The organism is Sulfurimonas sp. (assembly GCF_028713515.1).
Taxonomy (GTDB): domain Bacteria; phylum Campylobacterota; class Campylobacteria; order Campylobacterales; family Sulfurimonadaceae; genus Sulfurimonas.
Window position 1 is genome coordinate 1 of the sequence record NZ_JAQTOD010000005.1, and the last position, 57,259, is coordinate 57,259.

At 35.7% G+C, this 57,259-nt stretch carries 63 protein-coding genes and 2 tRNA genes (1 of these 65 cut by a window edge); 33 read left to right on the plus strand and 32 right to left on the minus strand.

Going from position 1 to position 57,259, the window contains the following annotated elements; all coding sequences use genetic code 11:
• Positions 1-20: 20 nt before the first annotated feature.
• From crcB to PHV22_RS09675, 7 genes are read right to left on the minus strand one after another with little or no spacing between them, the layout of a single operon-like run.
• Positions 21-407, minus strand: a complete 387-nt coding sequence (gene crcB, locus PHV22_RS09645) for a fluoride efflux transporter CrcB (RefSeq protein WP_295023450.1) — start codon at positions 405-407, stop codon at positions 21-23.
• Positions 376-1,074 carry a lysophospholipid acyltransferase family protein gene (locus PHV22_RS09650; protein ID WP_295023448.1) on the minus strand — a complete coding sequence of 233 codons (699 nt, stop codon included), beginning with the start codon at positions 1,072-1,074 and terminating at the stop codon, positions 376-378. Before PHV22_RS09650 ends, crcB begins: the two co-directional genes overlap by 32 nt.
• Complete coding sequence (locus PHV22_RS09655) at positions 1,052-2,188, minus strand: hypothetical protein (RefSeq protein ID WP_295023447.1); 1,137 nt, start codon at positions 2,186-2,188, stop codon at positions 1,052-1,054. The genes PHV22_RS09650 and PHV22_RS09655 overlap by 23 nt, the downstream gene beginning before the upstream one ends.
• Complete coding sequence (gene purQ, locus PHV22_RS09660; protein WP_295023445.1) at positions 2,185-2,859, minus strand: phosphoribosylformylglycinamidine synthase subunit PurQ; 675 nt, start codon at positions 2,857-2,859, stop codon at positions 2,185-2,187. Before purQ ends, PHV22_RS09655 begins: the two co-directional genes overlap by 4 nt.
• Entirely contained in the window at positions 2,856-3,098 is a 243-nt protein-coding gene (purS, locus tag PHV22_RS09665; RefSeq protein ID WP_295023443.1) for a phosphoribosylformylglycinamidine synthase subunit PurS, read from the minus strand. Before purS ends, purQ begins: the two co-directional genes overlap by 4 nt.
• Before the next feature lie 3 nt (positions 3,099-3,101).
• Positions 3,102-3,815: a phosphoribosylaminoimidazolesuccinocarboxamide synthase gene (gene purC, locus PHV22_RS09670; protein ID WP_295023441.1), complete on the minus strand. Its 714-nt coding sequence runs from the start codon at positions 3,813-3,815 to the stop codon at positions 3,102-3,104.
• Between the two features lie 2 nt (positions 3,816-3,817).
• On the minus strand, positions 3,818-5,152 hold the full coding sequence (locus PHV22_RS09675) for a S41 family peptidase (RefSeq protein ID WP_295023439.1): 1,335 nt from the start codon (positions 5,150-5,152) through the stop codon (positions 3,818-3,820).
• 139 nt (positions 5,153-5,291) lie between these two features.
• On the opposite strand from PHV22_RS09675, the gene PHV22_RS09680 reads away from it, so the two are divergent.
• The 8 genes from PHV22_RS09680 (at position 5,292) to PHV22_RS09715 (ending at position 14,559) form a co-directional block, all read left to right on the plus strand.
• A complete protein-coding gene (locus tag PHV22_RS09680) occupies positions 5,292-5,732 on the plus strand; it encodes a hemerythrin domain-containing protein (protein WP_295023437.1) in 441 nt (146 codons plus the stop codon).
• Between the two features lie 17 nt (positions 5,733-5,749).
• Entirely contained in the window at positions 5,750-7,054 is a 1,305-nt protein-coding gene (locus PHV22_RS09685) for a hypothetical protein (RefSeq protein ID WP_295023435.1), read from the plus strand.
• Positions 7,051-7,566, plus strand: coding sequence for a shikimate kinase (locus PHV22_RS09690; protein ID WP_295023434.1), 516 nt, complete (start codon positions 7,051-7,053; stop codon positions 7,564-7,566). The genes PHV22_RS09685 and PHV22_RS09690 overlap by 4 nt, the downstream gene beginning before the upstream one ends.
• Positions 7,559-7,981 carry a DUF255 domain-containing protein gene (locus PHV22_RS09695; RefSeq protein ID WP_295023432.1) on the plus strand — a complete coding sequence of 141 codons (423 nt, stop codon included), beginning with the start codon at positions 7,559-7,561 and terminating at the stop codon, positions 7,979-7,981. Before PHV22_RS09690 ends, PHV22_RS09695 begins: the two co-directional genes overlap by 8 nt.
• Positions 7,978-9,273, plus strand: a complete 1,296-nt coding sequence (hisD, locus tag PHV22_RS09700) for a histidinol dehydrogenase (protein WP_295023430.1) — start codon at positions 7,978-7,980, stop codon at positions 9,271-9,273. Before PHV22_RS09695 ends, hisD begins: the two co-directional genes overlap by 4 nt.
• Before the next feature lie 343 nt (positions 9,274-9,616).
• Positions 9,617-10,255 carry a 4Fe-4S dicluster domain-containing protein gene (locus PHV22_RS09705; protein WP_295023428.1) on the plus strand — a complete coding sequence of 213 codons (639 nt, stop codon included), beginning with the start codon at positions 9,617-9,619 and terminating at the stop codon, positions 10,253-10,255.
• On the plus strand, positions 10,255-11,157 hold the full coding sequence (gene nrfD, locus PHV22_RS09710) for an NrfD/PsrC family molybdoenzyme membrane anchor subunit (protein ID WP_295023426.1): 903 nt from the start codon (positions 10,255-10,257) through the stop codon (positions 11,155-11,157). The genes PHV22_RS09705 and nrfD overlap by 1 nt, the downstream gene beginning before the upstream one ends.
• A 12-nt stretch (positions 11,158-11,169) precedes the next feature.
• Entirely contained in the window at positions 11,170-14,559 is a 3,390-nt protein-coding gene (locus PHV22_RS09715) for a molybdopterin-dependent oxidoreductase (protein WP_295023423.1), read from the plus strand.
• Positions 14,560-14,744: 185 nt separating this feature from the next.
• Here PHV22_RS09715 and PHV22_RS09720 read toward each other — a convergent pair whose 3' ends face one another.
• The 8 genes from PHV22_RS09720 to PHV22_RS09755 all read right to left on the minus strand — a co-directional run bounded on the left by PHV22_RS09720 (position 14,745) and on the right by PHV22_RS09755 (position 19,879).
• Complete coding sequence (locus PHV22_RS09720; RefSeq protein WP_295023421.1) at positions 14,745-15,251, minus strand: redoxin domain-containing protein; 507 nt, start codon at positions 15,249-15,251, stop codon at positions 14,745-14,747.
• A 244-nt stretch (positions 15,252-15,495) separates the two neighbouring features.
• A complete protein-coding gene (locus tag PHV22_RS09725; protein WP_295023419.1) occupies positions 15,496-15,738 on the minus strand; it encodes a hypothetical protein in 243 nt (80 codons plus the stop codon).
• A gap of 46 nt (positions 15,739-15,784) precedes the next feature.
• The gene (locus PHV22_RS09730) at positions 15,785-16,324 is read right to left on the minus strand and encodes a peptidylprolyl isomerase (RefSeq protein WP_295023417.1); all 540 of its coding nucleotides are present in this window, start codon (positions 16,322-16,324) and stop codon (positions 15,785-15,787) included.
• A gap of 179 nt (positions 16,325-16,503) precedes the next feature.
• Positions 16,504-16,788: an HU family DNA-binding protein gene (locus PHV22_RS09735; protein ID WP_295023416.1), complete on the minus strand. Its 285-nt coding sequence runs from the start codon at positions 16,786-16,788 to the stop codon at positions 16,504-16,506.
• 96 nt (positions 16,789-16,884) lie between these two features.
• On the minus strand, positions 16,885-17,106 hold the full coding sequence (locus tag PHV22_RS09740; protein ID WP_295023414.1) for a hypothetical protein: 222 nt from the start codon (positions 17,104-17,106) through the stop codon (positions 16,885-16,887).
• Between the two features lie 4 nt (positions 17,107-17,110).
• On the minus strand, positions 17,111-17,350 hold the full coding sequence (locus PHV22_RS09745) for an XRE family transcriptional regulator (protein ID WP_295023412.1): 240 nt from the start codon (positions 17,348-17,350) through the stop codon (positions 17,111-17,113).
• Positions 17,351-17,547: 197 nt separating this feature from the next.
• Positions 17,548-19,227 carry a flagellar assembly protein A gene (locus PHV22_RS09750; protein WP_299947402.1) on the minus strand — a complete coding sequence of 560 codons (1,680 nt, stop codon included), beginning with the start codon at positions 19,225-19,227 and terminating at the stop codon, positions 17,548-17,550.
• A complete protein-coding gene (locus PHV22_RS09755; protein WP_295023411.1) occupies positions 19,202-19,879 on the minus strand; it encodes a hypothetical protein in 678 nt (225 codons plus the stop codon). Before PHV22_RS09755 ends, PHV22_RS09750 begins: the two co-directional genes overlap by 26 nt.
• Before the next feature lie 117 nt (positions 19,880-19,996).
• Here PHV22_RS09755 and fbaA point away from each other — a divergent pair, with 117 nt between their 5' ends.
• Positions 19,997-21,070 (plus strand): class II fructose-bisphosphate aldolase, encoded by a 1,074-nt coding sequence (gene fbaA / locus PHV22_RS09760; RefSeq protein WP_295023409.1) that lies wholly within the window; start codon positions 19,997-19,999, stop codon positions 21,068-21,070.
• A gap of 12 nt (positions 21,071-21,082) precedes the next feature.
• Entirely contained in the window at positions 21,083-21,790 is a 708-nt protein-coding gene (gene cmoA / locus PHV22_RS09765; protein WP_295023407.1) for a carboxy-S-adenosyl-L-methionine synthase CmoA, read from the plus strand.
• An 87-nt stretch (positions 21,791-21,877) separates the two neighbouring features.
• On the opposite strand, the gene PHV22_RS09770 is transcribed toward cmoA, so the two are convergent.
• Together PHV22_RS09770 and nth are read right to left on the minus strand one after the other, a co-directional pair.
• Entirely contained in the window at positions 21,878-22,117 is a 240-nt protein-coding gene (locus PHV22_RS09770) for a hypothetical protein (protein WP_295023405.1), read from the minus strand.
• Between the two features lie 30 nt (positions 22,118-22,147).
• Positions 22,148-22,792 (minus strand): endonuclease III, encoded by a 645-nt coding sequence (gene nth / locus PHV22_RS09775; RefSeq protein ID WP_295023403.1) that lies wholly within the window; start codon positions 22,790-22,792, stop codon positions 22,148-22,150.
• Positions 22,793-22,875: 83 nt separating this feature from the next.
• Here nth and PHV22_RS09780 point away from each other — a divergent pair, with 83 nt between their 5' ends.
• The 10 genes from PHV22_RS09780 (at position 22,876) to ruvX (ending at position 32,028) form a co-directional block, all read left to right on the plus strand.
• On the plus strand, positions 22,876-23,697 hold the full coding sequence (locus PHV22_RS09780; protein ID WP_295023402.1) for a peptidylprolyl isomerase: 822 nt from the start codon (positions 22,876-22,878) through the stop codon (positions 23,695-23,697).
• Between the two features lie 202 nt (positions 23,698-23,899).
• Positions 23,900-26,476: an AAA family ATPase gene (locus tag PHV22_RS09785; RefSeq protein WP_295023400.1), complete on the plus strand. Its 2,577-nt coding sequence runs from the start codon at positions 23,900-23,902 to the stop codon at positions 26,474-26,476.
• Positions 26,477-26,493: 17 nt separating this feature from the next.
• Positions 26,494-26,847: a hypothetical protein gene (locus tag PHV22_RS09790; protein ID WP_295023398.1), complete on the plus strand. Its 354-nt coding sequence runs from the start codon at positions 26,494-26,496 to the stop codon at positions 26,845-26,847.
• 71 nt (positions 26,848-26,918) lie between these two features.
• Complete coding sequence (gene rpmH / locus PHV22_RS09795; protein ID WP_295023396.1) at positions 26,919-27,053, plus strand: 50S ribosomal protein L34; 135 nt, start codon at positions 26,919-26,921, stop codon at positions 27,051-27,053.
• The gene (gene rnpA / locus PHV22_RS09800; RefSeq protein ID WP_295023453.1) at positions 27,041-27,391 is read left to right on the plus strand and encodes a ribonuclease P protein component; all 351 of its coding nucleotides are present in this window, start codon (positions 27,041-27,043) and stop codon (positions 27,389-27,391) included. The genes rpmH and rnpA overlap by 13 nt, the downstream gene beginning before the upstream one ends.
• Positions 27,384-27,719 carry a membrane protein insertion efficiency factor YidD gene (gene yidD / locus PHV22_RS09805; RefSeq protein WP_295023394.1) on the plus strand — a complete coding sequence of 112 codons (336 nt, stop codon included), beginning with the start codon at positions 27,384-27,386 and terminating at the stop codon, positions 27,717-27,719. The genes rnpA and yidD overlap by 8 nt, the downstream gene beginning before the upstream one ends.
• Entirely contained in the window at positions 27,713-29,335 is a 1,623-nt protein-coding gene (gene yidC / locus PHV22_RS09810) for a membrane protein insertase YidC (RefSeq protein WP_299947411.1), read from the plus strand. The genes yidD and yidC overlap by 7 nt, the downstream gene beginning before the upstream one ends.
• Positions 29,328-30,287, plus strand: coding sequence for a Jag N-terminal domain-containing protein (locus tag PHV22_RS09815; protein WP_295023390.1), 960 nt, complete (start codon positions 29,328-29,330; stop codon positions 30,285-30,287). The genes yidC and PHV22_RS09815 overlap by 8 nt, the downstream gene beginning before the upstream one ends.
• Positions 30,288-30,289: 2 nt before the next feature.
• A complete protein-coding gene (mnmE, locus tag PHV22_RS09820; RefSeq protein WP_299947416.1) occupies positions 30,290-31,627 on the plus strand; it encodes a tRNA uridine-5-carboxymethylaminomethyl(34) synthesis GTPase MnmE in 1,338 nt (445 codons plus the stop codon).
• Positions 31,627-32,028, plus strand: a complete 402-nt coding sequence (gene ruvX / locus PHV22_RS09825; RefSeq protein WP_295023386.1) for a Holliday junction resolvase RuvX — start codon at positions 31,627-31,629, stop codon at positions 32,026-32,028. The genes mnmE and ruvX overlap by 1 nt, the downstream gene beginning before the upstream one ends.
• Here the strand turns inward: ruvX and PHV22_RS09830 are convergent.
• Positions 32,025-32,522, minus strand: coding sequence for a MarR family transcriptional regulator (locus PHV22_RS09830; RefSeq protein WP_299947419.1), 498 nt, complete (start codon positions 32,520-32,522; stop codon positions 32,025-32,027). The two genes, ruvX and PHV22_RS09830, sit on opposite strands and share 4 nt — an antisense overlap.
• A gap of 93 nt (positions 32,523-32,615) precedes the next feature.
• Between PHV22_RS09830 and PHV22_RS09835 the strand changes: the two genes are divergently transcribed.
• Genes PHV22_RS09835 through PHV22_RS09845 form a run of 3 tightly spaced genes read left to right on the plus strand, consistent with a single transcriptional unit; the run spans position 32,616 to position 38,055 of the window.
• Positions 32,616-33,848, plus strand: coding sequence for a TolC family protein (locus PHV22_RS09835; protein ID WP_299947422.1), 1,233 nt, complete (start codon positions 32,616-32,618; stop codon positions 33,846-33,848).
• Entirely contained in the window at positions 33,849-34,949 is a 1,101-nt protein-coding gene (locus PHV22_RS09840; RefSeq protein WP_299947425.1) for an efflux RND transporter periplasmic adaptor subunit, read from the plus strand.
• A 1-nt stretch (position 34,950) separates the two neighbouring features.
• Complete coding sequence (locus PHV22_RS09845; protein WP_295023377.1) at positions 34,951-38,055, plus strand: efflux RND transporter permease subunit; 3,105 nt, start codon at positions 34,951-34,953, stop codon at positions 38,053-38,055.
• A 99-nt stretch (positions 38,056-38,154) separates the two neighbouring features.
• Here PHV22_RS09845 and PHV22_RS09850 read toward each other — a convergent pair whose 3' ends face one another.
• Positions 38,155-38,781: a hypothetical protein gene (locus PHV22_RS09850; RefSeq protein ID WP_295023375.1), complete on the minus strand. Its 627-nt coding sequence runs from the start codon at positions 38,779-38,781 to the stop codon at positions 38,155-38,157.
• Between the two features lie 107 nt (positions 38,782-38,888).
• Here PHV22_RS09850 and ilvC point away from each other — a divergent pair, with 107 nt between their 5' ends.
• The gene (gene ilvC, locus PHV22_RS09855; RefSeq protein ID WP_295023373.1) at positions 38,889-39,911 is read left to right on the plus strand and encodes a ketol-acid reductoisomerase; all 1,023 of its coding nucleotides are present in this window, start codon (positions 38,889-38,891) and stop codon (positions 39,909-39,911) included.
• A 129-nt stretch (positions 39,912-40,040) separates the two neighbouring features.
• On the opposite strand, the gene holA is transcribed toward ilvC, so the two are convergent.
• From holA to PHV22_RS09870, 3 genes are read right to left on the minus strand one after another with little or no spacing between them, the layout of a single operon-like run.
• On the minus strand, positions 40,041-41,003 hold the full coding sequence (holA, locus tag PHV22_RS09860; protein ID WP_295023371.1) for a DNA polymerase III subunit delta: 963 nt from the start codon (positions 41,001-41,003) through the stop codon (positions 40,041-40,043).
• Complete coding sequence (locus tag PHV22_RS09865; protein WP_295023369.1) at positions 40,996-42,927, minus strand: ribonuclease R family protein; 1,932 nt, start codon at positions 42,925-42,927, stop codon at positions 40,996-40,998. Before PHV22_RS09865 ends, holA begins: the two co-directional genes overlap by 8 nt.
• The gene (locus tag PHV22_RS09870; protein ID WP_295023367.1) at positions 42,928-43,725 is read right to left on the minus strand and encodes an HDOD domain-containing protein; all 798 of its coding nucleotides are present in this window, start codon (positions 43,723-43,725) and stop codon (positions 42,928-42,930) included.
• Positions 43,726-43,850: 125 nt separating this feature from the next.
• On the opposite strand from PHV22_RS09870, the gene PHV22_RS09875 reads away from it, so the two are divergent.
• From PHV22_RS09875 to purL, 3 genes are all read left to right on the plus strand, one after another.
• Positions 43,851-44,177 carry a hypothetical protein gene (locus PHV22_RS09875; RefSeq protein ID WP_295023366.1) on the plus strand — a complete coding sequence of 109 codons (327 nt, stop codon included), beginning with the start codon at positions 43,851-43,853 and terminating at the stop codon, positions 44,175-44,177.
• A gap of 8 nt (positions 44,178-44,185) precedes the next feature.
• Positions 44,186-44,710, plus strand: a complete 525-nt coding sequence (greA, locus tag PHV22_RS09880) for a transcription elongation factor GreA (protein ID WP_295023364.1) — start codon at positions 44,186-44,188, stop codon at positions 44,708-44,710.
• A gap of 108 nt (positions 44,711-44,818) precedes the next feature.
• Positions 44,819-47,032: a phosphoribosylformylglycinamidine synthase subunit PurL gene (gene purL / locus PHV22_RS09885; protein ID WP_295023452.1), complete on the plus strand. Its 2,214-nt coding sequence runs from the start codon at positions 44,819-44,821 to the stop codon at positions 47,030-47,032.
• Positions 47,033-47,177: 145 nt separating this feature from the next.
• Here purL and PHV22_RS09890 read toward each other — a convergent pair whose 3' ends face one another.
• The 3 genes from PHV22_RS09890 to PHV22_RS09900 all read right to left on the minus strand — a co-directional run bounded on the left by PHV22_RS09890 (position 47,178) and on the right by PHV22_RS09900 (position 47,806).
• Positions 47,178-47,450: a hypothetical protein gene (locus tag PHV22_RS09890; protein WP_295023363.1), complete on the minus strand. Its 273-nt coding sequence runs from the start codon at positions 47,448-47,450 to the stop codon at positions 47,178-47,180.
• 183 nt (positions 47,451-47,633) lie between these two features.
• Positions 47,634-47,708 (minus strand) — tRNA-Asn (locus tag PHV22_RS09895).
• A gap of 21 nt (positions 47,709-47,729) precedes the next feature.
• A tRNA-Met gene (locus PHV22_RS09900) sits at positions 47,730-47,806 on the minus strand.
• A gap of 235 nt (positions 47,807-48,041) precedes the next feature.
• Between PHV22_RS09900 and groES the strand changes: the two genes are divergently transcribed.
• Positions 48,042-48,302 carry a co-chaperone GroES gene (gene groES, locus PHV22_RS09905; RefSeq protein WP_295023361.1) on the plus strand — a complete coding sequence of 87 codons (261 nt, stop codon included), beginning with the start codon at positions 48,042-48,044 and terminating at the stop codon, positions 48,300-48,302.
• 136 nt (positions 48,303-48,438) lie between these two features.
• On the plus strand, positions 48,439-50,067 hold the full coding sequence (gene groL / locus PHV22_RS09910; RefSeq protein ID WP_295023359.1) for a chaperonin GroEL: 1,629 nt from the start codon (positions 48,439-48,441) through the stop codon (positions 50,065-50,067).
• Positions 50,068-50,099: 32 nt separating this feature from the next.
• Here the strand turns inward: groL and tpx are convergent, their stop codons facing one another.
• On the minus strand, positions 50,100-50,609 hold the full coding sequence (gene tpx, locus PHV22_RS09915) for a thiol peroxidase (RefSeq protein ID WP_295023358.1): 510 nt from the start codon (positions 50,607-50,609) through the stop codon (positions 50,100-50,102).
• Between the two features lie 142 nt (positions 50,610-50,751).
• Between tpx and PHV22_RS09920 the strand changes: the two genes are divergently transcribed.
• Positions 50,752-50,991 (plus strand): hypothetical protein, encoded by a 240-nt coding sequence (locus tag PHV22_RS09920; protein ID WP_295023357.1) that lies wholly within the window; start codon positions 50,752-50,754, stop codon positions 50,989-50,991.
• 28 nt (positions 50,992-51,019) lie between these two features.
• Positions 51,020-51,298, plus strand: coding sequence for a heavy-metal-associated domain-containing protein (locus PHV22_RS09925; protein WP_295023355.1), 279 nt, complete (start codon positions 51,020-51,022; stop codon positions 51,296-51,298).
• A gap of 27 nt (positions 51,299-51,325) precedes the next feature.
• Here the strand turns inward: PHV22_RS09925 and exbD are convergent, their stop codons facing one another.
• The 6 genes from exbD to PHV22_RS09955 are packed head-to-tail and all read right to left on the minus strand — an operon-like array spanning position 51,326 to position 55,997.
• Entirely contained in the window at positions 51,326-51,721 is a 396-nt protein-coding gene (gene exbD, locus PHV22_RS09930; RefSeq protein WP_295023354.1) for a TonB system transport protein ExbD, read from the minus strand.
• A 1-nt stretch (position 51,722) separates the two neighbouring features.
• The gene (gene exbB / locus PHV22_RS09935) at positions 51,723-52,172 is read right to left on the minus strand and encodes a TonB-system energizer ExbB (protein ID WP_295023352.1); all 450 of its coding nucleotides are present in this window, start codon (positions 52,170-52,172) and stop codon (positions 51,723-51,725) included.
• On the minus strand, positions 52,172-53,002 hold the full coding sequence (locus PHV22_RS09940; protein ID WP_299947442.1) for a HAMP domain-containing sensor histidine kinase: 831 nt from the start codon (positions 53,000-53,002) through the stop codon (positions 52,172-52,174). The genes exbB and PHV22_RS09940 overlap by 1 nt, the downstream gene beginning before the upstream one ends.
• Positions 52,992-53,642, minus strand: coding sequence for a response regulator transcription factor (locus tag PHV22_RS09945; protein WP_295023349.1), 651 nt, complete (start codon positions 53,640-53,642; stop codon positions 52,992-52,994). Before PHV22_RS09945 ends, PHV22_RS09940 begins: the two co-directional genes overlap by 11 nt.
• Positions 53,635-54,642, minus strand: coding sequence for a dihydroorotase (gene pyrC, locus PHV22_RS09950; RefSeq protein WP_295023347.1), 1,008 nt, complete (start codon positions 54,640-54,642; stop codon positions 53,635-53,637). Before pyrC ends, PHV22_RS09945 begins: the two co-directional genes overlap by 8 nt.
• Positions 54,639-55,997, minus strand: coding sequence for a phosphomannomutase/phosphoglucomutase (locus PHV22_RS09955; protein ID WP_295023345.1), 1,359 nt, complete (start codon positions 55,995-55,997; stop codon positions 54,639-54,641). Before PHV22_RS09955 ends, pyrC begins: the two co-directional genes overlap by 4 nt.
• A 93-nt stretch (positions 55,998-56,090) precedes the next feature.
• Between PHV22_RS09955 and PHV22_RS09960 the strand changes: the two genes are divergently transcribed.
• Both PHV22_RS09960 and PHV22_RS09965 read left to right on the plus strand, forming a co-directional pair.
• Positions 56,091-56,735 carry a DUF3313 family protein gene (locus PHV22_RS09960; RefSeq protein WP_299947446.1) on the plus strand — a complete coding sequence of 215 codons (645 nt, stop codon included), beginning with the start codon at positions 56,091-56,093 and terminating at the stop codon, positions 56,733-56,735.
• Between the two features lie 11 nt (positions 56,736-56,746).
• Positions 56,747-57,259, plus strand: the 5' portion of a protein-coding gene (locus PHV22_RS09965) for a metallophosphoesterase (RefSeq protein WP_295023341.1). It continues 228 nt past the right edge of the window; the window shows 513 of its 741 coding nt (coding positions 1-513); its start codon is at positions 56,747-56,749; its stop codon lies beyond the right edge, outside the window.

Here is a 57,259-nt window from a genome sequence, read left to right on the forward strand (position 1 = left end):
TTACTTAATACAATTTTTACCTATCTTACAAGAAATTTGGCTATATAAAAACCGCTACCTGCCATGAAAACAGAGCCAATTGCACTGAGAGTAATATTGGCTATAGCTAGGGCAAAGTTGCCACTGTTTAGAAGTAAGAAACTCTCTATCGCAAAAGTAGAATAGGTTGTGAATGCACCTAGAATGCCTGTTGATAAAAATGATTTTATGTGCATAGAAAATAGTTCAGTATACATAAAATAGGCAATTAATACCCCCATAATAAAACTACCTATTAGATTTATTCCGAGTGTTCCAAATGGTAAATCATGCGGTATTTTTTGTGAAATTACACCATTTAGATAAACTCTTAAAATAGCCCCTATAAAACCGCCACTACCTATGGCTAAGATTGTTTGCCAACTCATTATCATAAACCTTTTGCATCTTTTCTCGTAAGCTTTTTAACCACTGATCATCATTGCTGTCCGCTATAAAAGAGTCTAGATATATAACTTTAATTTTTCTAGGTTTATAATAAAACTTTTTTATGTTGTAGCATTTTGCTGTTTCTATTAGAACTATAGGCTGAACACGGAGATTAAATTTATCGGCAATTATTTTTGCGCCACTTTTGAAGTTTAACATTTTCCTAGCTGCTGATCTTGTGCCTTCCGGAAAAATTGCTATTGTTCTACCTTTGTCAAGTCTGTCTTTTGCATCTTTGAGTAATTTTACTAAAGCTGTTCTGCTCTCTCTCTCAACTGCAATATTTTCTGGAAATTTAAGGGCTAAACCAAAAAAAGGAAGATTAAAAAGCTCTTTTTTTGCAACCCAAGTCAAATCTTTTTTTGTGATTGTTTCCAAAATTGCAATATCTAAGTCACTTTGATGATTAAGCAAAAAAATATTTGCAGCAGGATCTGCATAACCTTTTTCTTGTGTAGAAAAGAGTGTAAAAGTTCTGATAAGCCAAGCAGAAAATTTTGGTGCGAATGGTCTGGGGACAAACTTATATATTAAAATCATTAATGTTAATGAGAAAAATATAATTATTGTTGCAAAAAACCAACTAATTCTTGCAAATATCTTCATCTTTAACCCAACCAATTTTTTTATTATTTAGCTGTATCTTTGTCCAATTCTTTGTCTGACCCTCTTTTGAAAGATTATACTCTTCGTCTGTTGTTTCAAATATGGTGCCATTATTTATTGGCAGAAGATAAACCTTAGAGCCTTTCTTGATACACACATCTTTCGACGGAACTGCCAGAAGAGCAATATAGATAATTGGGATAAGTATTAAAACGAGATACTTAGGTTTTTTCTTCCATATGACGACAAAAAATATGATTAGTGCAACAATAGTAGCTAGGCTCATTTTTAGCTGCTCATGCGAGTGATCTATTGGCTGTAGATCACTCTGTGTTGTGACACTATCATCATTTACGACTATTGGGATATCAATTTGAACAAATTTATTTTGCACTAAGTTAAAATATGAAAATGAAAAATTATCAATACTTTTGTCAATAATGGCATAATATGTTATCTTAGAGTCAATATTAGACTCTGTGATAGACTCAACACCCTGCTTAAAAACATCCTTGAGCTTGAATGAAGAAATATAACAATTTTGTGCCGCAGCAATAAAAACAACAATATTATGTAAAGCATCGTAGCTTGTTGTTTTATAGCTAGATATCTCAAAAGAGTCAGCAACAATATTTGCAAAATCTTTTTTTGGATTTAACGCAATAACATCTAACTCTTCACCAAAGAGAGTTGTTTTCTTGTACTCTTTGTCGCCACTACTCAAAAGTGAAGCTTCAAAATCCGGTAACCTTGCGTTAGTATCTGTGACAAGAAAATAAAAGGTGTCATAGTGATTTTTTGCCTCAACTTCTCTTGTTGGAGTTTTACTTAAGAGCTTTACTCCAATAGAGCCAGTTATTTCGTATGTTATATTTGTGAAATCATCAACTAAAGGTAGGGCCTTCACCGTAACTCTTATTATTTCACCCTTTAAAGCTCTTGAAGGAATCTTCTTATACTCTAATGTGATAGCCTGCTCTAGTGATGATTCTTCTTTATTTAAAGTGGTTGCTATATCACTTTGAGAACTAGTTAAATCAGCGTTTGATTCAGTGTCTGAGATTGCAAAAAGAGCTGAGAATAAAAATAGCCATATTAGTACTATTTTTTTCACGCGTTTAAAAATCCTCGTAACATTTTGATTCCATCATCACTTCCAAGCAACAATTCCATTGCTCTCTCTGGGTGTGGCATAAGTCCAAATACATTTTTTTCTTTGTTACAAACTCCAGCAATCGAGTCAATGCTTCCGTTTGGATTTGAGATATTGCCATCTTTATCGGTGTATTTTAAAAGAACTTGATTATTTGCGTAAAGCTCTTTAAGCCCTTTGTTGTCTATAAAATAGTTACCATCATGGTGAGCAATAGGAAGATTTATAACATCGTCATTAGCTAGCTCTTTAAGAAATGTATTGTCGTTGTCCACTACTTTTAAGTGGTGATGCTTTGATAAAAAGTGTAAACCACTATTTCTCATAAGTGCACCAGGGAGCAAACCAGACTCTGCTAAAACTTGAAAACCGTTACAGATGCCCAAAACTTTGCCGCCACCGTTGGCATACTTTATAACAGCTTGCATAACTGGGCTAAAAGTAGCGATTGCACCACTTCTTAGATAATCTCCATAGCTAAATCCACCTGCAACTACTAGCAAGTTTGTATCAGTTGGAATCTCATCTGATTTATGCCACAATATTTCAGTAGTTGCACCAAGAGACTCGAAAGCAGACTTTGTGTCATATTCGCAGTTTGTGCCTGGAAATTGTAGAATTGTTACTTTCATTTAACTATCTCAATTGAGTAGTCTTCAATTACAGTGTTTGCTAAAAGATCCTCACACATCTTAGTAACATCACTTTTTGCTTTTGCCTCATTATTTTCATTTAAATCAAAAATTATCTGCTTGCCCACACGAACATTGTCAACATTGTTAAAACCGATAGAGTTTAGTGCATGATGCACTGCTTTACCTTGAGAATCTAAAACGCCATTTTTTAAAGATACATTTACAACTATTTTCATTGGTTATTTTCCTAATATTCTATTTAAAACTTCTTCATATGCGACTTTTAAGCCACCAAGACCTTGTCTGAATCTATCCTTATCCATCTTCTCACCACTAACACTATCCCAAAAACGACAATTATCTGGGCTAATCTCATCAACAAGTATGATGTTTCCGTCTCTATCTTTTCCAAATTCTAGCTTGAAATCAATAAGATTTAATCCTTTTGTTGCAAAATATGGATGCAGAATGTCATTAATCTCTCTTGCCATACGACGAAGTTTATCAAGTTCATCTTGGTATTTAACTAATCCTAAAATTAAGGCATGTTGATCATTTAACTTTGGATCTCCAAGCGCATCATTTTTATAGTCAAACTCAACGAGCGTAAAAGGAAGAATTGTTCCCTCTTTGATGCCTAGATTTCGGCTCAAGCTTCCAGTTGCGACATTGCGAACTATGACTTCTATTAAGATGACATCAACTTTTTTATGTAGCATATGATTATCATCTAGCATCTTAACAAAATGGGTTTTAATCCCACTTGCCTCTAGTAGTTTAAATAGCTCAGTAGAAATTTTATTGTTAAGCGCACCTTTTCCAGCCTCGCTAGACTTTTTTTCACCATTAAATGCAGTCAAATCGTCTTTAAATTCTGAAATTACCAGATTCTCATCGTCAGTTAGGTATAGTTTTTTTGCTTTTCCCTCGTAAAGTAACTCTCTTTTTTGCATCTCTATTTTCCTTTTACAATAACTAAAGCTTTTATGATATCAATGCCCTCTTTGAGCTGAATATCTTTATTTATTATCTCGTCTGTTATAACAGTTTTCTGGTCCTCTTTTAGTTCTTTTGCTTGTTCTTTTATGGAGTCAACTTTCTCTAGCTCTTCTTTTAAGTGTTTTTTCAAGTCAGACTCTTTTAGTGAGTAATCATTTTTGTTTACTTGAACTTCCCCTGCAGTAACATTTATATCTGGTTTTACACCAACTGCTTGAATTGTTCGCCCACTAGGGAGATAGTATCTAGCAATTGTTAGTTTAATTGCCTCGCTGTCTGTAATAGGTAAAACAGCCTGCACGCTACCTTTCCCAAATGTATTTTGCCCAACAAGAATAGCTCTTTTATGATCTTGAAGGGAGCCACTTACAATCTCACTTGCACTTGCGCTTCCTCCATTGATTAGAACAACCAAGGGAACATCTGTCAGCGTGTTGCTTGCTTTTGCTGTGTATATCTCATCATCTGCCTTTTTGCGACCTTTTTGTGAAACAATATCTCCCTCGCTTACAAAAATATCGACAAGCCCAACAGCTTGGTCAAGCAGTCCACCAGGGTTATTTCTAAGATCTAGAATTATGCCCTTTGTTGTAGCTTTTCTTTTTTTAATAGCTTTTGTTACATCACTAACAACTTTTTTATCAAAGCTTGTTACTCTTATGTACTGAATATCGTTACCAATTGATTTGTCATAGACTGATTCAATTGTTATATTTCCTCTTATAATTTTTATCTCAATAGGTTTTCTTTCCCCATCTCTTACTATTGTTAAGTCAATCGGTTCGCCAATATTGCCACGCATAATAGAAACGGCATCATCAATAGTCATACTTAGAGTTGAAACATTGTTTATTTTTAAGATAATATCACCAGACTTTATGCCCGCTTTGTCTGCGGGAGTTCCTTCGATAGGTGCAATTACAGTTATTGCTCCATCTTTTATGCCAACAGTTATCCCAAGGCCACCAAATTCACCATTTGTCTGTATCTTTAAATTATTAAAATCTTTTTGTTTTAAATAATTTGAGTGGGCGTCAAGATTACTCATCATTCCTTCTAGTGCTTTGTTCATAAGCTCTTCAATGCTAACTTCGTCGACTCCATACTGCTCAACAATAGAGATAACTTTTGTAAATTTTGCAAAAGCTTCAAGTCTTGATAGCTCTTTTTTTGGTTCTACTGCTTTTTCTTTCTCTTTTTTTGTTGACGCAAAAATATCTGTAGAAAAAAGTAAAACCAAAGCGACAATGACAGTAGTAAAGCCAAGCGTAATGTAACTTTTGTTTTTCATAATTTATCCTGTTGAATTTAAAATGGAAGTATAGTAAAAAGATGTTTAAATAACAAATTATAGAATATTGATTTTGGCTAATTTATATTTATACAAATTTTCATATAATACGCAAATTATTATAAAAAAGGTACAAATAATGAGTTCAATAAAAGAGTATTTAAGCGCAGACCATAGCCGTTGTGACGAGCTATTTGCAAATATGGAAGATGCTGTATCAAAATCTATTGATAGTGCGGAAGATGCATATAAGCTTTTTGCTGAGGCAACTGAGAGACACTTTCAGATGGAAGAGAGAGTTATGTTCATGGAGTTTGAACAAAAAACAGGGATGACACAAGGTCCAACTGCTATGATGAGACATGAACACTCTCAAATGAGAAACCTTTTAAAAGAGATGGGCAGTGCGATTGAAGCTAAAGACAGAGATAAATTTTTTGGATACAGTGAAACTCTTATGGTTCTAATGCAACAGCACAATATGAAAGAGGAACAGATGCTTTATACGATGGCACAACAACATCTAAGTGCCGAGTCGGATAGAATTGTTGAGATGATGGAGTGTATGATTGCTGAGTAGGGTTTAGGGATACTAGAGTGGATTTAAATGGCTTATCAGCAGACCAAGCACCACCAATATCATCACCGGCAAGACTCTTTTTAACGGCACCTATTTTCGGTGTTATTGCTGGAATATTAATATTTTTAAGTGATGCTGGAGCGTTAAAGAGTAGATTTTCACTAGAGTCAATCGCCATAACTCATACAATTACGATTGGTTTTTTAGGTTTTGTGATGCTTGGGGCGCTAACTCAAATGTTGCCAGTTTTGGCAGGTGTTAGCGTAAAAAGAGTGGGTATAATAGCAAAAATTTCATATATTTTTTTACTCTTTGGCACACTCTTTATGATTTTTGGACTGCTGCAAAACATCTCAAATATCATTTTAATTTCATCCCTGTTTTTAAGTGGTGGATTTTTGGTTATGATAGTTCCAATGCTGGTTAGTTTAAAGAGTGTTGCAAGTGCTACAGCAAGCACGAGGGCAATAACCACAAGTTTAATTTTTGCTTTTATGGTAATTTTTATAGGGGCCTATCTACTCTCAGGGTACGGAATCCATAAACTATCATCTATGCATCTACTTTTTGCAAATATACATAGTGTATGGGCTGTATTTGGTTTTGCAGGCGTATTGATTATTGGTGTATCATTTCATGTTTTACCGATGTTTTATGTAGCGCCAAAATTTAAGCCTTTTTATATGCGTAGAGTAGTCGGATTTATATCTGCCGGTTTACTGCTGTGGCTAATTTTAAATATGTTTTTGGATTTGTATAGCATTGTGGCAAAGATATGGATAGCAGCTCTTTTCTTGGCTTTTTCTGTAGCTGTTTTTTTAAAGCTAAATGCTCGCCGCCGCCCAATCAGTGATATAACAATTTGGTATTGGAAAAGTGCTACTCTCTTTATGGCTTTTGGTTCTTTTTCTTGGATTATTGATGATTATTTCAATGGCGAGTACGCAGTCATTGTTTCTGTACTGATAGGTGGTGGATTTCTCCTCTCAATAATGATTGGTATGCTTTATAAAATAGTCCCTTTTCTTGTTTGGTTTCATCTTAATGCAAAAGGCTATATGAGTATTCCGACAATGAATGAAATGATAGATAAGAAATTAACGAGAATTCAATTTGTTTTATTTGTTTTATCCTTGGCTGGTTTTGTTTTTTCGTTCTTTATCTCATTTTTGCTACCAATATTTGCTGCTCTTTTTATTGTTAGTATGCTTATTTTAGAGTACAATATTGTCTCTCCAATTTTAATATACATAAAAATACTCAAGACAAAACCAGATTTTGATATGAGTCTTTTTTTGATGAGTACAGAAGGTAAAGATTGAAAAATATTATATTAATCGGATTTATGGGTGTTGGTAAGGGTAGTGTTGCGCGAGAAGTCGTTAAGCTTTCTGAGTATACTGCGGTTGATACTGACGATTTGATAGAAAGTATGGAAAATAAAACTGTAAAAAAAATATTTTCTCAAGATGGTGAAAAATATTTTAGAGATTTAGAAAAAAAAGTTTCTCTTTGGCTTGAGAGTAGTGTTAAAAACACACTGATTTCAACTGGTGGCGGATTTTATAAACAAGAAAATCTTAAAAATATTGGTACGGTTGTTTTGTTAAACTCATCATTTGATAAAATAGTTGGGCGAATAAAAAATCATCCAAATGCAAAAAGTAAGATTAAAAAGAGACCGCTTCTTAAGGATTTGAAAAAAGCCAGAGAGTTGTATGATCAGCGATTGCCTCAGTACTTAAGTGTGGCTGATATAGTTATCGATGTGACTGAAAAATGTGCACTAGAGTGCGCCAAAGAACTTCTCCAAAAGGTAGGTAAAAATGCGTAAATTTTTTATATGTATGTTGCTTTTGTTTGCAATAAATGCTTCAGCGGCAGAGATTAAGTGGGCGAAAGATTTTAATAGCGGTGTAGAGCAGGCTAAAAAGATAAATAAGCCAATTTTGTTTGTTTCTTCAAGACACACTTGTAAATATTGTGTGATTTTAGATAACACAACTTTTAAAGATAAGAAAGTTATAGATGAGTTAAATAAAAACTTTGTATCTATTATCTCTTATAGTGATGAAAATGATTATATGCCAAAAGAGTTATGGCAGCCAGGAACTCCTGCTATTTGGTTTTTGTTTCCAAGCGGGACTCCGATGTATCAGCCTTTGATGGGGGCTGTTGATCCGGATAATTTTTTAAAAGCATTGCAAATTATTAAAGATGAACACAGCAAGCAAAAAGAAAAGAAATGATATCTATAAACTCAAAAGATAGTGACTTTAGTTCTAGATTTGATGAACTTTTACAAAGAGGCAAAATGGATATGGCACATGTTAGTGTCATTGTTGGAAGTATCATAAATGAGATAAAGCAGAACAAGAATAGCGCGTTAAAAGGGCATATTGCAAAATTTGATAGTTGGACGCCAAAAAATGACGAAGATTTGAAAATATGCACAGACTCTATGCGCCAAGCTTACGAAAATTTAGATGAAAAGCTAAAGAGTGCATTGCATTTGTCATATGACAGAATCAAGAGCTATCATCAAAAACAAAAACCTCAATCTTGGTTTGATACGGAGTCAAATGGAACTATTTTAGGGCAGAAAGTAACACCCGTTGATAGTGCCGGTCTTTATATCCCAGGAGGGAAAGCTGCATACCCATCATCACTTTTGATGAATGTTATTCCTGCTCAAGTTGCTGGAGTTGAGCAGATTATAGTTTGTACTCCAACACCAGACAATGAGCCAAATGAACTACTGTTGGCTGCTTGTCATCTATGTGGTGTAAGCGAAGTCTATAAAGTTGGTGGAGCGAGTGCTATCGCTGCTATGGCGTATGGAACAGAGACAATTCCCAAGGTTGATGTTATTACTGGACCAGGAAATATATTTGTTGCAACAGCAAAAAAAATGGTTTTTGGAGATGTTAATATAGATATGATAGCTGGACCAAGCGAGATAGGGATATTGGCGGACGATAGTGCAAATCCAAACCATATAGCAATTGATCTACTTTCTCAGGCTGAACATGACGAGATGGCGAGTTCCATACTAATCACTCCATCACAAAAACTGGCTGATACCGTAAAAATTGAGATAGAAAATTGGCTACTAAAACTTCCAAGAGAGGTGATTGCTAGAAAATCAATAGAAGAGCGAGGTGCTATAATAGTAACCAGAAATATGGAAGAAGCGATAGAACTTATGAACAAAATTGCACCGGAACATTTAGAGGTTGCAACAAATAATCCATTTGAGTTTTTGCCATCCATCAAGCACGCTGGTGCTATTTTCTTGGGACACAACACTCCTGAAGCTATTGGTGATTATGTAGCTGGACCAAATCATACTCTCCCAACTGGAGGAACGGCCAAGTTCTACTCTCCACTTGGAGTTGAGAACTTTATGAAAAAAAGCTCTATTATCTCTTTTAGCCAAAAAGCAATCAATGAAATCGGCGAAGAGTGTGCGCTTATTGCAAGCATTGAGGGATTGAGTGCGCATGAACAATCAGTTAGAGTTAGACTTAATAATAAATAAGCTGTAAAATATACTTAACATCGATTACTTTGCATGCAACACTGCCAATGCCTCTCTTTGATATAAAAGGGAGATGCTCAACCTTTAATCAAGCATTTACTCTCTCTTCGCTTTGTATAGTTTTTCTATTTTATAATTAAAAAATTATATAGTTATATTCAGTTAAGCCTTGAACGATAAAATAATAAAATTATCACATTTTTATAACAATTTTAAGCTTTATATAGGTAATATACTTGTGATATAAAAAGTTTTTTTTATTAAAAGATGGAAATACTTTTTAAATATTTATTAAATTTATAAATCTTAACACTTGCCTATCGAGAGGGCATAAGGAGAATATATGCAATTGGGTTTCCTAGTTGACTTACATCTATGTATGGGATGTAAAGGGTGTGAAATCGCATGTAAAGTGGAAAATGAAGTTCCACTTAGTACATGGAGGCTTCGCGTAAAATATGTAGATGTTGGAACTTTTCCTGAAACAAAAAGAACATTTACTCCGCTTAGATGTAATCACTGTGAAAATGCTCCATGTGAGAGAATTTGCCCAGTTAGTGCGCTTCATTATCTTGAAAATGGTATAGTAAACATCGACAAAGAGCGCTGTATTGGTTGTGCTGGTTGTGTTATGGCGTGTCCATATGGAGCAATCTATATTGATCCACAAACACAAACTGCCGATAAATGTACATATTGTGCACATAGAGTTGCTTCATCTATGATGCCTGCTTGTGTTGTTGCTTGTCCAGTTCAAGCAAATATTTTTGGTGATTTAGAAGATCCAAAATCAAATATTTCTAAGTACATTCAAGTTCATCAAGGTGGAGTTCAAGTTCGTAAGCCAGAAAAAGGAACCAACCCTCATCACTATTATGTAGGAGGTGGAAATGTTACACTTAACCCTCTTGCATCAGTAAGAGAGAATGGACACACACTCTTTAGCAATATAAAAACACTTCCAATAGGGGGACACCACTAATGACACATGAAATTTTAGCAGCTACAAATGCTGTTGTTACTTTAGATGTGGCTTTGCCGGGTATAGTTTGGCCTTGGTTAGTTACTGTTAATATGTGGGCGAAAAGCATTGGTACTGGTGTGATTTTTATGCTTTTTATACTTCTTAGAATGTATCCAGAACAAGCAAATAAGCTTAGATTTCCAACAGCTTTAGTTTCTATAGTATTTATAAGTATATTTTTACTATTTACTTTAGCTGATTTACATCAACCTTTTAGGATGTGGCATATATTTTTCTATCCACATGTAACATCGGCAATTACGGTTGGAGCATGGATGGCTTCAATATTTATGGGGTTATTAACTCTTTTAGCGTATCAGTCGTATATCAAAAAAGATAATGCCGCATATGATAAAACACTTTTGTGGACAGCTATTTTAGCTATTCCAGTAACTCTTTATACTGCTGGCTTGATGGCACAATGTACTGCTCGTGAACTGTGGCAAATGCCAACAGAATCGGCTCAGATGATTTTAGCAGCACTTTTATCAGGTTCTGCATTTATGATTCTAATGAGTGGAAGAAAGCTTAGCTATGAGGCAAAAAATACACTGGGCATGATTCTTGGGCTTAGTGCTTTGATGTCTTTTATCATCTATATGTCAGAGTATATCTTTGGACCTATGAAAGCAGAAGAAGTTGCAGCCGTTCTTGAGTATATAAAAGGCAATGGACAATACACTGTTGCGTTTTGGGTTGGTCAATGGATGACTTACCTTTTACCAATGTTGTTGATTGTTTTAAGTAGAACAAGTAGAAGCGAAGGCATATTGAAGCTCGCAGCAATTTTATCGTTGTTTGGTTTGGCTATCGTAAAACATGTATGGCTGATTATTCCACAATTATTACCAATGAGTTAGGGAGAGATATTAATGTATTTAGAAAGTAGAAGAACATTTTTAAAAGGTGCTGCATTTACTGTTGCAGGTGCCGCTATTGCAAAGGGTGTTTTTGCGACGGATGCTGTTGCAGAATCTGTTAGTAATAGTAAGTTTACAAACATACCAGACTCTTTATCATTTTATCCTCCAATGGAACAATGGGGTGATTTTAAAGAGTTAGACGGAACCGACTGGAAAAGAGGCGGGATAGACCGTCATGGTGTAAAAAGTGACTCTAATCCAGATGGTATAGAAGTTAATGATTTTATTATAGTTCCAACTGCATGTTCTAACTGCGAGGCTTCTTGTGGATTAACTGCTTGGATTGATAAAAAAACATTTACTGTTAAAAAATATATGGGTAATCCTCTGCATCCTGGTTCTCGTGGCCGTAACTGCGCTAAAGGTTACGCAGTTCAATCTCAAATGTATGATCCGGATCGTATAGCATTTCCACTAAAAAGAGCTCCAGGTTCTGCTCGTGGAGAGGGCAAGTGGATTCGTACTACTTGGGATGAAGCGATGACAACTATTGGTAAAAAAATCGGTGACACTATTAGAGTTGGCGACGAGTTATCAAAAAAATCAGTAATGTTCCATGTAGGAAGACCAAACGAGAACGGCTTTGTGCCTGCTATCTGGCACACACTAGGTTTGGATTCTTACAACTCACACACAAATATCTGTTCAGCAAATGGTCGTACAGCTACGATTCAATTTTCAAATGATGACAGAACATCCCCGGATTGGGCAAATGCTAAGCTTATTTTCTTAAACTCTTCTCATGCTGCAGATGCTGGACACTATTTTGCTCAATCGGCTGCATTTATTGCGGACGCAAGAGCAAAAGGTGCGAAGTTAGTTGTTATGGATCCTCGTTTATCTAACTCTGCTGGTATGTCAGACCTTTGGATAGCGGCTTGGCCTGGTACTGAACCTGCTATTTATCTCTACTTAGTTCAAAGAATTTTAAGTGAAAATCAAGTAAATAAAGAGTTTGTAAAAAAATGGATAAATTGGGAAGTGTTTATGGATAACACTAAGTACTTACAGTTTATGGTAAAAAAAGGGTTTATATCTAAAGTTCCAACCAGCAACACTTTTGATGCTTTCATTGAAGTTTTAAAAGAACTTTACGCTCCATATACACTTGATTATGCAGTAAAAGAGACACATGTTCCTGCATATAAGCTAGAGGCTCTATATGATATGTTTATCTGGGCAGGTGAAGCTATCTCTACCTATTTCTGGAGAGCTTCAATGGCTGGTAATCGTGGTTCTTGGATGGGTGGCAAAGCAGGTTATTTTTCTTTAGCTCTTCGTGGTGCAATTGGACCAAAAGGCGGTACTTTCTTTCATCACTGGCATGTTATATCTGTTGCTGGAAAAGGCGGAAGTTCAACTGTAGGACAAGGAAAAGCTGGAGTTGATGTTCCTAAGATAGATGTTTACAATGAGCTTACATATCCACCAGAGTGGCCACTATCAAGCTACGAGATGTCATTCCTTTTACCACATCTTCTCTCAGATACAGAGTGGCAGAAAAAGTGGAATGCTAAAGGGCTGAAAGTTCCAGAGAAATTAGCTGTTTATATTCCTCGTATGTACAATCCTGTTTGGATTAATCCAGATGGATTTAGATGGTTGCAGGTTCTAAAAGATGAGAAAAAAATGGAACTGACAATGAATCTTTCTCCTGTGTGGAGTGAGACAAACTGGTATATGGATTATGTTTTACCTGTTGGACTAGCTGGAGAGCGACATGACCAACATTCAGAAGCTACAATGCCAGCTCGTTGGACATCATTCCGTCAACCAGTTTTAAGAGTAGCGCTTGAAAAAGCTGGATGGAAACCGAAAAACCCTGCTCGTGCAACGCTTGAAGCACATATAAAAGCTGGGCTTGGCGAAGTTTGGGAAGATAATGAGTTCTGGTTTGAAATGTGTGTAAACTACATCGACCCAACAGGTGACCTTGGAATCAAGAAAATGTGGGAATCTAAGAAGAATCCTGGAAAACCTGTAACTATTGCAGAGTGGTATGATGCCGCGTTTGGCGATAACTTACCAAATCTTAAAGAAACAGCAACTACTGATACAAGATATAAAAATGCAGAGTACCCAGTCTATGAATACATGAGAGATCATGGGGCTTGGATGGAAGAGAATCATATCTATTCTCCACAAGAGCGTGAAGTTAAAGATGATGGCGTTAACTACATTTCTCATGGACATAAGTTTGAGAAAAAACATGCTCATACAAACCCAAGAACTGGGGTTATATCGGTAGAAGAAAACGGAGAGAAAGAGTCAATCGGAATAGAGATTAATGGTAAAAAATATGAAGGTTTTGAAACATTAGATAAAAAACTTAACTTCTTTGTTGAGTGGCTTGCTGACGATTGGAAATGGCCAGAATACGCGATTCCATTCTATCCAAGAAATGAGAAAGAGAAAAAAGAGATGCCTCATATCGTCTCTCATGTAAATCACTCTTATATGACAGAGAAGAACTCTTATGCGTTAAATACTGTATTTAGATTACCGTACAATATCCATACTCGTTCGGCGAATTCTAAGCATTTGATGGAGATTTCTCAAAATCATGACCCAATTTGGATTTCAACTCTAGATGCAAAACGACAGAACTTTAAGCGCGGAGATGCTATTAGAGTACGAATTGTGGATAGTGTTTCTGGGTTAGAGTCTGGTTATTTTGTAGCTATGGCTGTTCCTACAGAAGGCGTTCTTCCTGGAACTCTGGCTTGTTCTCACCATGGAGGACGCTGGAAACTTATAAACTCAGTAACTATTCCAAATGGTGTAACTGATGGAAAAATTGATCCAAATATTGTGCCAAGAAATATTAACGACCCTAAATTTATCGCACATGCAGTTGAAAATGTTGGTAAAACTGCTGGTCAAATAAAAATTGAGGACTATAGTGGTACTGCAGGTATAAACAGTTTTGGAGTTCCTACTGCGGAAATTCAAATGGACGGAAAAGTTGGAAAACTAAAGTATATCGAGGGAATTAAGCCATTTAAAGCTGAAAGATTTGCTAAGTACAACAGAGACAGTGGAAATATCTGGTGGGATGGACTAAGTGGTACATGGCAAAATGCGGTTGCCGCACCACATCCAGACCCAGTTTCAGGTATGCATTGTTGGCACCAAAAGGTTATTTTAGAACCTGCACAACCTGGTGATAAAATCGGCGATATTCATGTTAGCTATGACAACAATTTTAAAGTATATCAAGCTTGGAGAGAGCTCACTCGTGGCTTAGATGAAAACTCTAAGATTCGTCGCCCTAGACATGTAAAGAGACCATGGGTTCCTTTATCTCGTAAAGCGTACGATGTGAAGATTAGTAAATAGTTTACTCTCTTTGCTAACGCTACATGCTAAAACAAACAGATTTGTTTTAGCATAAGTAGCTTACCTATCATTTTTAAAAAATCCCATAGAATTATGAAAAACAAGCTTCAAAAAGCCTCGAGGTTGTTTTTATGTTTTTTATAGAGATGCAAAAGCCCAGTTCTTAGCTAGCCTTAATCATAAAATTAGTTAAATTTTTCTGCCCACCACACCTTAGACAATATTCCTAATGTAGATGTATATCCTGTATCGATAAAAGCTATATTTTTATTTTTGTTATATATTATTGTTGTTGGAAACATAGAGATGTTAAATTTTTTTGCCATAACACCATCGCTATCATTAATAATTTTAAAATTTAATTTGTGCTTTTTTGCATACTCTGCCATCTCATTATTGCTGCCTGAGTTAACAGCAACAGTTAGTACTTGGTAGTGCTTAGATATAAATTCAATATTTGAGAGTTCTGCCCTACATATCGGACACCAAGTTGCCCAAAAGTGGACAATTAAAGGCTTGTTTTCTTCTGTTATATATTTTAAACCGTCTGAAAGTATGAATGATGTTGCTTGTAACTGTTCTTTATTTAAGTTGGCACTTCTGTATATGCTAATGATGTTAGCTGTTATTGTTATGACAAAAAATAAAAAAAATAGCTCTATTAGGTATTTTATATATTTGTTTTTTAGCATAATAGGCACCTAGTTGTTGTTGGTATTAAACTACAAGCAAATAAGCTCATAGTTCCTTTTATAACATAATATAGCAATCCTCCAATAGCCGCCGTTACTGGTACTGTAATAATCGATGCAACAACTATTTTTTTTAATTGCATCTCTTTTTATATATTGCATTTTTTTAACATTTTTCTTGGTAGATTTAATGAATTTTTTTTTATTTTCAATTAGCTTTTTAAGATTTTTTATTCTCTCTAAATCATCTTTTGTTTTTTCGTTTCTGTTTTCCAGAAGTTTTGGCCCGAATTGCGGGACCAACATTGTTTAAAACATCGTTTGCACCAATATTCATCGCCATATATGCCCCAATTAGTGCGACCACTGCTAGAAAAATATTATTTAATACTCCACCATTGCTTAAGAAGTTAAATATTAAGACAAAAATCAAAAAGAAAATAGCAAAGCCTAACTTTAAAAAGTCAGAACTGCTATATTTTAGCACTTTTTTTCAAGTTTTTTTATTGTTTTTATCTCCACTATTGTCTTATCTATTTTATATATGCTTTAATTATCTCTTGTCTTGAGAGGGGTCTATCTCCACTGTATGAACCAGCCGTAGGCGTGTTGTCTAATTTTCTAATTGTTTGCATAGTAGAGGAGACAACCTCTCCAAAAATAGTATGATTTCCATTTAACCATGGAGTTTTTGCTGTGGTTATAAAGAACTGACTGCCATTTGTGTGAGGGCCTGCGTTTGCCATAGCCAATATCCCGGCTTTATCAAAAGTTAAATTTTTAAATTCATCTTTAAAAGATTTACCCCAGATGCTCTCTCCGCCTCTACCACTCTCTGTCGGATCTCCGCCTTGAATCATAAAGCCTTTTATTATTCTGTGAAAGGCAATTTTGTTGTAGTACCCATTTTTTATATGTGTTATAAAATTTTCAACAGCCAGTGGCGCTATATCTGGAAAAAGCTCCAGCTCTATGATGCCTTGAGTTGTTTCTAGAATTACATGAGGATTTTTGTTTTCGGCCTGTAGATTGATTGAAAATATTAATAAAATAGAGAATAGGATTTTTTTCATGCTTAGCCTTTGTTATATTTTTAAAGTAGGAAATTGTATCTATTTTTGTTTAAAACTACAACAAAGTTTATATAGAAATGATTAGTTTGATTAAGGAGATTTGAGGTTAATTTGAGGTCGAAAAATATTTTCGTCGTGACTAAAAATTTTGTCGCAAAATACCGCGACAAAATTAGAATTTATTTACCAGCAGCAACGCGGTCTTTAAGACCTTTTCCTGCTTTAAACTTAGGAACCATTTTATCTTGAGTTGTGTAAGTTTTAGTAGTGCCAGGAACTTTACCACTTTTACCTTTTTGAAGAGTAGCTTCAAAACTACCAAAACCAACTAAAGATACCTCATCCTTATTGACAAGAGCTGTAGTAACAGCCTCTGTGAATGCCTTGATAGCTGCGTCAGCTTCAACTTTTGTTTTGTAATTACCACTTGCTTGCACGAGTTCAACGAATTGCGCTTTATTCATAAATTTACCCTTGAGTTTATAAAGAATTTCCGAAATTATTTGAGCGCTTAAATTCAATTTAAACATCAAATAATTCAGCTAAAGACACTTTATAATTTATTTGCTTAAATGTTTCTTCTTTTTACTAAAATAGAGTAGAAATTGTATTCTTTTTCTCTTTTTAAGCCCTATTTTCGCATGTTTGGTCACTTTTTGAAATACACTATTTATATAACTTGCTATAATAAAAGAGGATAATCCACTCACTCTTTTACCTGCATGAATCGATAAAAAAACATCTTCTAGCCCATCTCTCTCTTGTTTTGTTAAGACGCTCATTGCTCTAGTCTCCAAGCTTATTTATTTTTCTTACGGCTCTTATAATCTCGTCATCATCCAGCTTTCCTAACATTTTTATAACAGTCATGGCTGCTTGAGGTTTTGCTCGTCCTAGCTTCCAATCCTGATAGGTACGCATAGAAATTCCAAGTGAAATAGCCATATCGTTGAGAGATATTTTTTTTCCATTATTTTTGGATTCTAATGAGTTATGAAGGATGTTAAACAGATCATTAATTTGCATAAAAGTATAGTACGGAAAAAATACTTAAATATACATTTAATTAATAATTATATACATAAATAATATATAAATAGTATTAATTATGTATTATTTATGTAAATATTACATTTTTTATAGCTAATTATAATCTTTTAATACGGAAAACCGTATTAAACTTTGATGAAAAAACTACATACATTTCTAACATAGTTTTAATTTTATGATTTTATTGATATTTTTTTGTTGGTAGGGTGAAGTGTTATTTCTAAATCTGACTCTTCTAGGTAAAAAGAATCATATAGTTTCTCTTCTGTTTTAAATGTCAGCTCATTGTTAGAATCTATTACAAAAGTAATGGTGTTAATGCCCATAAATGGCTCTTTTATTGTAATTTTTGCAGTTTTTACGCAATCAACTATCTTGTCTTGTTGTAATTTTATTTTTTGAATCTCTTCTTTAATAATTGACACTTGCGACAAGGAGTGTTTTAGTGCACCTTCTAGAGTATACTTTAGATCTTCCATCTCACTTGCTAGATAATTAAATCTACTATTTAGGGTTGGGATGTCTTTGTAGCTAATTTTAAATAAGTTATTTTCGCCACTTACAAGTCTTATGGTAATTGAGTTCGATGCATATACCTTTAGATTGTTTTTAACTTGACCAATAGTTACGGTTTCGGCATAAATTGTACCACCCATGCAGGAATCAATCTCAACATTTGTTGCTCGAACTTCCCCGCCTTCTAAAAGCTTTATTTTTGCACTATGACATCTCAATTTGCCTTTATGTCTGTTTATCATGGCAAACTTTGCTTCTTGAAGTGAGTCCTGATGAGTTGCACCATCTATTGTTAGGCTTACGGCCTTTAGAGTGCTTTTTGCACCGACATGCCCTGCTATGTGGATTACTTCGGATGTCAGATTTACGCCCTCACCTAGGCTGTCTAAGGTGGCATCATCTTGTGAGATTATCACTTCTATATTGTTTTTTTCATCCTTAGCTATAGAGTTATCAATACGAGAGAGGTTGTTTATTTTTATTTTATTATCTATATAGAAATCGTTATCATCTATATGAATATACCCTTTTTTCTTGCTCTTATATATCTTTCTGTCTGTCTCTTCAATTATTTCTATGCTCTCTTTGTCTACTCTGCAGCTTAAGTCATTTTTATTGATAAGCAGATCATTGCTAACTGTCTCCCCAAAAACATTTAGCCCATTCTTTCCAAAAATTGGTTTTAGAAATTCAACTAAAATTTCTCCTTCATTGACTTCTACGACTTGATGCGTTTTATCTTTTTCTCTGTAGTGCAAGATTAACTTACTATTTCTAGTTATTTCTGGCTCAACTCCATTAAATAAAGGTAGTTTAATTTTTTTAACAAACTTACCGCCAATAATGTAGTGTGTAAATTTCTTTAGCTGTTCTAGCATCTGCTTATCAAATATATTTATTAAAATATTGTTTTTTGCTTTGATTTTATTTATTTCACTTAAAAGTGCAAAATAGAGTTCCTTGAGAGTGTAGTTTTTATACTTGATAATAGAGTCTGGGAAAATGACAATGCTAGCGCTAGTACTATTTTCTGAGTATAAAATTTCATAGTTAAGAGTTATCGTGGTGGGTTCTTGTTTTATTGTTATTATATAAAATTGTCTAAAATTAACATGTTCATTTATCATTTTGTCATAATCGCTATAGTAGTGATGAATATCTTTTTCATAAAGTACAAAATCATCATCAGCAACAGTTTTGATGTATGTTTCAATTTTATTGATATCAAAACTAAGTTTATCTAGTGGTAGTTTGTTCTCTAGAGCAAACTTCCTAAGAGAAGATTCTATATTTTTTGTTTTAACTTTTTTACTAAGCAAGCAAGTCACTATAATCATATCTAGAAAAATCTAGATATAGTTCCCCGTCTTGTGTAATTATTCTTATGTCACTGTTTTGTAGATTTAGAAATTTCTTTTTTATAGTTTTTCTTTTTGTGGATTTTAAACCTAGCGATTTTAGATACTCTTTGAGCTCGATAAGTTTATGTCTGCTCTCGCCACTATCATCGCTGAAAGTGCTATAACTCTCAACATCATGAATTGTTAGTTCTTTGTCGCTAGATATCATCTTGTCATTTACTAATTCTAAAATATTCTTGAGTTGTCTGTCTTTAGCACTATAAAAATTTTCTAGTTTATTTAGTTCATCTTTAAGAATCTGTTCCTTCTCGTCTATTAATCTGTCTACTTTGCCTTCAAGTTGAACTATTTTGCGTTTTAAGATAGCATTTTCTTTATGATATAGTGCCAATACCGTCGCTACGGTTACTTTTGCCTTGTGTGTAGATGCGTGGTTGTTTGTCAAAACAATATCTTTTGAAGTTTCAAGTATATTGTTGCTACCCTTATATATTGAGTTGTCGGAAGCAAGTATATATGTCGTGTCGTTTTCAATTACACACACTACTTTTTTTGCTCTAATTTTTGAACTTAGTAGCTCTTTAGAGATTTTAAAGTGTTTGCAATATTCATCTTCTGTAAGTTTCAATTTTCATATCCAAAAATTATTTTTATTATTTTATCATAATTAGGGAACAATAAAAGTTATTCTGAATGAAGCTTAGAATATAATTTTAGATATAAAATTTACAAAAAGAGTTAAATTATGGGTATTTTTAGTATTGTAAAACCAGGGGTTTTGTTTGGTGATGATGTTTTAAAGGTTTACGAATATGCAAAAAAAATGGGTTTTGCTATTCCTGCAATTAATGTGATAGGAACTGATTCTATTAATGCTATCCTAGAGACGGCCGCAAAAGTAAATTCGCCTGTTATTCTTCAGTTTAGTAATGGCGGAGCATCCTACTACGCAGGACAGGGGTTAAGTAACGAAAATGAAAAAGCAGCAATTGCTGGTGGGATCTCAGGAGCTTTGCATGTCCATATGATGGCGGAAGCCTATGGCGTGGCGGTTATTTTACACACAGACCATGCCGCAAAAAAACTGCTTCCATGGATAGACGCACTTCTTGATGCAGGTGAAGAACACTTTGCACTAAAAGGAAAGCCACTTTTCTCTTCTCATATGTTAGATTTGTCTGAGGAGCCACTAGAAGAAAATATCGCTATTTGCAAAGCTTACTTAAAGCGAATGAGCAAGATAGGGATGAGTATAGAGATAGAGCTTGGTGTAACTGGCGGAGAAGAGGATGGTGTAGATAACTCAAATATTGACAACGCACTTTTATATACTCAGCCACAAGATGTATCACTCGCCTACAAAGAACTTAGTGAAATCTCTCCAAACTTCACGATTGCCGCATCTTTTGGGAATGTTCATGGTGTTTATAAGCCCGGAAATGTTCAACTTACTCCAAAAATATTAGATAACTCTCAAAAATATATTCAAGAAAAATTTGGTACCAATGAGAAACCTGTAAACTTTGTTTTTCACGGCGGATCAGGTTCGCAGCCTAGTGAGATTATGGAAGCAATTGGATATGGTGTTATAAAAATGAATATCGATACAGATACGCAGTGGGCTACTTGGATTGGCGTTAAAGATTATTATGAAAAAAACAGAGAGTATCTTCAAGGTCAAATCGGAAATCCAGATGGGGAAGATAAGCCAAATAAAAAATATTATGACCCAAGAAAATGGTTAAGAAGTGGGCAAAAGACGCTTATAGCAAGGGTGGAAGAGGCGTATACTGATCTAAACGCAAAAAACAGAAACTAAAGCAGTGGACTTATGAACGATAAAGTATTTACAAAGCCCATCAAAAAGCAGTTTGAGTTTGACGAAGAAGTTGCTGCTGTTTTTGATGATATGCTAAAAAGGAGTGTTCCTTTTTATAGAGAGTCTCAAGAAATCACACAATTTTTCGCATTAAAACAGCTTGAGAATGGCGGGGTGCTTTATGATTTGGGTTGCTCTACTGCATCGTTGCTTATAGATATTAGTAGAAAATTGAACTCAACTGCAAGGCTAATAGGACTTGATAACTCGGAGGCGATGCTAAAGCAAGCTAGAAAAAAATGCGAAGCTTTTGGTGCGGATGTGGAGTTGGAAAATGCAAATATTTTAGAGTTTGATTATAAAGAAGCAGATGTTTTTGTCAGTAACTATACTCTGCAGTTTGTCCGCCCATTGGTTCGAGAAGAGCTTGTTAAAAAAATATCAACTTCACTTAAAAAAGATGGTCTGTTTGTCTTTAGTGAAAAAGTTATAAGTCATCAACAAAAATTAAATAAAGATTTGATTGAGTGTTATTATGCTTTTAAAAAAGAGCAGGGTTACTCAGAGTATGAAATAGTTCAAAAAAGGGAAGCGCTAGAGAATGTGCTTGTTCCCTATAGTGAAGATGAAAATATAAAGATGGCAAAAAACTGCGGTTTCTCGCATTGTGAGGTGGTATTCCGCTGGGCAAACTTCGCAACATTTATAGCTATAAAATAAAAATCTCACTTTACATTTTATTGTTGTCTTTTTTCAATTGGCACTACCCAATTTTCAAAAAAGACACTTAAAACTATTTTGTAATTTCTACCAAACATTTCCTTTTGGCTCCTCTTTCTTGCCATTTATGGAGTCAATAGCTTTTTGTCCTTTTTCTTTTATCTCTTCATAAGTAACAATATCATCCTCACCACACTCGTTGTGGTAGTAACCTTGAAGGTCATAATACTCTTTGCAGTCACTATAATATTTTGCGGATATCCCATGTTTATTTACACATCCAGAAGATAACAGCAACGCCATGATAAGTAATAAAAATTTAATCATAATATAGACCAAGCAAAAACCAATCCACTTTCATGATGGCTTAAAGCTCTCCTTGGTTTTACAGTAACTCGCCATAAAACACTCTTCACAAGCCGGGTTTTTTGCTTTACAAATATAACGACCAAACAGAACCATTCCTTGATGAAGTCTGTGAAGATTGTTTTTAAACTTTTTTACGAGCGTTGCTTCTGTTTTTGTGGCACTATTGTCATCGCTAAGTCCGAGTCTATGGGAAACTCGAAAAACATGAGTATCTACTGCCATTAGATTTGCGTTCGTGTATTCTATCATCACCACATGCGCTGTTTTTTGACCAACCCCCGTCAAAGTTATAAGTTCTTTTTCTTCCATCGGCACTTCTCCGCCATAGACTTCTACGACTCTTTTTGCCATTAAAAGTATATTTTTTGCTTTATTATTGAAAAATGAACAACTGTTAATTAACTTTTTTATATCATCTATATCTGCCTCTGCTAGGGCTTTTGGAGTTGGGTACTTTTTAAAAAGTTCAGGTGTAATAATATTTACTCGCTTATCTGTGCATTGCGCAGAGAGTGCAACCGCGATTATTAACTCATAACTATTTTTATAGCTAAGTTCTGTTACCGCATCTTTATATCTCTCAATAAAAAGTTGATGAATCTCTAAAATCTCTTGTTTTGATGCTTTTTTCATATGCGGATTATATAAAAAAATAGGTTGTTTAATAACCATTAGTATTAAGATAATAGAATTTTTTATTAAATCAAGGAATCATAATGAAAACAGTAACAAAAATAGTATTATCTCTTGCTCTTATATCTACAATGAGTCAAGCTCAAACTACCGTAAATGGGGCGGTTATTACAAAAGCTGATGTTGATAAAGAGCTTATGGTGGCAACACAAGGTAGATTCAACCAAGTTCCAGCTGATAAGCAAGCTGAATTTAGAAAGCAGATGTTAGAGCAACTTATTGCAAAAGAGCTAGTGTATGACGATGCTAAAAAAATTGGTATCACAAACTCGAAAGAGTATAAAGATAAATATGAAGAGGTAACTTCAAAGATAAAAAAAGAGATAGCTATTCAAATTTGGCAAAAACAAGTTATGAATAAAATTGCTCTAACTGATGCCGAGATAAAAAGCTACTACGACAATAACGCAGAAGAGTTTGATGAAAAAAGTGCTGAGGTTCGCCATATTTTAGTTGCAACAGAAGGTGAAGCCAAAGAGTTAGCAAAAGAGATGAAAGGAATGAGTGGGGCTGCTCTTGTTGATAAATTTGCTGCTTTGGCAAAAAGTAAATCAAGCTGTCCAAGTTCTGCAGATGGTGGAAAATTGCCTAAATTTGCACCAAAAGATATGGTTCCAGAGTTTAGCAAAGAAGCATTTAGCATGAAAGAAAAAACTATTTCTGACCCTGTAAAAACTCAGTTTGGTTATCATCTAATCTACTTAGACTCAAGAGTTAATAAAAAAATTACGCTAGCGGAAGCGAAGCCGACAATCAGCAATAGACTTAAAATGGAAAAAGCTAAAAGCATAATGCTTGCTAAAATGAAAGAGTTACAGAAAAAAGCAACAATCGTAACTAAATAGTCTTATAAAACTTCATAATTAAGCGGGATAATTTTTCTCGCTTAGATAAAAATACTAATTTTCACATACATTAAAAAATCAAAAATATAAATTTAATCAATATAAACTAAATGATTTATATTGACATGCGCTTAGTAAAAGTGTCAATATCATTTAGAGATAATTAGATATAATAATTTCATATCAACAACGGAGAAATAAGATGAACGCTATTTTTGAAAAACTAACAAATAATATGAGTGAAACGATAGAGTCTTCAGTATCTCTGGCTCTACATAACAAGAATCAAGAGGTAGAGCCTATACACTTTTTGTGGGCACTTTTAACAAATTCAAACTCTGTTTTAAATCAATCATTTAACAAAATGAACATTGATAAAACGGCAATTGAGCTAGATGTAAGAAGCCTATCAGAAAAACTTCCAAAATCTTCAAGTGTTTCAAAAGAGAGCATTAAAATATCTAGAAAATTTGTTGAGTCGCTTGAGCTTGGAATTGGCTACATGACGAAAAGTGGAGACTCATATTTGGCGGTAGATACATATATTCTTGCCAATATAAAAAATGAGCCTTTCTCTGGGATTTTTTCTAAATATTTGGATGTTAAAAGTCTTATAAAAAATCTTGAAGAGTCTCGTGGTGGAGCAAAAATTGACTCGCAAAGCTCCGATGAAACGCTGGAGAGTTTAGCAAAATATGGGATTGATTTAACGAGAGAAGCGGCAGAGGGGAAACTATCTCCTGTGATTGGGCGCGATGAAGAGATCACTAGAATGATGCAGATACTTATCCGTAAAACTAAAAATAATCCGATACTTTTAGGAGAACCTGGAGTTGGAAAAACTGCATTGGTTGAGGGTTTAGCACAGAAAATTTATGATGGAAATGTTCCAACTTCGCTAAGAAACAAAAAAGTAGTTGCACTTGACATGAGTGCTTTGATTGCTGGAGCGAAATATAGGGGAGAGTTTGAAGATAGACTAAAAGCTGTAGTTGATGAAGTGAAAAAAAGTGGAAATGTTATTTTGTTTATTGATGAAATTCATACGATTGTTGGAGCTGGGGCGAGCGAGGGTAGTATGGACGCTGCAAATATACTAAAGCCAGCCCTTGCAAGAGGAGAACTTCACACAATTGGTGCTACAACTTTAAAAGAGTATAGAAAATACTTTGAAAAAGATGCAGCACTTCAAAGAAGATTTTTGCCAATCAATCTAGATGAGCCGACTGTAAACCAAACGCTTCAGATTTTAAGAGGTATAAAGGGAAGATTGGAGACTCATCATAATGTAACTATTACAGATAGCGCACTTGTTGCGGCTGCGAAACTCTCGGATAGATATATTGCAGATAGATTTTTGCCAGACAAAGCGATTGACTTGATTGATGAAGCTGCGGCTGAACTTAAGATGCAGATAGAGTCTGAGCCAAATGCCCTAAGTGCCGAAAAAAGAAAAAGTTCAGAGTTGCATGTTGAGCGAGAAGCCTTGAGGATGGAAGAGTCTGTTGCGAACACAAAAAGATTGAAAGAGATAGAAAAAGAGTTGGCTGATACAGAAGAAAAAGTTAGATCTTTAGAGGCGCAATTTGCTACTGAGAAAGAAGTCTTTGAGAAGATATCAAGTATAAAAAATGATATAGAAGCAAAAAAACGAGAAGCTCAAAATGCAAAAAATGCTTCAGAATACAATCGTGCAGCAGAGATAGAGTATGGCGAAATACCAGCACTGCAACAAGAAGAGAAAAATGTAAATCTAAAGTGGGAAAAACTAAAAGAGGCTGGGACGCTGCTAAAAAATAGCGTTGATGAAGAGTCAATCGCTTCAGTCGTCTCAAGATGGACGCATATCCCAGTAAATAAAATGCTTCAAGGCGAAAAAGATAAAATATTAAATGTCGAGGATGAGTTAAACAAAGAGGTTGTTGGTCAAACAAAGGCGACTCATGCGATAGCTAGAGCCATAAAAAGAAATAAAGCAGGTCTTTCAAGCGAATCGACACCTATTGGAAGTTTTCTGTTTTTAGGTCCAACTGGTGTAGGTAAAACACAAACTGCCAAAACACTGGCGAAATTTTTATTTGATTCACAAGATGCATTGATAAGAATAGATATGAGCGAGTATATGGAGAAACATGCGGTCTCAAGATTGGTTGGTGCGGCTCCTGGATATGTTGGATACGATGAGGGTGGACAACTGACTGAAGCGGTTAGAAGAAAACCATACAGTGTTGTACTTTTTGATGAGGTAGAAAAAGCTCACCCTGATGTTTTTAATGTTTTACTGCAGGTTTTAGATGATGGAAGGTTGACTGACAACAAAGGCGTTACAGTAGATTTTAGTAACACAATAATAATTCTTACCTCAAATATTGCAAGCGATAAGATTATAAATAATAAAAACTCCGCAGAGCTTGAAGATATGGTTATGAGTGAGCTAAAGCAAGCATTTAAGCCAGAGTTTTTAAATAGACTAGATGATATCGTTATCTTTAATGCTCTTGGTAAAGAGCAAATTGTTGGGATTGTAGATATTTTCTTTAAAGAGATTGCGAAAAAAGTTGAACAGAGGGATATTGAGCTAACTTTGAGTGATAGCGCAAAAGCCTACATTGCAGAAGCTGGATTTGACCCAATTTATGGCGCTAGACCACTTAAGAGAGCTCTATACGAGATTGTAGAAGATCGTTTGGCTGACTTGATACTTGAGGGTAAAATAATTGAGGGCTCTAAAGTTCTCTTTGATATAAAAAATGGGGAAATTGAGGTTATTTTGTCATAAATTGAGGTTATTATTATATGAAATATTTAGTTTTTATCATGATGCTTGCCTTTAGTGTTTTTGCTTGTACTGGTGATTGTTTGACTTGTCATCCTAGACTTTTGCCAATAATAAATAAAGATCTGAGGCATAAACCAATGCTCACATGTATAAACTGTCATTCAGCAAATCCAAACTCTATGGCTGAGTGCGGCAATGACTGTTTTGCGTGTCATCCGATGTCGAAAATAAACAAGTCAAATCTTAGAGAACATGATGTTATTCAAGAGTGTAGAGATTGCCATGTTGGAGAGAAAGAGAAGCTTTTTGACCCAAGCAATAGGTTTGATAGATCAAAAAAAGATACTTTGAAGGATTTTATCCTTAAGTGAGAAAAGCTTAACAACGCTTTAAGTAACTTTTATGTAACATTGCGAACTTTATTTTAAGAAAGGATATGTCTATGAAAAGAACATACCAAGCCCATAGCACGCCAAGAAAAAGAACTCATGGCTTCAGATTGAGAATGGCAACAAAAAATGGTCGCAATATAATAAATCGCCGTCGTGCAAAAGGTCGTAAAAAATTGTCAGTTTAAATAATTTTTATACACTGAAGCAGCATCGTGAGTTTCAATATGTGTATAGAAAAGGAAAAGACACCCACACTGGTAGTGTAGTGCTCTTTTTTCTCCCCGCAACAAACACTCATAAAATCGGGTTTACCGCTACTAAAAAAATTGGAAACGCTGTTAAAAGAAATAGAGCAAAGCGAAGGCTTAGAGCACTTTTTTGTGAATTTTCATCCCTGCTAAATGATGGTACATATATATTTGTGGCAAAAGAAGCAATCAATGAGATAAGCTATGCAAATCTTAAAACCGACTTCCTTAAAACTTTAAATCGCTCTGGTTCTATAAAAAATAGTAATGATTAAGAAGCAACTACTAAAGCTATTGTGGCTTTACCAGAAATTTTTTACGCTGATTGGCTATGGAAGTTGTAGATATTACCCAACTTGTAGTGAATATGCAAGAATAAATTTTGAAAACAACTCAATTTCAAGTGCTTTTTACCACTCTTTTACTAGAATACTGCGATGTAATCAATTATTTGATGGTGGAATAGAGTATCCGACCTTAGATAAGCTATCACTTAAGCCCACAAAAATGGGTATTGATTCAATAAAGTATTGGTTAGTTCCAGCCAAAAAAAACAAGTTCTATATTATAAAAAATTTTTACTATAAAGGCAAATCGTGTTAGATAAAATGACGCCAAATCAAAGATTAATGCTCGCAGCCGCATTATCAATAGTTTTTTTCGTAGCTTATACAGCAATTTTTCCACCAGCAGAGCCAGCATCGGCAAAAAATGAAAATAAAATAGCATTAAATGAAAATTCTTTGCAAAACACAGCAAGTTCAGAGACTGCTCAACCCCAAAGAAAGTTAGTTAATCATGAAGTTTCTACTCAAGAGAAAATTAATGAAAATAGTCAAAACACATTAGTTACTGTAAAAAGCAGTGATTTTATACTTAAAATTGATACTCTTGGCCGTATATCCTCAAAAGAGTTACTTCAAGCTAAATATAATGATAAAGATGATCAGCATGCGCAGCTAATTCCTCAGGATGCAATGAAGCCACTGCTTGTTAGATTCTTGGAGCCATCGCTGAATGAGCAAACAACACAAGTGGCATATACGGCAAGCACAAGTGAGCTCTCTTTGGGTAGTCAAGCACAAAAAGTTACGCTAACTCAACAGCTCTCAGGTGTAGTCGTTACAAAAGAGCTGACTTTTTATGCTGATGGACATTATGATGCAAAAGTTTCGCTCTCTGAGGATAAGAGATATTTTATATACCTTGGACAGAGACCTACGATTTCAAAACAGATGATGACAGTAGCTGGAGCTATGGTTTATACTAATGATGGAATTTCCACAGTTATAGCCGATGGAAAAGCAGATGAGAGAAAATCCTTTTCTGGTGTTGAGCTTATTTCAGCATTTGATCAATACTCCGCAACAATTATGTATGGATTTGATAAAACAACAAATATAATAGTAGAAAAAGATAGAGAAAGTAATCCTGTAGTATATTTTGAAGCCACAAAAAATATGAGTTTTAATGGATATATTGGGCAAAAAAGATATGAGACGCTAAAGAATATAAACCCTATATTAACAAACGCAATAGAGTACGGTTGGTTTACATTTGCATCAAAACCACTCTTTAAGTTTTTGTCATGGCTTCATGGACTATTTGGCAACTGGGGGTGGTCAATTATTGCACTTACTTTAACAATTAGACTAATTCTTTACCCTTTGACATACAAAGGCATGGTCTCTATGCAGAAAATGAAGGATATCGCACCTAAGATAAAAGAGCTTCAGGCTAAATATAAGGGTGATCCACAAAGAATGAACTCTGCTGTTATGGATATGTATAAAAAACATGGAGCAAATCCACTTGGCGGATGTTTACCAATGCTGCTTCAAATCCCAATATTTTTTGCAATATATCGTGTTTTACTAAACGCAGTTGAGCTTCAAGGTGCTCCATGGATGTTCTGGGTACAAGATCTCTCAAGAATGGATCATACATATATCTTACCAATCCTTATGGGCGCTTCGATGTTTTACCAACAAAAGCTTACTCCTAGTAATTTTACTGACCCATTACAAGAGAAAATATTTAAGTATTTACCAGTAATCTTTACATTTTTCTTCCTTACATTCCCATCAGGATTGGTTTTGTATTGGTTTGTTAATAACCTTTTCTCTATTGCTCAGCAATTTGTTGTTAATCAACAGTTTAAAAATGCAAAAGAGGCAGAGATAGCTATTGCAAAACATATGGAGAAGAGTGATGGTTAGGATAGAGTCGACTACTTTAGAAGATGCTTACAAAAAAGCATCACTAACTCTAGGGTGCTCCGTAACTGAGTTGATTGTGGAAGTTGTTCAAGCACCAAATAGTGGTTTTTTAGGTCTTTTTAAAAAAAATGCAATCATAGTTGCTGCGAAAAAAGAGAATAAGGCAGATATTGTCTCTATAAAAGTGGTCAATGAGCCGGTTGTTACACAAACTAAAGAAGTATTACAGCAAAATATTGCTGAAGTAAAACAAGAGATAAAAGAGAAGACAGAAGAGGAATTACGGACTAAAAAAGTTATTGAACAAAAGCCTAAACATCATTATTTGAATGATGTGATAATGCCACAGACATTTGTAAGCATGCAAGATGATGAAGATTATGATATGGCTGATATAAACTTTACAGCAGATTATGAAGAAGAAGGACACGATACTTTAGTACAAAATGATAATGCAGTTGTTAATAAAGAACCTTTAAAAAATATGAAACAGCTCTCTGAATTAGCTAAAATTGTAGAGAAAGAGATAAACCAACTTTTTGCTTTTGCGTGCTTTAGTATTGATAAAATTGAAGTTAGTGTTTATGATGAGACAACGCTTTTTGTAGAGTTTAAGGGAGAAGATGCGGCGCTTCTTATTGGCAAAGAGGGATATAGATACAAAGCTCTTTCATACATGATATTTAACTGGATTAACTCAAAATATCAACTGCAACTTCGTTTAGAGATAGCGGAATTTTTAAAAAATCAAGAGGAATCAGTTGGCAGATATCTAATGGGTATCTATGAGAGTATTGATAGAGATGGAAAAGCTCAAACAAAAATACTTGATGGCGTCCTTATACAGATAGCACTACGAGAACTTAGAAGTAGATACGCAAACAAATATGTAGCAATCCGCTCAACTCGCGATGGTTTGAAATTTATTATCATAAATGATTATCACAACTAATAATGAATGATACAATCAGCGCAATAGCGACTGCAAATGGTATAGGCTCTATCTCTATAATCAGGATCAGTGGCGATAGAGCGCTTCAAATCTCCTCTGTTCTTACAAAAGATAAAAAACTCACTCCAAGATACGCAACGCTAACGGATATATATAGCGACAAAAATGAGCTTTTAGATGAGGCGATTGTTATATATTTTAGGGCACCATTTTCTTTTACGGCAGAAGATGTTGTTGAGATTCAGTGTCATGGTGGCTTTATTGTTGCTCAAAATATTTTGCGTACGACTATCGCTCTTGGTGCTAGAGTTGCGACTCCTGGAGAGTTTTCAAAAAGAGCTTTTTTAAATGGCAGAATTGATCTAAGTGAAGCAGAAGCAATCGCTGGTTTGATTGAGGCAAAAAGTGAAGATGCTGCAAAAATTTTAGCTTCACAGATGAAGGGCTCACTTAAAGAGTATGTCGAGAAAATCCGTGATGAGATAATTCATATATTGGCTTACTCTGAGGTTAGTATAGATTACGCAGAAGAAGATCTGCCTGAAAATCTTATCTCACAAATAAAAGATAGACTCACTATTTTAAAAAGTTCCCTAGAGTCAACACTTAGAGCAAGTAGAGCTAGAGAAGGCTTAATGCAGGGCTTTAAAGTCGCTATTGTTGGTAAGCCAAATGTTGGGAAAAGTTCACTTTTAAACTCTATTTTAAATTTTAATCGCGCTATTATTAGTGATATTGCAGGAACGACAAGAGATACCATTGAAGAGCAGATAAAAATTGGAACGCATCTTATTCGCCTTGTTGATACTGCAGGAATCCGTGAATCAGATGATGAGATAGAGAAGATTGGAATAGAACGCTCATTAGAGGCAATTGAGCAGAGCAATATCGTTATAGCGCTTTTTGATAGCTCAAGAGAGGCAGATAGTGAGGATGAGCAGATTATATCTTTGGTTAAATCTTATGCCGAGCAAAAAAAAGTTTTGTATGTAAAAAATAAGATAGATTTGATTTCAAAATTCACACATAAAGAGATTGATTTTGATATAGAGTTAAATACAAAGGATAGTGTAGATGCGCTAATAGATGCGCTAGAAAGCATTATGGATTCGACTAATAGTTCTGATGAGATGATGCTTATATCTCAAAGGCAGATATCTGCGGTTGAAAATAGTTTAAAAAATATAGAGGAGTCATTTTTTCCGTTACAAGAGCAGGAGCTTGAGATTTTCTCTTTTCATCTGATTGAAGCAGCGAAAGAGATGGCAAATATTACAAGACCATTTGAAAATAACGAGATGCTAGACAAAATGTTTGGCTCTTTTTGTCTGGGGAAATAGTGAAATATATTGCAATTGATTTAGGGTTAAAGCGCATTGGTTTGGCATATTCTGCTCATAAAGATTTAGCCACTCCGTTAAAAGCCGTAGAGCGAAAAAATAGAGACCAAGCCTCAAGAGATGTTAAAAAAGTGATTGATGAGTGGAATGTTGATGCAGTTGTAGTTGGTATTCCTATGGGTGGGAGTAGCGAAGATGAGATGCGAAGACGAGTTGCTCATTTTATGAATTTGGTTGCATTTGAGGGCGAGATTTTTTTTCAAGATGAGAGCAACTCATCAATCGAAGCAGAGTCCATGATGCGGGGCGAAATAAAATATATCCGCGATGGGCGTATAGACTCAATTTCGGCTATGATAATTCTGCAGAGATTTTTGACTAAGAAACCAAAAGATATTTAAGCTCTATTGATATTTAAAAGTACTTTTTTGAGAAGGGTTGAGAATAGCTCCGCCTCTTCTTGAGTAAATGCTTCAAAATATTTACTACACTCTTTTGAGATATCATTTAAAGATTTTATAATAAGCTCTTCCCCGCTCTGCGTTAAACATACAAGCATACACCTTTTGTCGGCTGAATCCTCTTTTCTGTAGATTAGACTTCTCTCTTGAAGCCTTTTTAAAACCTTTGTCATGCCGCCTGATGAAAATATAGTCAAATCATAAAGCTGAGTAGGCGAGAGAATTTTGCCATGAGTATAAAGTGACGCCAGCACATCTATCTCTGAGTTTAGCAGATCATATTGTTCTTTAAAAAAACTCTCTGAGTGCGAGAAGATGGTTTTATGAATAAGTGCTATTGGGAAAGTCATCAAAAAAATCTCTGGAAGCTCTTTTGCTTCAACTTTGTCATAGAAATTGGTTATAAGATTGCTGTTTACTCTGTTTTTTTTCATAGTAAAATTGTAGCAAAAATTATATCTTTCTAGCAAGACATACTTAAGACTCTTTTTGGTAATATTTTGTAAAATCACCAATAAGGAGTGCAGTTGAGATTTTTTTTGCCGATACTATGCTTGCCTATTTTTCTCTACTCTTATTCGCTAGATGAACTACTTGAACTATCTCATAAAAATAGAGTTGTAGAGTCTGCAACACACACGCTAACCTCAAAAAAACAACAATACGAGAGTTCTAAAGGCTCATATCTACCTAGCATAGATATAGGTGCAAATTATCAAAATACATATAAAGAGACAGGTGCTGCTGCAAAAAATTCACTAAAATTTCAAGCATCTCTAAAATACACCATATATGATGGTGGAAAAAAACAGAGTTTATACAATCAGCTCGAATCATCTATTGACTCAAGTAAAAGCACGATTGAAGCTACCAAAAACTCTATTTCACTTGATATATCGAAGCTTTACTTTGAGTATTTTTCACTTGAAGCCGACAAAGAGGCAACGATGCAAGAGATAGGACAACTAAAAGAGGAGCTTAAAAGAGTTGAGCTTTTTTATACAGCCGGATCTGTTACGAGAGATGAGGTTGCAAAAATTGACTCAAGAGTAAAAAATGCTCTTGTTTTACTTCAAGAGATAGAGTTAAAGAGCCAAAAAGTAATCTATACGCTTGAGTATTATGTATCTAAAAGTGTTGAGCATATTGACGGCAATGCAACTATAAAATTACCAAAAGAGGAAAATGGGGCTTTAAGAGCGGATATAAAGGCTCTTGAGTACGATGCAACCTCGGTACTGCATGAGGCAAATGTAAAAAAAAGTCAAAATATGCCCGTTGTTTATCTGGACGATACGCTAAGTCATAGTAATTATTTTTTTGATAACAAAGCTCTAGATAACGGTTTTTTAGTGGAGAATCAAAATATAGCTATGGTAAATGTCTCATGGAATATTTTTGATTTTGGCTCAAGAACTAAAGCTTATGAGTCTAAGCTCCAAGAGTATTTGAGTAAAAAATCTACAATTGAGTACGAAAAAAATAGAGCAGATGTTGAGTATCGTCTTGCAAAAAAATCACTAGTTATATCACAAGCAAAAGTGGAATCAACAAAGGCAGCTTTTGAGGCGGCGTCATTGGCGTATGAGCTTATAAAGTTCAAGTACCAAAATAGCACTATTGACAATGTCGCCTATCTTGCAGCGCTCAGTGAGAAGTTTAGTGCTCAAAGAGATGCTCAGAGAGCTCTTTATGAGTTTGAGGTTAAAAAAGCAGAGCTGATTTATTTTAGTGGAAAAGATATTAAGGAGTTTTTATAGATGAAAAATTTAACAATTTTAGTAGTGATTTTATCCATGTTTTTAGCTGGTTGTGGTGATGAGAAAAAAGGCGCATCAGATACACCTGCGGTAGCTAAAATGCCACCGTTGCCAGTAAAAGCTTATAGTGTAAAGTTCGAGAGTGCACCTTTGGTTAAGAGTTACTCTGCTCTACTTAAACCTTTTAACGAGGTTGATATAATTGCACGAGTAAGTGGGCTGCTTTTAAGTGAGAACTTTAAAGAGGGCGCATATGTAAAAAAAGGTGATGTGCTTTATGAGATTCAAAAAGATGAGTATAGAGCATCTTTGAATGAGGCAAAGGCGGCTCTGCTAAAAACAGAAGCAAATTTCAACAAAGCTCATAAAGATTGGGAACGCAACGAGTTTCTCTTTAAAAACAGTGCAATTTCTGCACAACAAAGAGACCAGCTTTTTTATGCCTATGAAGATGCAAAAGCAGATATAAGCAGAGCAAAAGCAGTAGTCCAAAATGCTCAAATCAAGTTTGACTACACAACCATAAGAGCACCAATGAGTGGAATAATAGGGATGAGCAACAGTGATGCTGGCTCTTATATAAATATAGAGGGACAAAATGCAAAATTAGCAACGATTACTGCATTGGAGCCAATATATGCCGAGTTTTCCCTGCCAAGCGATGATATTGCAAAATATATATCTAAGATTAAAAACGGCACAAAGGTAACACTAAGCGTTGGAGCAAAAAGCTACAGCGGAGAGATGGACTTTATCTCTTCTATGGTAGATGCGCAAACAGATACTTTAAAGCTTAGAGCAAAGTTTCAAAATAAAAACAGAGAGCTAGTGGTTGGCTCTTATGCTGAATTAAAAATAGATGGACTTAGTTATGCGCATGTTGCAAAAGTTCCTCAAAATGCTCTTGTTAAAACCCAAGATGCAACAATCGTGTACATTATAAAAGATGGGGCTGTTTCTATGAGACCAATCAAAAGTGCACATGTTCAAGATGGTATCGCTTATGTTGAGGAGGGTGTACAAGAGGGAGAGGATATCGTTATAAGCAATATTGCAAAACTAAAACCAAACTCAAAAGTTACTATTATGAAAGGCAACTAAAATGTTTTCTGCCTTTTTCATAAAAAGACCTATCTTCGCATCTGTTATCTCGATACTTATCGTTTTGGCAGGTGTTATTGCTATGCGCTCTTTGCCTGTTGGAGAGTATCCAAGGGTTATTCCGCCGCAAATCGTAGTTACTGCATCTTATCAGGGTGCTAGTGCACAGACTATCTCAAAAACTGTTGCCGCACCCCTCGAGGAGCAAATAAACGGCGCTAAAGATATGCTCTATATGAACTCAATCGCAGCTGATAACGGTTCACTTAATATAAGTATATTTTTCAGAGTTGGCACAAATCCTGATGATGCAAAGATAGATGTAAACAACCGTGTTCAAGCAGCTCTCTCAAGATTGCCTGAGCAAGTTAGAAGGCAGGGCGTTAGAGTAGATGAAAAGTCACCGGATATGCTTCAGGTTATTATTTTAAACTCTCCTAAACAGACGCGTGATGTTAGCTTCTTGTCAAACTACGCTCTTATGAATATAGTTGATGACTTAAAGAGGGTTAAGGGTATCGGAGATGTAACTATATTTGGCGCAAAAGATTACTCAATCAGAGTCTGGATAGATCCATCAAAGCTTAAAAAATACTCTCTTACGGTTAATGATTTAGTTGCTACCATCAGAGAACAAAATGAGCAATACGCCGCCGGAAAGCTCGCAGCAGAACCGATCTCGAACAAAGAGATGTTTACATATACTATCGAGACACCACAAAGATTTGATAATCCATCGCAGTTTTCAGAGATTATTGTAAGAGCCAACGAAGATGGAAGTTCGCTAAAGTTAAAAGATGTAGCAACAATTGAGCTTGGTTCTCAAAGTTATGATATGAAAAATAAGCTAAACAATGTCCCTGCTGTGCCAATTATGATATTTTTACAAAGTGGTGCAAATGCGATAGAGACCGCAAAAGAGGTCCGCAAAACGATTGCTTCAATCAGTGGGCATTTTGTTGATGATGTTGAGTATGTCATTCCTTACGATATTACTGATTTTGTTGAGATTTCCATTCAAGAGGTTATTAAAACTTTCATAGAGGCTATCATTTTAGTTATTCTTATAATATTTCTGTTTTTACAAAATTTTAGAGCAACGCTTATACCCATTTTAGCTGTTCCTGTATCCATTATTGGGGCATTTGCAGGTATGTATGTCCTAGGTTTTAGCATCAATCTGCTTACTCTTTTTGGGCTAGTTCTTGCTATTGGAATAGTTGTTGATGATGCGATTATTGTTATTGAAAATGTTGAGAGACATATAAAAGAGGGGCTCTCGCCCAAAGATGCCTCCATGAAAGCGATGCAAGAGGTTTCTGGTGCGCTGATTGCTATTGTTTTAGTGCTCTCGGCAGTTTTTCTTCCAGTTGCTTTTTTAGGTGGGCTTAGTGGAGAGATGTATAAGCAATTTGCCATTACTATTGTTATGTCGCTCGCTATCTCTGGGCTTGTCGCGCTTACACTTACGCCTTCGTTATGTGCTTTGATCTTAAAACCAGATCATAAAGAACCAAAGTATTTCTTCAAATGGTTTAATGGTTTTTTTGAGAGCGCAACAAGAGGTTACTCAAATACTTTAAAGTTAACTATCCGATACTCTCTTTTGAGTATGTTACTCTTTGGTGGGCTTCTATTTGTCACATATAACATGTTTACAACCCTAAAAACTGGACTTGTTCCGACCGAAGACAAAGGGACTGTTTTTGTCTTTAGCTATAACCCTCCATCTGCTTCGCTCAGCAGAACGGATGCTCTTACCTCGGAGATTTATGATATAGCCTCAAAAGATAAAGCGAGTGTAAAAGATATAATCCAGTTTGCTGGAATAGACTTTGTCACTTTCTCACAAAGAACGAACTCTGCAGCTACTATCTTAAAACTTAAACCATGGGAGCAGAGAAAAGATCCAACGCAGCAGGCAAGTTATATAGCGTCTGAGATGGGTAAAAAACTATCACGCACAAGCGATGGATTCTCTTTTGGGGTTGTTCCTCCTCCGATTAGGGGTATGGGAATAGCTGGCGGATTTGAGATGTATGTTCAAAATAGAACAGGCGCAGATCTGGCAGAGTTGCAAAAAAATGTTGATGAGATTATCAAAAGAGCCAATGCGAGACCAGAATTAGAGGGTGTTAGAACAACGCTAAACACCTCTGTTCCAAAATATAAGATAGATGTAGATACGGCAAAAGCAAAAGCAAAAGGGGTAAATGCTGATGATATTTACCAAACTCTAAATGCAACTTTTGGAAGTTTTTATGTAAACGATTTTAACATGCTAGGTAGAACATATATGGTAAATATGCAAGCAGAGGAGTCTTTTAGAAAAACGCCACAAGATTTAGAGAAAATATTTGTTAGAAATAAAAAAGGCGAAATGATTCCTCTTAGCTCGTTTGTAACACTAAAAGAGAGTGTTGGTGCTGATTTGGTTGAGAGATTTAACCTCTTTAATGCAGCAAAAATATCAGGACAAGCCTCTCTTGGATATAGCTCTGGAGATGCACTAAGAGTGATGGAAGAGGTTTCAAAAGAGGTTCTTCCAGAGGGTTATAGCATCAGTTGGATAGGTACGGCTTATCAAGAGAAGCAGATATCAAGTGCTGGAAATCTGGCATTTATCTTTGGAATTATATTTTTATATCTGATTTTAGCTGCCCAATATGAGAGATGGCTTATGCCAATAGCTGTTATTTTAGCTGTTCCATTTGGTGTGTTTGGAGCCGTTGTTGCAAATCATCTAAGAGGGCTTGATAACGATATCTACTTCCAGATAGGAATCCTTGTTTTAGCTGGTCTTAGCGCTAAAAATGCTATTTTGATTGTTGAGTTTGCGATGCAAAAAAGAGCGCAAGGTATGGAACTTGTTGAGGCTGTTTTAGAAGCCGCAAAGATTCGTCTGCGTCCTATTATTATGACCTCGTTGGCATTTACCCTGGGAGTTATCCCTCTTGCAATAAGCAGTGGAGCAGGAGCAGCAAGTAGACACTCCATAGGAACTGGAGTTGTTGGCGGGATGCTATCGGCTACATTCTTGGCGATAGTGTTTATCCCTCTTTTTTATATTTTAGTTTCAAAAATAAGAAGTAAAAAAGAGAAGTAGCATACCTTGCAATTCTCGAAAAAGTAGTTTTTCATAGTTTTAGTGAGTTGGAGTGGACGATAAGTTCCTCCCACTAAAGTGGAGTTGTTTATTTTAGCGTTACTGTGGTAAGAGATTGAAAAATCTAGTGGCTTGTAGCTCATCATCATTTAAGTTTTCTAGCGCAAAATCCTCATCTTCAGACATAAGTTTTTTTATCTCTTTTTGACAATAGTCAAACAACATATTTTTTGCATCATCCAAGTTTGCTATAAAACCTAAACCACTAAACATATATGGTGACTCTTGTTCAAGACAGATAATCGTGCCATCACACTTATCCTCTAGCATATCCACAAGGTCTCTGTATGAGATGTTAAACTCCGTAGCATTCCATCCAATCTCCTCCATCTCTTTTGTTGAAAACTCATCAACTCCATCGGCAGTTGTGTCGTCGTAAGATGCTCTTGGAGTGTTGTATCCTATAATCTCTTGCCAGTTTGAAAAAGCTTTTATCAAAACTCTGTTCGCATCCACTACTAGTTGATAGTTTTTTCCAAGAGCACCCTCAAGGTGTGCGTTCATCTCGGCTACACCACTGTAGATAAGTATATCTTCTATGGTAAAAGGTTCATGGCGTATTGCCCCATCAATCCTTATTCCAAAATGTTTTTGAGACTCTATGGCTTCTAAGAGTTTACTTTTGTCGACAACAATAATTTCTTTAAAAAGATTGAATTTTTTCATACATACTTCCTTTTATTTCGAGGGCATTATAAAAGTTTTTGCTTTATTTTAGTATAATGCCGAAAATTTTTTAAGCATTTAAGCTTAATATAAAACAAGGAAATTAAATGTCATTAACTGTTTACTACGACAAAGATTGTAACATTGAACTGATCAAGAGCAAAAAAGTTGCTATGATTGGTTTTGGTTCTCAAGGTCACGCACATGCTGAAAATCTAAGAGATAGCGGTGTTGAGGTTGTTGTTGGTCTTAGAAAAAGTGGCTCTTCATGGGCAAAAGCAGAAGCAAAGGGTTTTAAAGTAATGACTGTTGGTGATGCGGCTGCATATGCTGATTTGGTTATGATTTTACTTCCAGATGAAAATCAAGCTGAGATTTACAAAAACGAGATTGAGCCAAACCTTAAAAACGGCGCAACTATCGCATTTGGACACGGTTTTAACATTCACTACGGAAGAATCCACCCAAGAGCTGATATCAATGTTACTATGATTGCTCCAAAAGCTCCAGGACACACTGTTCGTTCAGAGTTTGTAAGAGGCGGCGGTATTCCAGACTTAATCGCTGTTGGACAAAACCCAAGTGGGAAAACTAGAGAGTTAGCACTTTCTTACGCTTCTGCTATCGGTGGTGGTAGAACTGCGATCATCGAAACAACTTTCAAAGATGAGACAGAAACTGACCTTTTTGGAGAGCAAGCTGTTCTTTGTGGTGGTGCCGTTTCTCTTGTTCAAGCTGGATTTGAGACACTAACTGAAGCTGGCTATGCTCCAGAACTTGCATATTTTGAGTGTTTACATGAGTTAAAACTTATAGTTGACCTAATGTTCCAAGGCGGAATCGCAGATATGAGATACTCGATCTCTAACACTGCTGAGTATGGTGACTATGTTTCAGGTAAGCGCGTTATCAATGCAGAGTCTAAAGCTGCGATGAGAGAGATTTTAAAAGAGATACAAGATGGAAGATTTGCAAAAGATTTCATTCTAGAAGGTCAAGCAGGATACCCAAGAATGAACGCTGAGCGTGCAAATGCAAAAGCTTCATTGATTGAGCAAACTGGTGTTAAACTAAGATCTATGATGCCATGGATCTCTGCAAATAAGATAGTAGATACTTCTAAAAACTAATATTTTTAAATCTTCGCAACTCAGCTTTTATTGGTTGAGTTGCACTCTGCTCCAAACAAATCTTTTACAATTTTTCAAGCTTATAAAAAAATGTACTATCGCATTTATTGCTAAAATGTTATCTGTAAATTAAATAATTGTTTGTAATCTGATGAGCGATGAGAGCAAAATAGCACTTTTGTCAACACCAGAACTCTTCATCTTTAACTCGCTATCAAGCAAGAGATTATGTAGTTTATGGTAAGTTTGTGGTTTAAACTTTAAAGAGAGAGCAGCTTTTTCATCAACTACAAATTTTGGGGCAGGGTATCCTAATATGTCAAGCGCATTTGCCACACCATTTACGCGAATGTAGATGTTAAACATATAAAGCGTCGTGATATATGAGGTTATCGCACTAATTACTCTTATCTCATTTTCTCCATGTCCTAGGATGTTTAAGAGCTCGTCTTTAAAATCTTTTTTGTTTAGTATGTTTTTTATAAGCTCATCTATGTTGATTTGGGCCAATCCAAAAACTAGATTATCCACATCTTTTGTCGTTATGGCTCTATCAAAAATTCTGAATTTTTCTATCTCATTGCAGGCAAGCGCTACATCTGTGTTATGAATATTTAGAAGATGAGAAATGGTGGAGTTGTCGATATTAACTTTTTTCTCTTTCGCCATCTGAGAGACTATGAAAATAGACTCACCCAAATTTGGATTGAAAAACCTAACGCTCATAGCTTTTGTTTTGGCAAATGCTTTTGCATAAGTGGTGTAATCGTCCCCATAATAGGCGTAAACGAAAATGTTGTCAGAGTTTTTTTCACAATAGTTTATAAAAATATCCAAATCTTTTTTTGGAATCTTTTTTTCACTTTTAATGATTAGTACATTTTGTCCGCCAAAAAGTGAAGATTGTGATAGATGCGCTTTTGCTGATTCAAAGTTGTACTCATCATGATAAAACTTCAGAAGTGAAGCATCTGCGATGTCTGTAACTCTGTTTGTGTAGGCATCGATCAAAAAACTGCTCTCTCCAAAAAAAACGAAGCTGTTTGAAACGGAACCGTTTTGTATGTGCTTGTCTAGCTCGTTTTTATACATCAACAATCTTAAGTATTTCTGCAAATATTTTGGCTTTTGGTATGTCAACTTTAGTAATGCTAATTATCACATCTTCAAATAGAGTCGCTTTTGAAGCAGATACGATATGTATTTTCGCACCTTGCACTTCATCATGAAGCTCAGCTTTAAGTTCTGGCAGAGTCTCTATGATTCGAGCTTTAAGTTCTTTGCCTATATTTGTCTCTGCCCATCTAGCAAATTTTCTCGCCATAAATTCAACTTCTATCGTGCTGGCTTCTCTCTCTTTTTCGCTTATTGTCATACTCAACGATTCTATATTTCGAAGAACATACGAACCTTCAATAGTATCATGATTTGCAATTGCTTTTAGTAATCTATGGACTATCAAATCACTATATCTTCGGATAGGAGAGGTAAAGTGTGTGTACTGCTCAAATCCAAGTCCAAAGTGTCCTGCGTTTATTGGTGCATATCTAGCTTGCATCTGTGAGCGAATAATGAGAGTATCGACCTCTGCTTCTAAATTCATTGCTCTTGCTTGATCTTGAATGTTTGTGATTGTCTCTTTTATGGAACTTTTTATATCTACAAATATTCCAACTCCAGCTAGTTCTTGATAAAGTTTTTGAAGTTTTAACTGGCTTGGAGGTTCATGTATTCTGAAAATCCCTCTTTTAAACTGCGCAGCCGCCTCTTTGTTTGCAAGCAACATACAATCTTCTATAAGTGCGTGAGAGGGAGTCTCTTTTGCAAAAGCAGTTGAGACGAGATTTGAGTTTTCATCAATCACCATCTCAATCTCTTCTGAGCGGAAGTCATAGCCAACCTTTAGTCTTTTTGCCTTTAGCCTATCAGTCACTACTCTAAGTTTTTTGATATACTCAAAAATCTTCTCTTCTTCTGGATTTTTTGCTTCTAGTTTCCCATCAAAAAAACTATCTATCTCTTCATAGTTAAATCTTCTATCAGAGTGGATTATTGCCTCATAAACTTTTGATTTAGTAACTTCAAGAGTGTTAATGTCAAGTTTTATCTCAAAAACATACGCCAATCTATCGACATGAGCCTGAAGTGAGCAGAGTGTTTCACTTAGCTCACGAGGGAGCATCGGGATAGAACGATGCGGAAGATAGATAGAGAAACTTCTATAAATTGCCTCGTTATCAATCGCGCCAAATGGCGTGACATACTCGCTAACATCGGCAATAGCAACATAAAGAGTGCTGTTTTCATCATCCCAACAGATTGCATCATCAAAATCTTTTGCTGTTACTGGATCGATCGTACAAAAATTGAGATACCTCAAATCAACTCTAGTTGGATAGTTTGAAGCATCTACCTCTTTAAAAGATTTTGCGATTTCTAGAACTTCACTATCAAATTCATCGTGTTTGTTAAATTGTGCAAGAACTATTTTTTCATCAACGAGTGGATCTGCGATATTTCCTAGCTTCTCCATAATGGTATAAGTCTGATTTTCTACTTTAAAAACATCACCATCGCTATAGCTGTTAAGTTCTTGTTCTGCGCCTATTGGATGGTCATTTTTTAGATTGACTAGAGATTTTTTACCATCTCTTGTGATTATGTAAGCCACGCTAAATGTCTGTGCTCTACCAACAATTTCAACAATTTTTGCACTGGGGGTTCCTCTGACGCCTAATAATCTTTGAGCTATTATAAGATCTCCTTCAGTCGCATTTCCTAAATCACCCTCGCCGATAAAGAGGTCATGAACATTTTCGCCAATAACATTAAGGTACGCTGTACCTTTTTGAACAAGCCCTAGTGTGCCAGCACGATACTTGGAGTTGAATTTATAAATATTGTCTTTTTTTGTAATGTAATTTTTTGCGAAAAAGCTGTTGACGCGCACAAGTTCGTCCGCGGAGATATCTTGCTCACTCAAGCCGTGAGTAAGCCTTATAAGAAGAGATTTCATCTAGATAAGTAGAGCAGCTTTTTCAAAGCTTTCTATATCGAGTGAATATTTGTTGATTAGTTCTCTTGCGGCAACTAAGCTCTCCTCTGTGATAACACCATTTAAAGGAACAGCTGTTCTTGTTACATGCAGTATCTGCGCTGCTTTTCTATCAGCATCTTGTGCTTTATCAGGATTTAGACAATGACGAATTGTGTTTACTAGACTAGGTTCAAATTTCCACTGCTCAAATATTGAAGCACTAACTTCCGGAGTATCAACACCAACAATTGCTCTCTCTGCTGCTTCCACATCCTGAAGTTCTTTGAGGGCCTCTTTAAACTGCTCTTGAAGATTATTTATGAGCATATGCTGAGATATTAAAACTTTACCAATCTCCACAAGAAAAGCAGCAGGAGAGAGAATTCCTAGAAGCTTAGGTTCTTTTCTTAGGCACCATGCAGTCACAAGCGCATGTTGTCTTTTTGATAATATAGAGAATGTATCGCTATCAATTCCATAAGGAGATAGATTGAGGGCAAAACTTTTTTTTATAATACTTGCAAGCGCAAAGCCCCTGATTGTGCCCATTCCAAAAAGACCAACCGCTTGACTTATAGCATTTATCTCTCTAGAGAATCCATAAAGCGGGGAGTTAGCAGCTTTTAAAATATCAGCCGTTAAAAGAGGATCAGTCTCCAATATTTTTACCATATCATTGAAATTACTATCTGGATTTTGATAAACAGCTTCTATCTGCATAGCAGACTCCGGAAGGGGTGGAAGTTGTTTAATCTGCTTGAGTATATCTTCTGTCATTATGTTTTTCTCTCTTTGTAGACTGTTAAAATTAACATTATTATAGTAAATCTATATAAACAAATGACTGAATATTTATCGTGTTTACAAAATATTGCTATCATTTTTTAAAAAAAAGGACAGAAATGCAAAGAGATGCCATGCTTACACAATTAGGATATGTTCCAAATGATGCTTTATTGAAGCAGCTTGAAAAAATTGAAAAGAACACGATTGGTTATGAGAAGATACAAAAACATATTATGGATTTGCATGACCACCTAAAAGTAAATGGTGCCTATGTCGCTCTTTCAAACTCAAACGACTATTTTAAAATCAAAATTGACTCTATTACTCCAGAATTAAGTGAAGAAGCGCATGAGAAAGTGCAGAGATTTAGTGATAAATTTAAAATAAAAATTGAAAAAGTCAAAGACAAAGAGACATATTATATCATAGGGTTTGAGGGTTAATTTTCAGAGTGCAAGAACCCATAAGTCAAGAGGGATACGACCTTATAATAGCAGAATTTAAGTTCTTACTAGAGGTTGAAAAACCAAAGACAGCGCAAGAAAAATTGGTAGCTGCCGCGCTTGGTGACAGAAGTGAAAATGCTGATTATCAGGCAGCAAAAGAGAAGCTTAGATTTATAGATAAGAGACTTTTTTATCTAAACTCCATGATTCAAAAATCACAAATCATAGACCCATCAAAACACTCACACAACAAAGTAGGCTTTGGAAGTAGTGTAAAACTCCTAGATATTAGCAGTAATGAGGAGTTTACATACACTATCTGCGGAGTTTTAGAGTCTGAGCCAGAAAATTGTCTTATTTCTGTACATGCTCCACTCTCTCGTGCCATGATAGGAAAAGAGTGTGGCGATGACTTTATAGTTAAAATTCCAAGTGGTAAAAAAGAGTATGAAATATTGGAAATTTTCTATAAAAATATATTCTCTTTGAAGAAAAATATAAAAACAAAAGCTGATTTTTCTTTTCATTAAAACTCTTTTTACACCCATTTAGATATAATCCACCCTTAAAAACTGATGTTATGTACTAGTTCGTTTTGGTGCATGACATTGGTAAAACCAAAATTTCAGGAACTATCCGTGAGCCAACAACTTCAAGATATAGAAAAAGTACTTAAATCACACAAGCTTTCAAATGAAGATTACACACATATAAAAAAAATATTAGGTCGTGAACCAAACTTGGTGGAGATTGGTATTTTCTCTGCGATGTGGAGCGAACACTGCTCATATAAATCTTCAAAAGTTCATTTAAGTGGTTTTCCAACAAAGGCTCCATGGGTAATTCAGGGTCCTGGTGAAAATGCTGGAGTAATTGATATTGGTGGCGGATATGCTGCTGTTTTTAAGATGGAGTCACATAATCATCCAAGTTTTATAGAGCCATATCAAGGTGCCGCAACTGGTGTTGGTGGAATCATGAGAGATGTTTTCACTATGGGAGCAAGACCTATTGCAAACTTAAATGCTCTTAGATTCGGTAATGTTTTAAATGATGATAAAATTTCTGCTCATCAGAGGTATCTTGTTCGCGGTGTTGTAGAGGGAATCGGTGGTTACGGAAACTGTATGGGTGTTCCGACTATCGGCGGTGAAACCAGTTTTGACGAGTGCTATAACGGTAACATTCTTGTAAATGCTTTTACTTTGGGGCTTGCAAAATCTGATGAGATTTTTTATGGAAGAGCTGACGGTATAGGAAATCCGGTAATTTATGTCGGTGCTAAAACAGGACGAGATGGTTTAGGTGGAGCTGTCATGAGCAGTGATAGTTTTACAGAGGAGAGCAAATCTCTTCGCCCAACCGTTCAAGTAGGCGATCCATTTACTGAAAAACTTTTGCTCGAAGCTTGTCTAGAGCTGTTTAAAACTGAACATGTTGTGGGTATTCAAGATATGGGAGCTGCTGGACTTACCTCTTCATCTTTTGAGATGGCGGGAAGAAGCGGCAGCGGTATGATAATGCACCTTGACCGCATTCCGGCTCGTGAAGAGGGAATGACTCCTTATGAGTTTATGTTAAGTGAATCCCAAGAGAGAATGTTGCTTTGTGCAAAAAAAGGGAGTGAATCAGAGATTATAAAAATCTTTGAAAAGTGGGATTTGGATGTTGCTGTTGTTGGCGAAGTAACTGCAACTGGAAAAATGGAGCTTTTCTGGCATGGAGAGAGAGTGGCTGAGGTTCCAGTGGATCCTGTTAGTGAAGAAGCCCCAGTTCTGAACCGTCCAATGAGTCGCCCAGCGTATTTGGACAAAATTGCGGATGTTACAATTGATGATTTTGAGAGAGTGTCAAACAAAGAGGCATTTAGTAAGCTTACCAAATCTATGGAAGTTGTAGATAAATCGTGGATTTACACTCAATATGACTCAATGGTACAAACAAACACTATAAAAAAAGGCGGAATGCTTGATGCTTCTGTTATCAGAGTAAAAGAGAATGGAAAAGCGCTTGCTATGAGCGCTGATTGTAATGTTCGCTACTGTTATATCGACCCAAAAGCTGGAGCTGCAGCTGCTGTTATTGAGAGCGGTAGAAATGTTGCTATGAGTGGAGCTAGACCACTTGCTATTACGGATTGTCTAAACTTTGGAAATCCAGAAAATCCAGAAGTTATGTGGCAGTTTGCAGAGAGTTGTTTGGGTATAAAAGAGGCTTGTTTGGAACTTACAACGCCAGTAATCGGTGGAAATGTGTCTCTTTATAACGAAACAAATGGCGTTTCTGTTTTTCCAACTCCCTCAATAGCGACTGTTGGTGTTAACGATGATGCAAACAAAGTTTTGATGTCAAGTTTTCAAGGAGAGGGAAACACTCTTTATCTTGTCGGCGAATCAAACTCTGAATTTGGTGGTTCACTTTACATGAAAGAGATTTGTGGCGCTGTTGCTGGCAAAATCCCTGTGATAGACTACGAAAATGAACTTGCTCTTTGGGATTTGGTTATAGAAGCAAACAAAAAAGGCATGCTAGAGTCCGCAAAAGATGTAAGCAGTGGCGGTGTGGCTATCACACTTGCTAAAATGGCTGCGGTATCTGGATTTGGCTGTGATGTTAGAATGCCTGTAAATGATGAGAGAGATATTTTTGCAGAGAGCATGAGTAGAGCAATTATAGAAGTAAAACAGGAAAATTGTGCTGATTTTGAATCAATGGCAGGAATTTTACCAAATCATAAAATCGGTATAGTCGGCGGAGATAGTATCATAATCAACAACTTGGAGATGAGTATGGAAGAGCTAAAAGATAACTATTTCAATACATTTAAAAGAGTTATAGAGAGAGATATTTAGTAATTAAACCTTTTTTCTAACTGCTCACCACTCTTTGGTGAGTACGATTTATCTCATAAAATTAAATATTAAACATCAAGCACCATAGGATAAACGCTCCTTGTTTAAAGGAGTGTCTCGATGCTGTTTTAAAAATCTAAATCAATTAATTTTCTTCTTTTGTGTCAAGAATATACCAATTTTTGTTATTTCTCTCATCTAGACTCTCTTTGCCTTTTTTATAATCCAGCAGATACTCAATAACTTTGATTCCGCTAATGGAACCATTTGTGAGCACTGTCCCAGTTTTAGATTTATTTGTATCTTGTTTTTGAGACTCATTTGTGCTTATTGGTTTGATGGGAATCCACTTTACATCTGAACATAAACTTATTGTTGCAAATATGGTAAAAAAGATTAAGAAGGTAGTTTTTATCATCAGCTCCCACAATGTATAATTTTACTTTTGAAATGGTATCAAGATTACTGTTTAGATATTAAAAAACACAATAAGAAAAGGGTTACATTCTTGGAAAATAGTAGTGCACTAAATAGCACTAAAACGACACCGAGAGCCGAGTTAATTGATTAAAAGTGCTTGTTTGTGAGGTTATAAATGTGGTGGCTCCGAATACTGGATTCGAACCAGTGGCCAAGTGATTAACAGTCACCTACTCTACCGCTGAGCTAATTCGGAATGTTTAACAATACTAACAAGTGGTGTCAGAGGGGGGACTCGAACCCCCGACCCCCGGCTTATGAGACCAGTGCTCTAACCAGCTGAGCTACCCTGACATCTGTTTGTAAGAGCGGAATTATACATTTGCTAAACTTTAACTTACCTAAGACTATATAGAAATAATTAAATTAATAAAAATTTCATATATATTAATTATGTATATTTAATATACTAAAGTTTATTGAGTGTATTTTGTTAGTAACCTTTAGTCTTTAAGGCTAAAGATATTGACATTGTTGCCTTTTTTTGAGTAGTATTGCGCTTGTAAATTATATTTCATAAGGAGTTTATATGAATTTTCAACCATTAGGTAAAAGAGTTTTAATAAAAAGAATCGAAGAGTCAAACACTACGGCTAGCGGTATCATTATTCCTGATAATGCTCAAGAAAAACCGTCAAGAGGTGAAGTTGTGGCAGTTAGTCAAGAGGTAAGTGATATTTCATGCGGCAATATAGTAGTTTTTGCAAAATATTCAGGCAGTGAAATATCATTGAATGGCGAAAAATTTATAGTAATAAACACGGAAGATGTTTTTGGAATAGTAAAATAATTTTTAGAGATTGGCCGATAGGCATAAAGCAGTTCAAAGTTTGGGTTACATTTGCTAGATGTTAAAAAGACGGGGATTTGCTGCTCATTTATGGCGGCTGTTCTCTTGTAAATAATAATAAAATAAAGGAATCAATATGTCAAAAGAGATAATATTTTCAGATAATGCAAGAAATGCTCTTGCTCGTGGAGTTGCGAAATTAACAGATGCCGTTAAAGTAACGATGGGGCCTCGTGGTCGTAATGTTTTAATACAAAAAAGTTACGGGAGTCCGATAATAACAAAAGATGGTGTTACTGTTGCTCGTGAGATTGAGCTTAAAGACACGATGGAAAACATGGGTGCTCAGCTTGTAAAGCAGGTTGCTTCAAATACTGCTGATGAGGCAGGAGATGGCACAACAACGGCTACTGTTCTAGCAAATGCAATATTTACTGAAGGACTTAGAAATATAACTGCCGGAGCAAATCCAGTTGAGATAAAGCGTGGTATGGATAAGGCTTGCGAAGCAATCTTAGTGAATCTAAAAGCATCTTCAAAAGCTGTAAATGGTAAACAAGATATAGCACAAGTTGCTTCAATCTCTGCAAACTCTGATGAGCAAATTGGAAATATGATTGCAGAAGCTATGGAAAAAGTTGGTCAAGATGGCGTTATAACTGTTGAGGAAGCTAAAGGTATCTCTGATGAGCTTATCGTTGTTGAGGGTATGCAGTTTGATAGAGGTTATTTGAGTCCATATTTCATAACAAATACAGAAAAGATGGTTGCTGAGATTGATAATCCTTGGGTTTTACTCTGCGACAGTAAAGTATCTTCACTCAAAGATCTGCTTCCAGTTTTAGAGCAGGTTCAAAAAACTTCTCGTCCACTTTTGATAATTGCTGAGGATGTTGAGGGCGAGGCTCTCTCAACTTTGGTTGTAAATAAACTTCGTGGAGTTTTAAATATATCTGCCGTTAAAGCCCCTGGTTTTGGCGATAGAAGAAAGGCGATGCTTCAAGATATTGCGATTTTAACTGCTGGTGTGGTAATCTCTGAGGAGACGGGGCACACGCTTGAGGGCGCTACAATAGCAATGTTGGGTCAAGCTTCTCGTATTATTATTGATAAAGATAATACTGTTATAGTAAATGGTGCTGGTTCATCTGAGTCAGTAAAATCAAGAATAGCAGAGATTAAAGTTCAAATAGATGCAACAAGCAGTGAGTATGACAAAGAGAAACTTCAAGAGCGATTGGCAAAACTTAGCGGTGGTGTGGCTGTTATAAAAGTTGGCGCTGCGACTGAGACTGAGATGAAAGAGAGAAAAGATCGCGTTGATGATGCGCTATCAGCTACAAAAGCGGCTGTTGAAGAGGGAATTATTATTGGTGGTGGAGCTGCTCTTGTTCGTGCTGGCGCCAAAGTTAATCTTGAACTTTCTGGAGACCAGAAGATAGGTTGTGAAATCATTCTTCGTGCCATCAAAGCGCCTATGAAGCAGATTGCGCAGAACGCTGGATATGATGCCGGCGTAGTTGTGAATGCGGTTGAGAATGCAACAAGTGCAAATGTAGGTTTTAATGCAGCAACAGGCGAATATGTTGATATGTTTGAAGCAGGAATCATTGACCCACTAAAAGTTGCTCGTGTTGCTCTTGTGAATGCTACTTCTGTTTCAAGCCTGCTTTTAACAACCGAAGCGGCAATTTTTGAGATACCTGAAGACAAATCTAAAAATGATATGAATGCTGGAATGCAGGGTATGCCTGGAATGATGTAGTTTTAAGCCACACAAAATGTGGCTTAATTTTTTTATCTAGCTTCTTTTATAGCTTCAAGAGCCGCTTCATAGTTTGGCTCAGAGGTTACCTCTTTTACAATCTCTTTGTAGACAATGACTCCGCTTCTATCAACTACAAAAACAGCTCTTGCGCTTAACCCTTTTAATGCGTTGTCATCCATCAAAACCCCATACGCTCTGCTGACATCTTTATCTATATAATCGCTTGCAACAGTTAGATTTTCAATGCCGCTTGTTGTGCAAAATCTCTCTGATGCGAAAGGTAAATCCATTGATATAACTGTTGTTTCGCAAATATCAAGATTGTTTACATCTTCATTAAATCTTCTTGTCTCTGAGGCGCATATATCCGTGTCAAGCGAAGGCAGTGTGATGATGAGTTGAATTTTATCTTTTGCTCCTCCAACAAAAACAGCTTTTAAATCAGTTCCAACTGCACTAACAACTGGTGCTTTGTCCCCTACACTGATTGCGTTTCCAGCTAATTTTACTGTCGTGCCTTTAAATAGAGTTGTTTGCATCAATATTCCTTAATTTTTTTTGAATTATATTATACCAAACCAAACCGATTATACAATCTTAAGAATTGGTTTTTAATCTTTGATTAACCTGCTTCGCCGTTCTTTTTTTGTATAATCTTACAGAAACAGAAAAAGAGAGAAAATGCAAAATCCATTTGAGTCAGGTCACATAAAAAACTACATACTGCTTTATGTTAGCGTTGTGGTTATTATGATACTTTTTTTTATAGCAAGTACGCTTTTTTATGATGTCTCTAAGGTTGAAAAAAAAGTTTTTAGTATTGAGCAAAACAACACAGCAAAGATAGAAAAAAGAGAGCAGGTTATACAAAAAGATGATAACTTAAGTAATAAGCTAAAGCTGTTGGATAAAGCTTACTAGCTCTTACAATACCAACAAAGGATAGATTATGAGACAAACTTTTGAGATACTAAATGTTAAGTGTGGTGGATGTGCCAATACCCTTAAAAAAAGTTTGGCTGAGGATTTTGGAGAGGTTGAGGTTGATTTGGAGTCTGATCCAAGAAAGATTACTCTGGAGGTAAAAGAGAGTGAGATACAAATGCTAAGCCAAAAGCTAAGAGCACTCGGTTATCCGCTCACTACGGATGAGTTAAGCAAAATAGAAAAATTTACTATGGGTGCAAAAAGTTTTGTCTCGTGTGCTATTGGTAAAATGGACTCGTAGTGAAAATTATATGTTAATTTTTTGCTACTAATTCTCTTTTGTCACTATGTAGAGCTGTTCGTGCTTTAAGCGCTTGAGTATATCCATAACACTCACAAAATCTTGAAATTTAGACTCTTTATCGCTTCTTAAAATTACCGTTTGATCTCTTGAGATATCGGAGAGTCTCTTCTCTAGTGCCACTAAATCAACTTTTTCATTCTGAAAATGAATCTCGCCTTTTGCATCAACATAAATAGTTACCTCTTTTTTGTTTTCTTCTTTTGTGCTGCCTTTTGCGGTTGGTAGATCAACTGGAATGATGCCTTGGTTTATGAACGTCGCTGTTGTTAAAACCATAACTAAAAGAACGAGCATAATGTCAATGAACGGAATAACATTTATCTCATCAAATCTTTTTCGCTGTTTTTTAAATTTCACCATTTTAGTTGCTTTTTTTATCTTGAGCTACATCAAAAACTGTGAGTATTTTTTCCACTTTTCGCAGAAGTATAGAGTAAGCAACGATGGCTGGCATAGCAACAACAAGACCCATGGCGGTGGCTTTTAGAGCAAGAGCTAGGCCTGTCATAATTTTTTTGGCATCAACTGCTCCGGCGTCACCCATTGTGTAAAAAGTAAGCATAATTCCAAGAACCGTTCCTAAGAGTCCGACATAGGGAGCATTTGAGCCGATGGTGCTGATGACGCTAATGTTGTCCGTTAAATCCATCTCGAGAGTGTCTCTGTGTTCATAGTCGCTTGAACGAATGCTTGCATAAAACATCATTCTCTCTATAAAAAGCCAAACCGTGACAACGCTCATAAGCACTAAAAGCCCCATAACTCCGTAATCAATACCTTTTTCTGCGTAAACTAAAAAATTATCCTGCATTAACTCTCCTTAAATTTAAGTGTAACTGTTGTACCAACATTTGGTTTTGATTTGAAGTTCAATAAAATGTCGTTTGTGTCACAAAATCTCTTTACCATGCTAAGTCCAATACCAAAACCTCGTATATCTTTATTGTTTTGATAGTAGCTGTCAAAAACACTCAAAAGCTCTACTTCGTCCATCCCGCAACCATAATCTTGTATGGATAGAGTATTTGCCTCTAATTTTACACTGATTTTATTAACGCTTTGTGAAAATTTGATACCATTGTCAATAAGATTATCTATGACTTTTGATAATCCAATCTTATCGTTTAGTACCTTTGTTGAGGTTAGATTTAGCTCAAACTCTACTTGAGAGTAGATAGGAGAGAGAAAATCAACTCTGCTTTGAACGAGCTTACAAAGTTGAATCTCCTCGTGAACCACACTTGAACTTTGGAGTTTTATCATGTAGTCAAGTTCATTGTAACGCTCTTTTAGCATATCACAAGCACTCTGAATCCGCTGAATCCGCTTCAAATCTTTTGGGTCATTTAGGCTCTTTTTTATCATCTCTATGTTTGTTGTGATGGTGCTGATTGGAAGATTTAACTCATGAAGAGTCTCTTTTGAGAGGTTTTGCAGGTTTGTAATATGCTCTAAAAGTGGGTCAACTGATAGCTTGGAGATAATAACTCCAGCAAAAATAACTAGGTTTATTAAAACAAGAAGTAGAACTGGGTAGTTTTTTGTCTCTAAAACTATCAAAGAGTAGTATAAAATACCCAAAAGTGAAACAGCCGTTAGGGTGTAGTAGATAAAAATATTTATGCGGTGGTTATGAAACAAGTTTGTAACCGATTCCACGGATATTTTCTATGTTTATCTCAGGCAGAAGCTGTTTGATGCGGTTGATGTAAACCCTTACTGCTCCATCGCTAGTGCTTTGTGAACTGCTCCATAGTTCGTTTAAGATAAGCTCTTTTGGTACAGTTTTGCCAGAGTGTTTCATAAGTAGAAGAAGAAGGTCGTACTCTTTTTTAGAGAGCTCAATCTCCGTATTTTTATATAGAATTCGTTTATGAGTTTCGTCGTGATAAAGTAAGTCTGAGAATCTATTTATCTTATTTGTTCGTTTTAAAATCGCATTTATGCGAAATATAAGTTCATTTGCATCAAATGGCTTCGTAACAAAATCATCGCCGCCGCTCTCATAGCTCTTTTTTAAAACTTCTTTGTCTTTGTGGGATGTTAAAAAGATAGTAGGAGTTGTGTCGTTTGATTCTCTTAGCTCTCTTAGGAGGGTTACGCCGTCCACAAGGGGAACGGCTATGTCCAGTAGATAGAGGTCAAACTTTTGCTCAAATGTTGTATCTAGAGCACTTTGACCATTTGCGCAATGAATAACACCAAAGCCACTCTCTTCTAAAAAATCTACAAGAGTCTCTGCAAAAAGGACATCATCTTCAAGAAGTAAGATTTTATTCAACGCTTTGGATTGCCCAGTTGATGGTTTTTCCAGCGTACATCGGAACAACAGTTCCATAGATATTTGGTACAATAAAGTCTCTTTTTTCTAAGATTATCTCTTTGAACTCTGGGCAGATTTTATAGATGCTTTGTGCATTATCGCTCACAAAAGTTTGAAGATTTTCTAGTTTGTTATGCTTTTCAAAAACATCACATAGTAGTTGAAGAGCGATGGGAGCGCTAAAAACTCCAGCTGCACATCCAGCGGACTCTTTTTTATCTTGAGGATGAGGCGCTGAATCTGAACCAAACATTACTTTGGGATGAGCGTTTAGTGCTACACTCAGAAGCGCCTCTTTGTCCTCTGGTCGCTTGGCGATTGGTTTACAGAAGTTATGTGGCATCATCATTCCGCCGACAACATCATCAAGCGTTATGATGAGATGATGAACAGTTATGGTAGCGTAGAGATTTTTATACTTATCCAGCATCTCAACAGCCTCTTTTGTCGTGATATGCTCCATAATAATTTTCAAATCAGGAAAGTTTTTAGCCAAAAGTTCATAAACGCTCATAAACTCTGCTTCTCTATCCATAACAAAACCATCGCTCTCGCCGTGAACGCAAAGAGGAATCCCTAAAATACTCATAGCTTCAAGAGTCTCACGCATCTCCTCAATATTAAAAGATGAAACGCCTCCTTCAGAATTAGTGGTAATACCAGCTGGATAGAGTTTTATTGCCATAATGTCGTTAGACACGGAAGCTAAAAACTTTTTATCATAATTTTTGTAAAAGAGTGTCATGTACGGCTCAAAATAGTCATTTGGAATCGTCGCCATAATCCGCTCTTTATAGGCTCTAACATCCTCTAGCGTCTCAACCGGTGGAACTAAGTTTGGCATAACTATTCCACCGCTAAAACTATAAGCACTTAATGGTGCGACGGTCTCTAGCATCACGCCATCGCGAAGATGAAGGTGCATATCTAGAGGCATTAGCAGAGTGTGAGTTTTCATAGGGTTTCCTTGGCTTGTAAAATTAGTTTATTTATGGTTTTTTCATAAAGTCCTACATCCTCTTGCGAGGTCGATTCAAAGCGAGTTACTAAGATGGGTGTTGTATTGCTAGCTCGCACCAAGCCCCAGCCATTTTCAAAGTTTATACGAACACCATCAACAGTTATAATATCTTTTATAGCTGGAAGATAGGCAGGAGGAGCTTTTAAAAGCTCTTTTACTCTATCCATAAGTTTAAACTTCTCTGCTTCGGTTGTTTTTACTTTTATCTCTTCGGTTGAGAAAACAAGAGGCAGTTTTGCTAGCTCTGCATCCAAATCAATTCCATCATGAACTAACTCTAACATTCTAAGCGTTGCGTAAATGGCATCATCATAGCCAAAGTAGCGATTTTTGAAAAAGATATGTCCACTAACTTCACAAGCCAAATCTGCGTTTGTCTCTCTCATTTTTACCTTTAAATTTGAGTGACCAGTTTTATACATAATGGCTTTAGCGCCTCTTTTTTCTAATTCATCATACATAACCTGAGAGCATTTTACCTCTCCGATTACTGTCGGCTTGTCCATTTTCATAGCGTACAAAAGAGCCATCATATCGCCCTTTATGTTGTTTTTGTGAGTTAAAACTGCGATTCTATCGGCATCACCGTCATAAGCAAAAGCGATATCGCCATCAGATGCTAAAAGTTTTTTTATATCTTCTAGGTTGTGTTCATCCGATGGGTCTGGATGGTGATTTGGAAATGTACCATCAGGATTGACAAATAACCCTTTTGCATTGAGTTTTAGAGCACTAAAAATTCTCTCGGTTACAACACCAGCAACGCCGTTTCCGCAATCATAAACAATGCGGGTCGGCATACTTGCAAGATGGGAAAATTCACTAACTAAAAAATCAACATATTTTGAGAGAGCATCTATTTTAATAACTTCTCTTGGAGCCTTTGGCGGAAAATTAATGATATCGCATTCTCTTCCCAGAGCATAAATATCTTCGCCGAAAAATGGAGCTTTGTCAATTGTGATTTTAAAACCGTTGTACTCACTTGGGTTGTGAGAGCCTGTTATCATGACTGATGCCGATGGAGTAATACCGCTCCATTCCTGATAGTTTGTAAAGTAGTTCACAGGAGTTGGAACCATCCCCATATCCAGAACTTTCTTGCCACCGGCATTAAGTCCAGAGATAAGGTACTCAAAGAGGATAGGAGAGTGACTTCTTGCATCGTATCCAACCGCAACAAATTCGCCATCTATTTTGCCAGCTAACGCATAGCCGATTTTTGTAACACTTTGTTCGTTTAGTTCCTGCTCAAAAATCCCTCGAATATCATACTCTCTGTAAATGCTCATAATTTATAGCCTTTAAATTTGTTGGTGCAATTTTACAGTAAATCGCATATTATTAAAATATAATGATATTATTTTATAAAAAAGGATAAAAATATGAGATTGTCGTTTATATTGACAGTTGCCTTACTTGCTTTTTTTATGAGTGGATGTATGAGCAGAAGTCCACAGGCAAAGAATTCTGGCTTTTTTAAAGATTATAAATCGTTTGAGAAACTTGTAGATTTTAACAAAAAATCAGACCATGAGATAGTTCTGAAAAAGAGTGCAAAAGAGTATAAAAATGTTATCGTTTCTGCCGTGCAGGTAATTTCGACAATTGAGCCAGAACAGCAAACTGCGTTACAGAAAAAACTTTATAAAGAGATAGGCGACTATTTGAATGCGGAGTATAAAAAAAGCATCCAAAACAGCGGTAAATATAGATTGGTTGAGAAAAGCGATGAGGATACTTTGGTGTTAGAGAGTGCAATTTCTGTTGTTGAGGTTCATCCAGATGATGAAAAATGGAGTCAATTTTCGCCAGTATCGTTGGGGCTTAGCGTAGTTTCTGCTAATGTTTATATGGATGGCGATGTTAGACTTTTGGGTGAAAAACGGTTAGTTGATGCTCAAACAAAAGAGGTTATTTCACAAAGCATGAGTGTAATAAAAGATATAAAGATAATACCAAAAGGTGATGAGTTGGAGCTTGAAGATCTTAAACCAGCGCTTAATGAGTGGATAATGCACATAAAATAGGCAAATAGAAGATGTCCCTGCAGGTAGGATGGAGATACTTTCCATTTAAGAGCGTTTTTATAGATAGCGATGATTTGGTCTTTGGTGGTATAAAGATTGTCCAGCTATCAGATCTGCATTTGACAAAAAAAGTAAGTGTGAAGTACCTTGCAGAGTTAGTTGAAAAAATAAATGAGCTAGCTCCAGATTTGGTTGTTTTTACTGGCGACATATTGGAAGTCAATGCATTTGGTGTAAAAGAGCAGATAAAGACATTTGCTTCACTAAACTCTCCAGCCTATTTTGTTAGCGGAAATCATGACATTATTTATGGGGTAAAACAGCTAGAGGAGCTCATGGAAAAAAGTGGCATCGTCTGTCTAGATAATGCCATAGTTACAATAAAAATCAAAGAATTATTGATACAGTTGGTTGGACTAAGTGATAGATATGGTTTTTTAAAAGGTATAAAACGAATGCCAAAAGAGCTCTTTTTGAAATTAAATCCAGATTTACCGACAATTCTTTTAGCCCATCAACCAAAA

Excerpts from the sequence above, each read along its gene's own strand:
- purS (WP_295023443.1), bottom strand. The coding sequence starts at position 3,098 with ATGAAAATAGTTGTAAATGTATCTTTAAAAAATGGCGTTTTAGATTCT.
- pyrC (WP_295023347.1), bottom strand. The coding sequence starts at position 54,642 with ATGAAAACTCACACTCTGCTAATGCCTCTAGATATGCACCTTCATCTT.
- PHV22_RS09815 (WP_295023390.1), top strand. The coding sequence starts at position 29,328 with ATGGTTAGGATAGAGTCGACTACTTTAGAAGATGCTTACAAAAAAGCA.
- PHV22_RS09955 (WP_295023345.1), bottom strand. The coding sequence starts at position 55,997 with ATGAGCATTTACAGAGAGTATGATATTCGAGGGATTTTTGAGCAGGAA.
- PHV22_RS09925 (WP_295023355.1), top strand. The coding sequence starts at position 51,020 with ATGAGACAAACTTTTGAGATACTAAATGTTAAGTGTGGTGGATGTGCC.
- PHV22_RS09735 (WP_295023416.1), bottom strand. The coding sequence starts at position 16,788 with ATGAATAAAGCGCAATTCGTTGAACTCGTGCAAGCAAGTGGTAATTAC.
- PHV22_RS09770 (WP_295023405.1), bottom strand. The coding sequence starts at position 22,117 with ATGATTAAATTTTTATTACTTATCATGGCGTTGCTGTTATCTTCTGGA.
- nrfD (WP_295023426.1), top strand. The coding sequence starts at position 10,255 with ATGACACATGAAATTTTAGCAGCTACAAATGCTGTTGTTACTTTAGAT.
- PHV22_RS09730 (WP_295023417.1), bottom strand. The coding sequence starts at position 16,324 with ATGAAAAAAATCCTATTCTCTATTTTATTAATATTTTCAATCAATCTA.
- PHV22_RS09790 (WP_295023398.1), top strand. The coding sequence starts at position 26,494 with ATGAAATATTTAGTTTTTATCATGATGCTTGCCTTTAGTGTTTTTGCT.
- PHV22_RS09715 (WP_295023423.1), top strand. The coding sequence starts at position 11,170 with ATGTATTTAGAAAGTAGAAGAACATTTTTAAAAGGTGCTGCATTTACT.
- hisD (WP_295023430.1), top strand. The coding sequence starts at position 7,978 with ATGATATCTATAAACTCAAAAGATAGTGACTTTAGTTCTAGATTTGAT.
- fbaA (WP_295023409.1), top strand. The coding sequence starts at position 19,997 with ATGGGTATTTTTAGTATTGTAAAACCAGGGGTTTTGTTTGGTGATGAT.
- PHV22_RS09745 (WP_295023412.1), bottom strand. The coding sequence starts at position 17,350 with ATGCAAATTAATGATCTGTTTAACATCCTTCATAACTCATTAGAATCC.
- PHV22_RS09750 (WP_299947402.1), bottom strand. The coding sequence starts at position 19,227 with ATGATTATAGTGACTTGCTTGCTTAGTAAAAAAGTTAAAACAAAAAAT.
- exbD (WP_295023354.1), bottom strand. The coding sequence starts at position 51,721 with ATGGTGAAATTTAAAAAACAGCGAAAAAGATTTGATGAGATAAATGTT.
- PHV22_RS09650 (WP_295023448.1), bottom strand. The coding sequence starts at position 1,074 with ATGAAGATATTTGCAAGAATTAGTTGGTTTTTTGCAACAATAATTATA.
- groES (WP_295023361.1), top strand. The coding sequence starts at position 48,042 with ATGAATTTTCAACCATTAGGTAAAAGAGTTTTAATAAAAAGAATCGAA.
- cmoA (WP_295023407.1), top strand. The coding sequence starts at position 21,083 with ATGAACGATAAAGTATTTACAAAGCCCATCAAAAAGCAGTTTGAGTTT.
- tpx (WP_295023358.1), bottom strand. The coding sequence starts at position 50,609 with ATGCAAACAACTCTATTTAAAGGCACGACAGTAAAATTAGCTGGAAAC.
- rpmH (WP_295023396.1), top strand. The coding sequence starts at position 26,919 with ATGAAAAGAACATACCAAGCCCATAGCACGCCAAGAAAAAGAACTCAT.
- PHV22_RS09845 (WP_295023377.1), top strand. The coding sequence starts at position 34,951 with ATGTTTTCTGCCTTTTTCATAAAAAGACCTATCTTCGCATCTGTTATC.
- PHV22_RS09850 (WP_295023375.1), bottom strand. The coding sequence starts at position 38,781 with ATGAAAAAATTCAATCTTTTTAAAGAAATTATTGTTGTCGACAAAAGT.
- PHV22_RS09830 (WP_299947419.1), bottom strand. The coding sequence starts at position 32,522 with ATGAAAAAAAACAGAGTAAACAGCAATCTTATAACCAATTTCTATGAC.
- yidD (WP_295023394.1), top strand. The coding sequence starts at position 27,384 with ATGATTAAGAAGCAACTACTAAAGCTATTGTGGCTTTACCAGAAATTT.
- PHV22_RS09890 (WP_295023363.1), bottom strand. The coding sequence starts at position 47,450 with ATGATAAAAACTACCTTCTTAATCTTTTTTACCATATTTGCAACAATA.
- ilvC (WP_295023373.1), top strand. The coding sequence starts at position 38,889 with ATGTCATTAACTGTTTACTACGACAAAGATTGTAACATTGAACTGATC.
- PHV22_RS09675 (WP_295023439.1), bottom strand. The coding sequence starts at position 5,152 with ATGAAAAACAAAAGTTACATTACGCTTGGCTTTACTACTGTCATTGTC.
- PHV22_RS09920 (WP_295023357.1), top strand. The coding sequence starts at position 50,752 with ATGCAAAATCCATTTGAGTCAGGTCACATAAAAAACTACATACTGCTT.
- PHV22_RS09740 (WP_295023414.1), bottom strand. The coding sequence starts at position 17,106 with ATGAGCGTCTTAACAAAACAAGAGAGAGATGGGCTAGAAGATGTTTTT.
- PHV22_RS09840 (WP_299947425.1), top strand. The coding sequence starts at position 33,849 with ATGAAAAATTTAACAATTTTAGTAGTGATTTTATCCATGTTTTTAGCT.
- nth (WP_295023403.1), bottom strand. The coding sequence starts at position 22,792 with ATGAAAAAAGCATCAAAACAAGAGATTTTAGAGATTCATCAACTTTTT.
- PHV22_RS09870 (WP_295023367.1), bottom strand. The coding sequence starts at position 43,725 with ATGACAGAAGATATACTCAAGCAGATTAAACAACTTCCACCCCTTCCG.
- groL (WP_295023359.1), top strand. The coding sequence starts at position 48,439 with ATGTCAAAAGAGATAATATTTTCAGATAATGCAAGAAATGCTCTTGCT.
- PHV22_RS09705 (WP_295023428.1), top strand. The coding sequence starts at position 9,617 with ATGCAATTGGGTTTCCTAGTTGACTTACATCTATGTATGGGATGTAAA.
- exbB (WP_295023352.1), bottom strand. The coding sequence starts at position 52,172 with ATGCAGGATAATTTTTTAGTTTACGCAGAAAAAGGTATTGATTACGGA.
- PHV22_RS09720 (WP_295023421.1), bottom strand. The coding sequence starts at position 15,251 with ATGCTAAAAAACAAATATATAAAATACCTAATAGAGCTATTTTTTTTA.
- purC (WP_295023441.1), bottom strand. The coding sequence starts at position 3,815 with ATGCAAAAAAGAGAGTTACTTTACGAGGGAAAAGCAAAAAAACTATAC.
- PHV22_RS09680 (WP_295023437.1), top strand. The coding sequence starts at position 5,292 with ATGAGTTCAATAAAAGAGTATTTAAGCGCAGACCATAGCCGTTGTGAC.
- PHV22_RS09695 (WP_295023432.1), top strand. The coding sequence starts at position 7,559 with ATGCGTAAATTTTTTATATGTATGTTGCTTTTGTTTGCAATAAATGCT.
- holA (WP_295023371.1), bottom strand. The coding sequence starts at position 41,003 with ATGTATAAAAACGAGCTAGACAAGCACATACAAAACGGTTCCGTTTCA.
- PHV22_RS09960 (WP_299947446.1), top strand. The coding sequence starts at position 56,091 with ATGAGATTGTCGTTTATATTGACAGTTGCCTTACTTGCTTTTTTTATG.
- mnmE (WP_299947416.1), top strand. The coding sequence starts at position 30,290 with ATGAATGATACAATCAGCGCAATAGCGACTGCAAATGGTATAGGCTCT.
- crcB (WP_295023450.1), bottom strand. The coding sequence starts at position 407 with ATGAGTTGGCAAACAATCTTAGCCATAGGTAGTGGCGGTTTTATAGGG.
- PHV22_RS09780 (WP_295023402.1), top strand. The coding sequence starts at position 22,876 with ATGAAAACAGTAACAAAAATAGTATTATCTCTTGCTCTTATATCTACA.
- PHV22_RS09875 (WP_295023366.1), top strand. The coding sequence starts at position 43,851 with ATGCAAAGAGATGCCATGCTTACACAATTAGGATATGTTCCAAATGAT.
- PHV22_RS09865 (WP_295023369.1), bottom strand. The coding sequence starts at position 42,927 with ATGAAATCTCTTCTTATAAGGCTTACTCACGGCTTGAGTGAGCAAGAT.
- PHV22_RS09785 (WP_295023400.1), top strand. The coding sequence starts at position 23,900 with ATGAACGCTATTTTTGAAAAACTAACAAATAATATGAGTGAAACGATA.
- purQ (WP_295023445.1), bottom strand. The coding sequence starts at position 2,859 with ATGAAAGTAACAATTCTACAATTTCCAGGCACAAACTGCGAATATGAC.